This is a genomic window from Kribbella sp. NBC_01505 (genome assembly GCF_045040285.1).
Classification (GTDB): domain Bacteria; phylum Actinomycetota; class Actinomycetes; order Propionibacteriales; family Kribbellaceae; genus Kribbella.
Genome location: NZ_CP109425.1, coordinates 286818 through 342044, shown reverse-complemented (window position 1 = coordinate 342044; position 55227 = coordinate 286818). Strand labels below are relative to the sequence as shown.

At 66.7% G+C, this 55227-nt stretch carries 55 protein-coding genes (1 of these 55 cut by a window edge); 30 read left to right on the top strand and 25 right to left on the bottom strand.

All coding sequences use genetic code 11. The annotated features are described in order from the left end of the window. From OG474_RS01355 to OG474_RS01335, 5 genes are all read right to left on the bottom strand, one after another. Nucleotides 1–51: the start of a very short patch repair endonuclease gene (locus tag OG474_RS01355; RefSeq protein ID WP_405060309.1), read on the bottom strand. 357 nt of this gene lie to the left of the window's left edge; 51 of the gene's 408 nt are visible here — the first part of the coding sequence; it begins with the start codon at nt 49–51; its stop codon lies off the left edge, out of view. Between the two features lie 344 nt (nt 52–395). Further along, nucleotides 396–1697: a DNA cytosine methyltransferase gene (locus OG474_RS01350; protein ID WP_405060308.1), complete on the bottom strand. Its 1302-nt coding sequence runs from the start codon at nt 1695–1697 to the stop codon at nt 396–398. A 76-nt stretch (nt 1698–1773) separates the two neighbouring features. After that, complete coding sequence (locus OG474_RS01345; RefSeq protein ID WP_405060307.1) at nt 1774–4623, bottom strand: Z1 domain-containing protein; 2850 nt, start codon at nt 4621–4623, stop codon at nt 1774–1776. Continuing rightward, nucleotides 4620–5621: a PD-(D/E)XK motif protein gene (locus OG474_RS01340; RefSeq protein WP_405060306.1), complete on the bottom strand. Its 1002-nt coding sequence runs from the start codon at nt 5619–5621 to the stop codon at nt 4620–4622. Before OG474_RS01340 ends, OG474_RS01345 begins: the two co-directional genes overlap by 4 nt. Continuing rightward, a complete protein-coding gene (locus tag OG474_RS01335; protein ID WP_405060305.1) occupies nt 5618–7123 on the bottom strand; it encodes an ATP-binding protein in 1506 nt (501 codons plus the stop codon). The genes OG474_RS01340 and OG474_RS01335 overlap by 4 nt, the downstream gene beginning before the upstream one ends. Nucleotides 7124–7454: 331 nt before the next feature. Here OG474_RS01335 and OG474_RS01330 point away from each other — a divergent pair, with 331 nt between their 5' ends. The 4 genes from OG474_RS01330 to OG474_RS01315 all read left to right on the top strand — a co-directional run bounded on the left by OG474_RS01330 (nt 7455) and on the right by OG474_RS01315 (nt 11149). Then, nucleotides 7455–7769, top strand: a complete 315-nt coding sequence (locus tag OG474_RS01330; protein WP_405060304.1) for a hypothetical protein — start codon at nt 7455–7457, stop codon at nt 7767–7769. A 219-nt stretch (nt 7770–7988) separates the two neighbouring features. Then, complete coding sequence (locus OG474_RS01325) at nt 7989–8351, top strand: hypothetical protein (RefSeq protein ID WP_405060303.1); 363 nt, start codon at nt 7989–7991, stop codon at nt 8349–8351. A 3-nt stretch (nt 8352–8354) separates the two neighbouring features. After that, nucleotides 8355–10802, top strand: coding sequence for a caspase family protein (locus OG474_RS01320; RefSeq protein ID WP_405060302.1), 2448 nt, complete (start codon nt 8355–8357; stop codon nt 10800–10802). Next, nucleotides 10778–11149 carry a YncE family protein gene (locus tag OG474_RS01315; RefSeq protein WP_405060301.1) on the top strand — a complete coding sequence of 124 codons (372 nt, stop codon included), beginning with the start codon at nt 10778–10780 and terminating at the stop codon, nt 11147–11149. Before OG474_RS01320 ends, OG474_RS01315 begins: the two co-directional genes overlap by 25 nt. A 38-nt stretch (nt 11150–11187) precedes the next feature. On the opposite strand, the gene OG474_RS01310 is transcribed toward OG474_RS01315, so the two are convergent. Further along, nucleotides 11188–12318 carry an epoxide hydrolase family protein gene (locus OG474_RS01310; RefSeq protein ID WP_405060300.1) on the bottom strand — a complete coding sequence of 377 codons (1131 nt, stop codon included), beginning with the start codon at nt 12316–12318 and terminating at the stop codon, nt 11188–11190. Nucleotides 12319–12380: 62 nt separating this feature from the next. On the opposite strand from OG474_RS01310, the gene OG474_RS01305 reads away from it, so the two are divergent. Next, nucleotides 12381–13376 (top strand): helix-turn-helix transcriptional regulator, encoded by a 996-nt coding sequence (locus OG474_RS01305; RefSeq protein ID WP_405060299.1) that lies wholly within the window; start codon nt 12381–12383, stop codon nt 13374–13376. A gap of 14 nt (nt 13377–13390) precedes the next feature. Here the strand turns inward: OG474_RS01305 and OG474_RS01300 are convergent, their stop codons facing one another. Both OG474_RS01300 and OG474_RS01295 read right to left on the bottom strand, forming a co-directional pair. Continuing rightward, nucleotides 13391–14047, bottom strand: coding sequence for a response regulator (locus tag OG474_RS01300; protein WP_405060298.1), 657 nt, complete (start codon nt 14045–14047; stop codon nt 13391–13393). Further along, on the bottom strand, nt 14044–16038 hold the full coding sequence (locus tag OG474_RS01295; RefSeq protein ID WP_405060297.1) for a histidine kinase: 1995 nt from the start codon (nt 16036–16038) through the stop codon (nt 14044–14046). The genes OG474_RS01300 and OG474_RS01295 overlap by 4 nt, the downstream gene beginning before the upstream one ends. Nucleotides 16039–16191: 153 nt before the next feature. Between OG474_RS01295 and OG474_RS01290 the strand changes: the two genes are divergently transcribed. The 3 genes from OG474_RS01290 to OG474_RS01280 all read left to right on the top strand — a co-directional run bounded on the left by OG474_RS01290 (nt 16192) and on the right by OG474_RS01280 (nt 18133). Further along, the gene (locus tag OG474_RS01290; protein WP_405060296.1) at nt 16192–16545 is read left to right on the top strand and encodes a hypothetical protein; all 354 of its coding nucleotides are present in this window, start codon (nt 16192–16194) and stop codon (nt 16543–16545) included. Then, entirely contained in the window at nt 16542–17228 is a 687-nt protein-coding gene (locus tag OG474_RS01285) for a hypothetical protein (RefSeq protein ID WP_405060294.1), read from the top strand. Before OG474_RS01290 ends, OG474_RS01285 begins: the two co-directional genes overlap by 4 nt. Nucleotides 17229–17296: 68 nt before the next feature. Next, complete coding sequence (locus OG474_RS01280; protein ID WP_405060293.1) at nt 17297–18133, top strand: methyltransferase domain-containing protein; 837 nt, start codon at nt 17297–17299, stop codon at nt 18131–18133. Here OG474_RS01280 and OG474_RS01275 read toward each other — a convergent pair. The 3 genes from OG474_RS01275 to OG474_RS01265 all read right to left on the bottom strand — a co-directional run bounded on the left by OG474_RS01275 (nt 18130) and on the right by OG474_RS01265 (nt 20380). Then, nucleotides 18130–18960: an alpha/beta hydrolase family protein gene (locus OG474_RS01275; RefSeq protein ID WP_405060292.1), complete on the bottom strand. Its 831-nt coding sequence runs from the start codon at nt 18958–18960 to the stop codon at nt 18130–18132. The two genes, OG474_RS01280 and OG474_RS01275, sit on opposite strands and share 4 nt — an antisense overlap. Nucleotides 18961–19237: 277 nt before the next feature. Next, entirely contained in the window at nt 19238–19774 is a 537-nt protein-coding gene (locus OG474_RS01270) for a dihydrofolate reductase family protein (RefSeq protein ID WP_405060291.1), read from the bottom strand. Between the two features lie 42 nt (nt 19775–19816). Continuing rightward, the gene (locus OG474_RS01265) at nt 19817–20380 is read right to left on the bottom strand and encodes an NADPH-dependent FMN reductase (RefSeq protein WP_405060290.1); all 564 of its coding nucleotides are present in this window, start codon (nt 20378–20380) and stop codon (nt 19817–19819) included. A 96-nt stretch (nt 20381–20476) separates the two neighbouring features. On the opposite strand from OG474_RS01265, the gene OG474_RS01260 reads away from it, so the two are divergent. Together OG474_RS01260 and OG474_RS01255 are read left to right on the top strand one after the other, a co-directional pair. Then, nucleotides 20477–23515 carry a BTAD domain-containing putative transcriptional regulator gene (locus OG474_RS01260; protein WP_405060289.1) on the top strand — a complete coding sequence of 1013 codons (3039 nt, stop codon included), beginning with the start codon at nt 20477–20479 and terminating at the stop codon, nt 23513–23515. A 46-nt stretch (nt 23516–23561) separates the two neighbouring features. Continuing rightward, entirely contained in the window at nt 23562–25079 is a 1518-nt protein-coding gene (locus OG474_RS01255; protein ID WP_405060288.1) for an LLM class flavin-dependent oxidoreductase, read from the top strand. Between the two features lie 4 nt (nt 25080–25083). On the opposite strand, the gene OG474_RS01250 is transcribed toward OG474_RS01255, so the two are convergent. Then, complete coding sequence (locus OG474_RS01250) at nt 25084–25710, bottom strand: DUF6308 family protein (RefSeq protein WP_405060287.1); 627 nt, start codon at nt 25708–25710, stop codon at nt 25084–25086. 215 nt (nt 25711–25925) lie between these two features. Here OG474_RS01250 and OG474_RS01245 point away from each other — a divergent pair, with 215 nt between their 5' ends. Beyond that, nucleotides 25926–26312 carry a hypothetical protein gene (locus tag OG474_RS01245; protein WP_405060286.1) on the top strand — a complete coding sequence of 129 codons (387 nt, stop codon included), beginning with the start codon at nt 25926–25928 and terminating at the stop codon, nt 26310–26312. Between the two features lie 148 nt (nt 26313–26460). Further along, the gene (locus OG474_RS01240; RefSeq protein WP_405060285.1) at nt 26461–27138 is read left to right on the top strand and encodes a phytanoyl-CoA dioxygenase family protein; all 678 of its coding nucleotides are present in this window, start codon (nt 26461–26463) and stop codon (nt 27136–27138) included. Here the strand turns inward: OG474_RS01240 and OG474_RS01235 are convergent. Together OG474_RS01235 and OG474_RS01230 are read right to left on the bottom strand one after the other, a co-directional pair. Beyond that, a complete protein-coding gene (locus tag OG474_RS01235) occupies nt 27135–27728 on the bottom strand; it encodes a DUF4291 domain-containing protein (RefSeq protein WP_405060284.1) in 594 nt (197 codons plus the stop codon). The two genes, OG474_RS01240 and OG474_RS01235, sit on opposite strands and share 4 nt — an antisense overlap. A 7-nt stretch (nt 27729–27735) precedes the next feature. Further along, the gene (locus OG474_RS01230) at nt 27736–28560 is read right to left on the bottom strand and encodes an alpha/beta fold hydrolase (RefSeq protein WP_405060283.1); all 825 of its coding nucleotides are present in this window, start codon (nt 28558–28560) and stop codon (nt 27736–27738) included. Nucleotides 28561–28676: 116 nt separating this feature from the next. On the opposite strand from OG474_RS01230, the gene OG474_RS01225 reads away from it, so the two are divergent. Continuing rightward, on the top strand, nt 28677–29291 hold the full coding sequence (locus OG474_RS01225; RefSeq protein ID WP_405064531.1) for a LysE family transporter: 615 nt from the start codon (nt 28677–28679) through the stop codon (nt 29289–29291). On the opposite strand, the gene OG474_RS01220 is transcribed toward OG474_RS01225, so the two are convergent. From OG474_RS01220 to OG474_RS01210, 3 genes are all read right to left on the bottom strand, one after another. Beyond that, the gene (locus OG474_RS01220; protein WP_405060282.1) at nt 29288–30133 is read right to left on the bottom strand and encodes a serine/threonine-protein kinase; all 846 of its coding nucleotides are present in this window, start codon (nt 30131–30133) and stop codon (nt 29288–29290) included. The two genes, OG474_RS01225 and OG474_RS01220, sit on opposite strands and share 4 nt — an antisense overlap. Before the next feature lie 67 nt (nt 30134–30200). Then, on the bottom strand, nt 30201–33623 hold the full coding sequence (locus OG474_RS01215) for a UvrD-helicase domain-containing protein (protein WP_405060281.1): 3423 nt from the start codon (nt 33621–33623) through the stop codon (nt 30201–30203). Continuing rightward, nucleotides 33616–36699 carry a PD-(D/E)XK nuclease family protein gene (locus OG474_RS01210; protein ID WP_405060280.1) on the bottom strand — a complete coding sequence of 1028 codons (3084 nt, stop codon included), beginning with the start codon at nt 36697–36699 and terminating at the stop codon, nt 33616–33618. The genes OG474_RS01215 and OG474_RS01210 overlap by 8 nt, the downstream gene beginning before the upstream one ends. Nucleotides 36700–36829: 130 nt before the next feature. Between OG474_RS01210 and OG474_RS01205 the strand changes: the two genes are divergently transcribed. The 10 genes from OG474_RS01205 (at nt 36830) to OG474_RS01160 (ending at nt 44225) form a co-directional block, all read left to right on the top strand. Next, nucleotides 36830–37027: a hypothetical protein gene (locus OG474_RS01205; RefSeq protein ID WP_405060279.1), complete on the top strand. Its 198-nt coding sequence runs from the start codon at nt 36830–36832 to the stop codon at nt 37025–37027. Nucleotides 37028–37034: 7 nt separating this feature from the next. Beyond that, complete coding sequence (locus OG474_RS01200; protein WP_405060278.1) at nt 37035–37430, top strand: VOC family protein; 396 nt, start codon at nt 37035–37037, stop codon at nt 37428–37430. Nucleotides 37431–37546: 116 nt separating this feature from the next. Continuing rightward, nucleotides 37547–40348 carry an FtsK/SpoIIIE domain-containing protein gene (locus tag OG474_RS01195; RefSeq protein WP_405060277.1) on the top strand — a complete coding sequence of 934 codons (2802 nt, stop codon included), beginning with the start codon at nt 37547–37549 and terminating at the stop codon, nt 40346–40348. Continuing rightward, entirely contained in the window at nt 40348–41025 is a 678-nt protein-coding gene (locus tag OG474_RS01190; RefSeq protein WP_405060276.1) for a hypothetical protein, read from the top strand. The genes OG474_RS01195 and OG474_RS01190 overlap by 1 nt, the downstream gene beginning before the upstream one ends. 18 nt (nt 41026–41043) lie before the next feature. Continuing rightward, a complete protein-coding gene (locus OG474_RS01185) occupies nt 41044–41304 on the top strand; it encodes a hypothetical protein (RefSeq protein WP_132414728.1) in 261 nt (86 codons plus the stop codon). Nucleotides 41305–41310: 6 nt separating this feature from the next. After that, nucleotides 41311–42573: a restriction endonuclease fold toxin-2 domain-containing protein gene (locus OG474_RS01180; RefSeq protein ID WP_405060275.1), complete on the top strand. Its 1263-nt coding sequence runs from the start codon at nt 41311–41313 to the stop codon at nt 42571–42573. Continuing rightward, on the top strand, nt 42573–42953 hold the full coding sequence (locus OG474_RS01175) for a hypothetical protein (protein ID WP_405060274.1): 381 nt from the start codon (nt 42573–42575) through the stop codon (nt 42951–42953). Before OG474_RS01180 ends, OG474_RS01175 begins: the two co-directional genes overlap by 1 nt. A gap of 96 nt (nt 42954–43049) precedes the next feature. Next, nucleotides 43050–43439, top strand: a complete 390-nt coding sequence (locus tag OG474_RS01170) for a hypothetical protein (RefSeq protein ID WP_405060273.1) — start codon at nt 43050–43052, stop codon at nt 43437–43439. Between the two features lie 202 nt (nt 43440–43641). Next, nucleotides 43642–43833 (top strand): hypothetical protein, encoded by a 192-nt coding sequence (locus OG474_RS01165; protein WP_405060272.1) that lies wholly within the window; start codon nt 43642–43644, stop codon nt 43831–43833. Further along, the gene (locus tag OG474_RS01160; protein ID WP_405060271.1) at nt 43830–44225 is read left to right on the top strand and encodes a hypothetical protein; all 396 of its coding nucleotides are present in this window, start codon (nt 43830–43832) and stop codon (nt 44223–44225) included. The genes OG474_RS01165 and OG474_RS01160 overlap by 4 nt, the downstream gene beginning before the upstream one ends. Nucleotides 44226–44368: 143 nt before the next feature. On the opposite strand, the gene OG474_RS01155 is transcribed toward OG474_RS01160, so the two are convergent. Next, a complete protein-coding gene (locus OG474_RS01155; protein WP_405060270.1) occupies nt 44369–44680 on the bottom strand; it encodes a hypothetical protein in 312 nt (103 codons plus the stop codon). A gap of 190 nt (nt 44681–44870) precedes the next feature. On the opposite strand from OG474_RS01155, the gene OG474_RS01150 reads away from it, so the two are divergent. Beyond that, entirely contained in the window at nt 44871–45860 is a 990-nt protein-coding gene (locus OG474_RS01150) for an NAD-dependent epimerase/dehydratase family protein (RefSeq protein ID WP_405060269.1), read from the top strand. Between the two features lie 11 nt (nt 45861–45871). Then, on the top strand, nt 45872–46363 hold the full coding sequence (locus OG474_RS01145; protein ID WP_405060268.1) for a metallophosphoesterase family protein: 492 nt from the start codon (nt 45872–45874) through the stop codon (nt 46361–46363). Between the two features lie 121 nt (nt 46364–46484). Here OG474_RS01145 and OG474_RS01140 read toward each other — a convergent pair whose 3' ends face one another. Further along, nucleotides 46485–46640, bottom strand: coding sequence for a hypothetical protein (locus OG474_RS01140; protein WP_165952334.1), 156 nt, complete (start codon nt 46638–46640; stop codon nt 46485–46487). Nucleotides 46641–46790: 150 nt separating this feature from the next. On the opposite strand from OG474_RS01140, the gene OG474_RS01135 reads away from it, so the two are divergent. Further along, nucleotides 46791–47294: a hypothetical protein gene (locus OG474_RS01135; protein WP_405060267.1), complete on the top strand. Its 504-nt coding sequence runs from the start codon at nt 46791–46793 to the stop codon at nt 47292–47294. Between the two features lie 70 nt (nt 47295–47364). Then, nucleotides 47365–48603 (top strand): exonuclease domain-containing protein, encoded by a 1239-nt coding sequence (locus OG474_RS01130; RefSeq protein WP_405060266.1) that lies wholly within the window; start codon nt 47365–47367, stop codon nt 48601–48603. Between the two features lie 70 nt (nt 48604–48673). Here OG474_RS01130 and OG474_RS01125 read toward each other — a convergent pair whose 3' ends face one another. From OG474_RS01125 to OG474_RS01115, 3 genes are read right to left on the bottom strand one after another with little or no spacing between them, the layout of a single operon-like run. Further along, nucleotides 48674–49108 carry a nitroreductase/quinone reductase family protein gene (locus tag OG474_RS01125; RefSeq protein WP_405060265.1) on the bottom strand — a complete coding sequence of 145 codons (435 nt, stop codon included), beginning with the start codon at nt 49106–49108 and terminating at the stop codon, nt 48674–48676. Nucleotides 49109–49128: 20 nt separating this feature from the next. Beyond that, entirely contained in the window at nt 49129–50010 is an 882-nt protein-coding gene (locus OG474_RS01120; RefSeq protein WP_405060264.1) for an alpha/beta hydrolase family esterase, read from the bottom strand. A gap of 57 nt (nt 50011–50067) precedes the next feature. Next, entirely contained in the window at nt 50068–51159 is a 1092-nt protein-coding gene (locus tag OG474_RS01115; protein ID WP_405064530.1) for a cytochrome P450, read from the bottom strand. Between the two features lie 203 nt (nt 51160–51362). Here OG474_RS01115 and OG474_RS01110 point away from each other — a divergent pair, with 203 nt between their 5' ends. Next, complete coding sequence (locus OG474_RS01110) at nt 51363–51932, top strand: TetR/AcrR family transcriptional regulator (protein WP_405060263.1); 570 nt, start codon at nt 51363–51365, stop codon at nt 51930–51932. Here OG474_RS01110 and OG474_RS01105 read toward each other — a convergent pair. Next, nucleotides 51906–52805, bottom strand: a complete 900-nt coding sequence (locus OG474_RS01105; RefSeq protein WP_405060262.1) for an SDR family NAD(P)-dependent oxidoreductase — start codon at nt 52803–52805, stop codon at nt 51906–51908. The genes OG474_RS01110 and OG474_RS01105 overlap by 27 nt on opposite strands. Beyond that, nucleotides 52802–53008, bottom strand: a complete 207-nt coding sequence (locus tag OG474_RS01100) for a ferredoxin (protein WP_405060261.1) — start codon at nt 53006–53008, stop codon at nt 52802–52804. Before OG474_RS01100 ends, OG474_RS01105 begins: the two co-directional genes overlap by 4 nt. A 102-nt stretch (nt 53009–53110) precedes the next feature. Here OG474_RS01100 and OG474_RS01095 point away from each other — a divergent pair, with 102 nt between their 5' ends. Then, the gene (locus tag OG474_RS01095; RefSeq protein ID WP_405060260.1) at nt 53111–53812 is read left to right on the top strand and encodes a DJ-1/PfpI family protein; all 702 of its coding nucleotides are present in this window, start codon (nt 53111–53113) and stop codon (nt 53810–53812) included. 7 nt (nt 53813–53819) lie between these two features. Here OG474_RS01095 and OG474_RS01090 read toward each other — a convergent pair whose 3' ends face one another. Continuing rightward, on the bottom strand, nt 53820–54614 hold the full coding sequence (locus OG474_RS01090) for an SDR family NAD(P)-dependent oxidoreductase (protein ID WP_405060259.1): 795 nt from the start codon (nt 54612–54614) through the stop codon (nt 53820–53822). 85 nt (nt 54615–54699) lie between these two features. On the opposite strand from OG474_RS01090, the gene OG474_RS01085 reads away from it, so the two are divergent. Then, the gene (locus OG474_RS01085; RefSeq protein ID WP_405060258.1) at nt 54700–55152 is read left to right on the top strand and encodes a MarR family winged helix-turn-helix transcriptional regulator; all 453 of its coding nucleotides are present in this window, start codon (nt 54700–54702) and stop codon (nt 55150–55152) included. Nucleotides 55153–55227 lie beyond the last annotated feature (75 nt).

The following is a 55227-nucleotide window of genomic DNA, read 5'->3' as shown; positions in this document are numbered from 1 at the left end:
CCTTCGAAGGCGGAGCTCAGGAGTGGTATCGCGGGCTCGATTCCCTTGCATCGATGCTCTTACGCTTGGTGACGACGCCCACGACGAACCCGGCAACTCTTCATCATCGACCAGGCCGCGGTCCCTAGCGAGATCCCAGGCGGCTGACAGACAGTCCAACCGGTTTGTCTTCGGGATGACTCCGAGCGAGCGAGAGCTCGACCGTCCGTCCGATGTCCAACGTAGATGAGCAATGAAGCCCGGCCGTCGGGCGGAACGGTGGAGGACGATTGTTCCCTTAGCCGAAGCGCCATTGGGGAGACGAACCTGCCTCCGATGTGGGCCACCCGCCGACCGATTCTGTTCCGACTCGACTGCTGCCCTCGGACGCCGTCGGTTGGAGGGCAAGGCCTCGGTCATACCTTCGACTCGGCCGCGTCCAGAACCTTGGCGACGGCGAGCGCGAACCTATGACCCAGGGTGACCGGTACAGCGTTGCCGAGCTGACGCATCTGCTCGCCGCGCGGGCCGCTGAGTTTCCAGTCATCGGGAAACGTCATTACGCGGGCTGCCTCACGAACGGTCATATACCGGTGTCTGTAGCGCTGACCAGTGACGGGATCAATCCTGCGCAGTAGGGAGTCGGTCAGCATGACTGACTCGCCACCTGGCACGCCATGCACGCCGGCTTTGACCGTCTTCGCGGGCCTGTCTAAGACGTTAGGAGTGTGTCCGGCGTAGATGCGAGCGTCGGGCCATCCGATGTGATCTGTCGGCATTGAGTCGTACTGCGCACGATCGAGTTGATCCCACCGGACCTTTGGCAAAGGTCCTTGGTCATCAAAGCCGGCGATCGCATCGCGGAGGGTTCGCCACGGGAGCAGCCCGTCCTCCAGGTTGATCGGCAGCTCGTTCGGAAGCCTCGCCTCGGCTGAGGCGCGAACGTGCTTAGGAACGGTGGGGTGACGCTCCCAGTAGCTGCCGTCACGGAGCGACTTGATCAGCGACTCTTCCGAGTGAGTCGGCCGCACAAGGTTGGTAAGCAGGCCCTCGTCGATATCTAGGTCCGCTCGGAACGCGACGACGATCACGCGATTGCGGATCTGTGGCACCCCGTAGTCGGCTGCGTTGACCTCGAATCTGTGGACGTTGTACCGCTCATGAGATTCGCCTTGATTCTTGCCTTCACGCTCACGCAATGTCGCGTCGTGCTCGTACCACTTGGCGTTCGGGTCACGCTCCTCGAAGGGGCGAGCCAACTCGCGCAGGATGTAGTCGAAGTACGGTCGGAACGAAGGGCGTAGCAGCCCCCGCACGTTCTCGCATATGACGGCCTTCGGTTGGATCTCTCGAATAGCTCGGAACATCTCCGGAAACATGTTCCGTCTGTCCTCATCGCCCTTGCCGACACCGCCCAAGGAGAACGGCTGGCATGGCGGCCCGCCAGCCAAGAGATCTACCTGGCCTTCGAGGTACCCCATCTTGAGATCGCGGACGTCGCCACGAACCAAGGGCCAAGGGTCACCAGGCCCAGGGATGATCTCCTCTTCACCTCGAGCGGACGCGCCGTTGGCTTCGAGTGTGTCGCAGGCCGACTTCATGAACTCGTTGAGCAGGAGCGGCTGAAAACCCGCTCGGTGAACTGCCATCGCTAGCCCGCCACCACCTGCGAAGAGCTCGACAGAGGTGCGCCGCGTCGGCGGGAGATGATCCGACATAACCGAACCCTATCTCAAGAATGAGGCATGCCAAACGACATCATGGACGGTCGGCGCCGTGTCGTATCGGAAGCTCCTACTCAGCGCGGTCGACGACAGCGTAGTGGGGCAGGTCGGGTGAGACGACGCGGTAGACCAGTGGGCGATGATCGGCCGGGATCGCTTCGTTCGGCAGCCAAAGTCGCACTGCCATCACGGGAACGGCCTCTTCCGTGGCTTCGATTTTGCGTCGCCTATCAGTGATTGGGTAGACGATCAGGGATGCTGTTTGTGGCCGGGCTCTCGTCATCTCGTCGACCACATCTCGGTGGAGTGATGCCGAGTTCCCGCGGATCTTGCCCCGGGGATCAACGACGCGACCATGGATCGTGAACCCTGGTACTCCGGCGAGCGTGTATCGATCGCTCTTGCCCTGTGGGAAGACCACGGACCACGTCTTGAGAACATCCTCGGTCAGGCCCTCGATCCACGCGAGGTCGGGAGCGAACGTGTCAGGCGAGGCCCAGACAAGCTGTCGGAGGACGTTCTTCACGTCCGAGTTGTCAAACTCGCCAACCCGTGCGCTGAACCTGATCCGCCCCCCGGTCGGCGAGGTGGCCGCTAGCTCCGTGTCATCTCGCGAGACCCCACCCAGCAGCGGCGCGAACACCTTGAGGTTCTCGCGAAGGATTTCAAAGGCATCCGGCGGTGGGTAGCCGGAGCTTGGCTCCTTCGATTGCGTGCGGCGTTCGGCGAGACGAGCGTTGTACATCTTGTTCGCCGCCGTTGGTCGCAATCCGTGCCGCGTGACCAGGGGTTGGATGTCGATCGGTCTCAGGTTGGGGCGTCCGTCGAACATGACGGCATACTGCCTGAGTTCGCTGCGGAACTCCTGCTCGTCTCGGCATGCCGCCTCAAAAGCGTCGCGCACATCTGGCGTCACGAAGAGGCGAACTAGGTCTCGGTACCCCGGCCTGAATCCGAACCAGCGCCCCATTTGCATGAGAGCCTCGGCATGGCCGACGTTCCGTGAGTAGTAAGTGATAGTCAGGCCTTCAACCGTGAAGCCACGAGCAAGCTTGTTTCCGCCAACCACGATTCGCCACACGGGTCGGCTATCGAAATCCAACTGCTCACTCTCGGCGTCCTTGTCACTGTTAACTACGATTACAGGATCGCCGGATGGCGCAATATTGCGCGCCGCAGCTCCAATATATTGCTTAACTTCGTCGAAAATGGCAGGTCTCGGATATTCGAAGTCAAGGCCATCCATGACTGGATAGAAATCGTTTCCGAACAGTTGTTCCAGCCTGGGTAGAGCGCTGCCGCTGGTGTAGCCCGCGCGCGCCCATAAGTCTCGCAGGTCAGCTGCGCGCTGACTCTGGGCAGCTGTTCGCATTGTCTCGTGAACAAGCATCGTGTGGTGTTTGAATGGCCCCGAATCATTGGCCTCCCGATAAAGCTTGATCGCTCCAGAGAGGACAAATGAATCCAGGGCTGCTTGGAGTTCGCTTTCCTCTTCTCCCTCGTTCTTCGACGCCAGGAGGCGAATGTGAGCCTTTTCTTTAGAATTCTTAAAGGTTTTGGCAGACTCCGGGAGGGAGAAATCTAGATCGTGAAAGTCTTCGACGCCCATATAGCCGTATGGGCGATCAAGTGAGATGAGATAGTCGCTCGGGAATATATCCTCGGCGTCGTACGGGTCGACGAACACATTCGCGAATGGAGTGGCGGTGTAGCCGATATACTGAGCGCGCGGCAGGATGGAGAGCATGGTCGACAAATGGCGGTTGATCGCCGTCCTCTTCTTGTTCTCCTGCTCCCACTTCGTTGGGTTTGTGGTATTTATCGATGCTTGATCGGACTCGTCATCGATGATGAGTGTGGGGATGTCGTTTAGATCATCAGAGCTGTTCTTTAGGTCTTTGAGAAGGTTGTTGAGGACCGATGAGTTCTTCTTGATGATGATAAGGCGAGCATGGCTTGTGAATAGATTGTTAGGATGCCAGAGTTTCTTGCTTCGATCTGAACGCTCGAACTCGAGCGCCGGAAGGCCCTGCTGTAGTCGCCGATAGTCGATGATTCGGGTGGTCATTCGGCGTATGTCCGGCTTGCCTGCATCCGCAGGTCGTATTCCGTGCTTGACGAACCGGTCATTGTTCCAGTCATCATCGTCCGCATACTCGGACTGGTCTTCTGCCCCGCGCAAAAGGTTTTCGCGGCCGACTAGCTCCATATCAATTCGGCGCTGAGTCTGCTGCCGTAGCATGTTGGTAGTCCCGGTCAATACGATGACGAGCCGGTAGCCGGCATCTATCGCTTTTGCGATGACGCCGGTGAAGTTGGCAGTCTTACCGCTCTGGACATATCCGACAACAAGACCTTTGGTCTGCCCTGACTCTCGACGCGAAGGATCCATCAACCTCTCGACGACCCGTGTGCTGGCGCGGTCGAGGCTCGCGACTGCGGCTGGGTTCCACCCACGCGCAGAGGTCAAATAGCCCATGTAGTGATCCCAGTAGAAGGCGTTCTTCCGCTGGACCTCGGGTGTGTACCACGGGTTCCAGTCCGGTGCGATGACGATTGGCCCACCCTCGAGCTCCACTGGGAACTTGTCTGCGAACAGGCTTCCCGTCGATTGGTCGAGGCCGAGAGAAGAGATGACCAGCGCCCGCCGAGCAATGGTGTTGGCTGGGGTGTCTTCAGCCCAAGGGTTGAGGTCCGGCGACGCGTTATCCCACCAAGCCAAGGCGAGGTGCAGATTGATAATAAGCTCGTCGTTTGGGTCAGCGATCTTTACGTAGTCGCGAAGCGCTGACTCCGAGACGTCAGGAGTCGGATCGAGTTCATCAGCCTCCAGGTTTGCTCGTTTGAGGAGCGACTTCGGGGTTCCGCGCTCGATGGCTCGCAGGGCGGCGCGGTACGCCTCGACTAGAGGATGCGTCATGTCAATCCTTTGGAATCGCGCAGGGCAATCAGGGGCGCTGGAACATTCACGGGTTCGTCAAGACCATCGAGGTTGACGCGGTATCGAACGTCTGGGATGCGGTCAAGCTCGATGTTGGCGGAGCGGAGCGCAGCCGGAGTGAGCCTCGGGAAGTTTTCATCGACTTGAAAGACCGCGCTCGCGGCGCGTAGCACCCATCGTGTTGTGAGCCCTGAACGTTGTTCCGATTGCCAACCGGCTGAGGAGAGAGCGTCGTCGAATTCTGATGCGACCGGCGAACTCTCGACCTTCGCGGTCACTCGATCCACGAGATCAGGCAGCGTGGTGCCGTGGCCCGTGCCAGCGATAGTCAGTTGGTGTGAAAGGAGCCAAAGTGGACGTCCACGTGTCGCAACGAGCTGGGTGAGAGACTCGATCCAGTGTGTGCGTCGCTCTCCGGTTGTGGTCTTCACCTCAAGATCGAAGTCCGCGAGGCCGAAATCATGCTCCTCGCCGAGGACACCGCGCCAAGCCTCGACAGCCGCTGCTGGTCCGTGGTGGTCAATGAGTCCATCAACCACAAGTAGCTCACCGACGAGTCCGATCTCGCGTTCTCTTGGCATCGCGGTCACGCCGCTAAGGAGCGAGGCCAAGGACTCCAGGGTTGATCGGAGCGCGACGCCGGGCGCCAACTGATCGAGCTGTATGCGGTCTGCCAACGCGCACAACAGCGGATAGGCGTCCCGGAACAGACTGGGAGTCACGATCGCGACCTCTAGGAACGTCCGCGTATCACGTACGGCGACCCGACAAAGGATATTGCGGAGCTTGATGCGTGGTGCTTCTACCTCGGCAGAGACCTCGACGCGAAGACCGAATTCATGCCCGGCCGGCTCGATGAAGAGCTGAACCTCCGGCGAGCCGGGAACCCGTAGCGCGACGGGTGCGGGGTTCGTCAAGTAGCGCTCGAGGGTCTCGAGGGATCGATGACGACTCTCAGAGCTTCGATTCACGTTCATCGGCGCTCGGCCTGGACCGCTGCTGTCAAGATTGTCTGCCACAGGTCAATGTTGTCCTTGTCGCGAGATCCGAGGTAGTCACCCTCGAAGATGTTCTCCACCAAGAGATAAAGCAGGGACTTGACCAGAGGCAGGTCATTCAGACCGCCGTGCTTGCCCCCGAGCAGCATGGTTCGGTAGCGCTTGTTGAGCCACAGCGTTCGGTGCTCACGATCGACTCGGAAGAATGCGTCGTCGAGGAAGGTATCCCAACGTATGTCGATGGGAACCTCTCCCTGCAACGCGGGAACCTCTTGCTCGATCGTCTTCCGAACCCGCGGAGGCAACCCAGAGCCTGGATGGATCATCCGCTTGCGCTCCGCGGAGCGCGCGGTAGAGGCTCGGTAAACCTCCTCAGCGATGGTGAGGTAGTCCGATAGCGACGATCCATCCTCGGCCCTCGCCGCGGCGGCCAGCAGCGCAAACTCCGGTCCCACCAGCACTCGTGATTTCTCTGGGTTCATCCGAAAGGCGCCGGCCGTTTCGTTGTCGATGTTGACCTCGACCCGTGCCAGCTGCAGCCGGGGGTGATCGGCATGAACTCCGACCCAACCGCCGGCTTGGAGCAGGCGATCTCGTCGATAGAAGTAGAGCCCTTGCATCTTCGCGCCATCACCACCGAGCCTGAATTGCGGCTTGTTGGACCGCCCAGGCCAAAGATGGCAACGGAATGATAGACGCCGACCCTCCACTGCCGCTGTGAGGACCTTCGGGTAGTCAGGGTGTCCCGAAGCCGTGTAGGCGAAGGGGTCTAGCGGGGTCACCGGTGAGGCGCTGCTCACGAGGTCGAGATCCCCGTCCTCGATATCGATGTCGACCCGGATCTGACTTCTTTCGAGGAACCGATGGAAGGTCAGCCCGAGATGTTGACAGATCTTGGCAACCTTGGACTCAATGAAACGTTCGATCTGGTCGGCGTTGTCACTAGCTGGAAATGCTCCAACGTCATCCCAGCGCACCACTGTGCCGTGATCGCCGAGCGGGGTCGGCCACGACCTGTCGAGCTCGGCGGTGGCGAATCCTCCGGTAACGAGTTCGCAGGAGAACCCGGCGGTCGAGACGCGATCGAGATGCCAGCGCCGTCCCACCGCAGGCTGACCTGACGCTCGGGACATCACGGTCAAACTGCGAGCTTGGCTGAACGAGGCGGCCTTCAGACCAAGGCCAAAGTGCCCCAGATCCTCGTCGCCGTACGAGCGACGTCCCCCGACCGTCATCGCGGCATCGATGGCGTCGGGAGACATGCCGCGCCCGTCGTCTACGACATACAACGAGCGGAGGTGTCCGCGAGAGCGCACGAAGCGGATCAGAACGTTGGTGGCCCCGGCATCAATCGAGTTGTCCACGAGATCGGCGAGTGCGGTTTCCAGGGAGTGGTTTCGGCCGATCCCCTCAAGGGCCTGCGGATCGGGAGGTAGCTCGATAGCACCCTCGGTCGGCACGTCCTCGGTCCAGCCGTCCATCAACTACCCCCATCATGCTCAAGTCTCATGCCTGTCCGAGAGGCAGTCGCATCGTCACAAGCCATCGCTTCGTGCGCCACCTCGCCAGGCTCCACTGTGAGCGATCGCCCCCCGACCGCCCGTAGACGCCAGACGTTACTGACATTGGCGCTCTATGTCAGCCTCTCTGACACAAATTGTCACGATCTGTGACGCTTACCGTGGAGTAGGCAAGTGGGCTGACGGCCTCGCGGGAACACGGTGCGTCGAGATCCTGGGATCGCGCGAGGGTGAGTCCATGCAGGCTTGGGGATGTGTCAGGGTGGAGTTGGCGCACAGGGTTGGAGGATGGATGGGTGAAGGGCGTTGGGTGTTGGTTCGGGCGGGGGATGGGTTGAAGGGGAAGGCGTTGCAGGGGCTTCGGCAGGAGTTGGCTGAGCAGGATCTGGCTACTCAGGAGATGCCGGGGGAGGCGATTGCGGTGGGGTTGGCTGGTGGGGAGGCGGTGGCTTCTACGGCGGTTGGGGTGCTGCGGGACTGGATTCATCGGCGGAAGAGTCCTGAGCGGGTGGTGCTGACGATCGGGGCGGATTCGATCGAGGTGCAGCGGGCGACTGTGGATGAGCAGAAGAAGGCGATTCAGGCGTTCTTGCAAGGGAACGTTTGAACGTTGTGAGGGTGTGCGGGGCGGCGTAGCGTCGGTGGTGGGTTAACGGCGGGGTGACTCGTCGCAGGAAGCTCCGCCTGGAACTCCCTCCATTTGGGTGGAGCCCAAAGGAGCCCGGAGCGCTCGGCGTTCCGGGCTCCCTCGAATGCGGTGGCTACGGACCGTTGCGGGACGGTGGCTATCCCGGGATCATGGAATGGGATCCTGGGAGGGGTGTTCGTGGGGGATTGGGTGGACGTCGTGTTGCTGGACGACGATTCGGAACTGGCGGATCGGGCGATCAGGCAACTGCGGCGCGGGTTGGCGGAGCACGAGATCGAGACGCGGGCTGTTGAGGCGACTGCGCCGGCGCGGAGCAAGGGGGATGTTGCCGCGGTGAACGCGGTGGCGATCGCGTTGGGTGGGGCCGGTGGGATGGTGCCGGTGCTGATCACGATCTTGCGGGACTGGCTTGGTCGACGGGTTGCGCCGCAGCGGGTGCGGATGACGATCGGCGACGAGACGATCGAGTTGGAGGCGGCGTCTCCGCAGCAACAACAGCAGGTGCTCGAAGCGTTTCTGCGTCGGCACGAAGAGGGCTGAGACGTGGGGCGCCGGCGGGCATTGCTCGTGGCAACTTATGAGTACGAGGACACGGGGTTGCGGCAACTCGTGTCGCCGGCTCAGGACGCGGAGGCGCTGGCCGCCGTACTCGAGGATCCTGCGATCGCGGGGTATGAGGTTCAGGTTCTGATCAATGAGCCTTCGAGCCGGGTGGGTGAGGCGATCGACGAGTTTTACGCGAGTGCTGAGCGCGATGATCTGACCCTGCTGTACTTCAGCGGTCATGGGTTGAAGGACGACAACGGTCGGCTGTACCTCGCCATGAAGAACACCAAGCGGGAGCGGCTGCGCTTCACCGCCCTGCCGGCGCGCTTGGTCGACGAGGCCGTCAACGAGAGCTTGGCGCGGCAGAAGTTGCTGATCCTGGATTGTTGTTATGGCGGCGCGTACGCCGTTCAGCAGTTCGCGAAGGCGGATTTGGCGGTGGACACCAAGGCTGAGTTGGGTGGTCGCGGCCGGATCGTGCTGACGGCTACTGAGTCCACGCAGTACGCGTTCGAGGGGACGAAGGTCCACGGGCAGGCTTCGCAGTCTGTCTTTACGCGTTGCATCGTGGAGGGGCTGCGCAGTGGCGCGGCCGATCTCAATGCTGACGGTGACATTACGGCGGACGAGCTTTACCAGTACACGTACGAAGCGGTTGTCGCCGAGCAGCCGAACCAGCGGCCCAAGCAGATCGCGGACGTCCAGGGGCGGACTGTGATCGCCGCCAACCCGCATTGGGAGCTGCCGGCGCGGATCATGCTGGATCTGGAGAGCCCGGCGTACCGGGACGCTGCTCTGCGGGAGCTCGGTCAGTTGCTTGAGGCATCTAATGCTCGGGTGCGGCGGACCGCCCGGGCGAAGCTCGAGGAGTTGCTGGACAACGACAGCCGGGCGGTCGCCGACACGGCTCGGGCCTATCTCGATCGTCCGCCGCCTGTGCGCTCGCAGCCGGTGGCGGCGGTCGTGCCTCCGGTACGGCGGCCAGCCGGGCCCACGTTCGGTGCCGCCGCGCGAGCCAGCGCGAGGCGATGGAACCATCGACTGCGCGGGCCGGCGGCGACCGTGCGTGCTGCGGCACCGAGTTGGTGGATTGTCCTCTTGTTCGCGCTCGCCGCGGGCCTCGCCATCACAGCCGCCGTGCTCGACCCGTCGCCGTACCTGATCGCGGTGGCAGCGGTCCTGGCGATCGCGATGATGGTTCAGTTCCGTTCAGTCGGGTCGGCGTTCGCCGCAGGCCTTCTCGCTCCGGCCGTACTGAGCACGGCGGTCGTTGCGGGCGACCTGACGGGCCAGATGTTTCTGAGTCTGGCCAGCACGCCCGCGTGGTTTCTCAGGGCGGCTCACGTCGTTTGGATCGTGGCAGCCGTGGTCGGCCTGTTCAATTGGCGACCTTCGAAGCCCAGGCTACGGTTGGGCCTACTGATCCCGGCGGCGATCGCGGCGGCGATGGTGCTCGTCATGGTGGTTGAGGATTACCGCGATCCACACCAGTTCAGGGCGGTGCCACACCTTACCTATCCCGTAGTCGTTGGTCTGATCGCTGCCGAGTTCGCGCTGATCGGTCCGCTGTTGACCTTCGGTCGCGCGTTCACCGTCGGCGGGGTGGTTGGCGGATTCGCTGTGTGGCTTGGGCTTTTCAGCGGACCCCATGGGTTGGCCAACCCATGGACGGCGGTGCTGGTACTGCTGGCGGTCTGGTTGCTCATCGGAGTCCTAGCGATCGTTCGGCCGCCCCCGGCCGGTGTCCCGGTCCGCCGGCTCCTGACGATGGCTCCGCTGCTGGCCCCCGTCGTACTGGCGGCTGTCGCGTTCACTGTCGTGCCACAGGCAGCCAGTGCTCCAACCGTGACCGAGGTTGCTCTCAGCACCGACGACCGCACGCTCTATGGCCTCGACTACTCCAATGGTCGAGTCTTGAAATTCGACACGACGACTCGCGAACAGATCGGCGATGCTCTGAAAATCGGTCGCACGGCGGGCCGCTTCTTGCTGGCACCCGACGGCGCGACGCTTTATGTCTCCGACTCGGAATCCGGGACGGTGTCTGTCGTCGATGTGGCCTCTTGGAAGGTCGTCGGTGCGCCGATCGCTGTCGCACCCGGTCCGACCGGCCTGTCGCTGAGCCCTGCTACTCGTCGGCTCTATATGCTCAGCACGAGGTCGGAGACGATCACCGAGATCGACACCGAGACGAGGCAGTCGGTCGGCGCTCCGCTCGCCACCGGGTCGAGTCCGTCCGACCTTGCGATCGACGCGAAGGGCGAGTGGCTGTACGTCGTCAACCGCGAGGCGGGCACTGTCTCGGTGATCGACACCAAGACCCGCCAACCCGCCAACCCGCCCGCAGTCCCATCAAGGTCGTCCCGGACCAGAGCGATTTGGCACCTGATCCGACTGGTGTGCCACCGGGCCCGAGTGATTTGGCTCCTGGCCCGGAGGGGCTGATCTACGTCATCAGCCGGGCGTCGTACGCCGTCATCAACACCAACGTCAAGACCTCGCGCCCGACGCCGTTCACGCTGCCGCAGCGGGAGACCAGCGCGGTGGTAGGTGCTGATGGCAAGCATCTCTATGTCGTGGGCAACTCGGGCTCGGACGACGCGATCCGGGTGGTCGAGGTGAGTAGTCACCAGGTCGTCGGGACACTGGCTGCCAATCTTGGAGTCGCGGTCGACCTGGCTGTCAGCAAGGACGGCCGGCGGATGTACGCCACCAACTTCTACCGCGAGGGGATCATCGTGCTCGACGGCGCCGGCCCGAAAGAGGTCGGCATGATCGAAATCGGGCGCTGAGAAGGGCCGGTCCGTGGACCGGCCCTTTCTGAGGGTCTCTACAGGTTGCGGAAGAAGGTGCGGAGGTCGGTGACGACGTCCGCGGGGCGCTCGAGGGAGGCGAAGTGGCCGCCTTCGGCGAAGTTGGACCAGTGGACGATGTTGGGGTTGTCGCGGTCCGCTAGCGGGCGGATGGTTTTGAAGTCGTCGGCGAAGACGGCGACGCCGGTGGGGGCGTGGTTGAGCTGGGGTTCGGCGGCGGCCTTGGCCTCTTCGTAGTGGTAGCGGCCGGCGGCGGCTGAGGTGTTGGTGAACCAGTAGAGCGAGACCTCGGTGAGGATCTGGTCGCGGGTGACCAGGCTGGTGCCGTTGCCGAAGTTGTTGAAGAGTTCGTTCCAGGCGAGCTGGCCGACGGGGGAGTCGGAGATGCCGACGGCAACGGTCTGCGGGCGGGTCGAGTTGATGGCGTTGTAGCCGCCGACCGACTGGAACCACTGCAGGTGCTCCAGGGCCGCGTAGTCCTCCGGCGTGAACTTCTCGAACTCGGACGGGTCGCCCGACGGGAACGAGAACAGCTGCAGGACGTGCAGGCCGAGGAAGCCTTCAGGATTCAGTACGCCGAGTTCCCGCGAGATCATGGCACCACCATCGGATCCGTGCGAACCGTACGAGTCGTAGCCGAGCCGGCGCATCAACGTGTCGAAGGTGCGAGCGACCCGGGCCATCGTCCAGCCGCGATCGACGAGCGGCGTACTGAATCCGAAGCCGGGGATCGACGGGACGACCACGGAGAACGCGTCCTCGTCGGAACCGCCGTACGCGGCCGGGTCGGTCAGCGGCCCGATCATGTCGAGGAAGTCGACGAACGAGCCCGGGTACGTGTGGATCAGGAGCAGCGGCGTCGCGCCCTCGACCTTCGACGGGACGTGGATGAAGTGGACGGTCTGGTCGTCGATCTCGGTCAGGTAGTGCGGGAACTCGTTCATCCGCGCCTCCTGGGCGCGCCAGTCGAAGCCGTCGCGCCAGTGGTCGACGCTGTCCCGGAGGTAGTGGTTCGGGGTGCCGTAGTCCCAGTCGTCGCCGGGAGCCGGCTCGGGCAGCCGCGTCCGCTCGAGGCGGGCGTGCAGATCGTCCAGGTCGCGCTGGGCGATATCGACGGTGAAGGTCCGGATGCTCTCGTTCGTGGTCATGGCTTTACCGTAGGATCCTTATAGGAACATTAGATTCCTAATTGAACGAGGAGTTTGGGCCGATGCTGGAGACGTCGTCGCGGTTGCTCTCACTGCTGGCGCTGCTGCAGACCCGGCCGGCTTGGACGGGCGCCGAGCTGGCCGATCGGCTGGCTGTGACGACGCGGACGATCCGGAACGACATCGACCGGCTGCGGGAGCTCGGGTATCCGGTGGACGCGGCGCGGGGGCCGGCCGGGCACTACAAGCTCGGGGTCGGCGCGAAGCTGCCGCCGTTGCTGCTGGACGACGAGGAGGCGGTTGCGGTCGCGGTCGGGCTGCGGACCGGCGCGGGGCTCGCGGGGATGGGGGAGAGCAGCGAGCGAGCGCTCTCCAAGCTCGAGCAGGTTCTCCCGCATCGGCTCCGGCGGCAGGTCAACGCGGTCCATCGTGCGACGTCGAAGGGGCCGGAGGACAGCGGCACGAACGTCGAGGCGCCGGAGATCGATCCGGCGTTGCTGAGCACGATCGCGGCCTGCATCCGCGACGAGCACTACCTTCGGTTCGACTACGAGATCCCGCAGGGAGCGCTCTCTCGCGACGCCGGATCCGCCCGTACGTCGAACCTGCCGGTGCTCGTGCAGCCGTACCGGATGGTCAGCTGGAACAGGTTCTGGTACGTCGTCGCCCGCGACGATCATGACGAGTGGCGGACGTACCGGGCCGACTGGATGTCGTTGCGGATGGCAACGGGTATGCGGTACGTGCCGCAGCCGATGCCGGATGACGACTACACCGATTTCGTGCTGCGTGATGTCGCGTCGACCGGGTGGAAGGTGCACGCGCGGATCACGGTTTTCGCGCCCGCGGAGGAGGTGCTGAGCCGGATCCACGCGGCGGTCGGGGTGGTCGAGCCGGTCGACGAGCAGACCTGCATCCTGGTCACCGGGTCGGACTCGCTGGAGATGATCGCCGTGTACGTCGGGATGCTGGGGCTCGACTTCCGGGTCGATGGGCCGGCCGGGTTGGTGGAGCATCTCAAGATCATCGGAGAGCGCTATCTCCGCGCGATCTCCTAGCGGGCGTCCCCGCCTTAGTTGGTGTCCCCGCCCAGGCCGGCGTTCCGGGCCTGGATGATCGCGGTGGCGCGGTCGGCGATGCCGAGTTTGGTGAAGATCGCGGAGACGTTGTTGGCGACGGTCTTCGAGGCGAGGTGCAGGCGGTCGCCGATCGCGGGGTTGGACAGGCCGGCCGCGAGGAGATCGAGGATCTCGCGCTCTCGGCTGGTGAGCTCGGGGAACGGCGCGGCCGTGGGCGCGGGGGCGGCGAAGAAGCCGAGGACGCGGCGCGCGACGCCGGGGCCGAAGATCGCTTCCCCGGCCGCGACCGCGCGGATCGCGCGGGTGATCTCCTCCTGCTCGGCGCCCTTGACGAGGTAACCGCGAGCCCCTGCTCGCATCGCGGCGAACACCGAGTCGTCGTCCTCGAACATCGTCAGCACCAGTACGGCGACCTCCGGCGCGGACCGGGCCAGCTCCCGGGTCGCCGCGAACCCGTCCAGGTCCGGCATCTGCAGATCGAGTACGGCGACGTCCGGCCGGTGTGTGATCACCTCGCGAACCGCCTCGCGCCCGGTCGCCGCGACGCCGACCACCTCGATCCCGGGCAACGAAGTAAGCAGCGCCGCCAGCCCGGCCCGAACCACTGGATGGTCGTCCGCCAGCACCACCCGAATCACGAGATCGCTCATCGGAGAGCGCTCTCTGTTGGGTTTCCCAGCGGGAATCGTGCGCGGACGAGACCACCGGTGGGAGTCGGGCCGGCTTCGAAGGCACCGCCTAGTTCGGCAGCGCGCTCGCGCATGGCGTGCAGGCCGACGCCGGGACGCCACGCACCGTTGGGCGGGCCGTCGTCGGTCACTTCGACCTCGAAGTCGTTGCCACAGCGCAACGCTAGTACGGCTGACGTCGCCCGCGAGTGCCGAACCACGTTGGTGAGCGCTTCCGTGGCGATCCGGTACGCCGCGACCTCCAGCGCCGCGGGCAATGCGGGCAACCCGTCCGCCGCAACCTCGACCTGGATCGTTGCTCCGTCTGCACGGAATGCGAGTTGATCCGCTCGCTGCTGCAGCGCTCCCACCAGCCCCAGCTCGTCCAGGGCCGGCGGACGGAGGTCGTCGACCAGCCGTCGTACGTCGGCGATGGCTGTCCGAGTGTCGGTTCGCAGCGTCGAGAGCAGGTCGCGGGCCTTGTTGGTGTCGGTCTCGATGAGATTCGCGGCGGCGTCGGCGGTGAACGCGACGCCGGTCAGTGTCGGGCCGAGGCCGTCGTGCAGATCCCGGCGGATCCGGCGGCGTTCCTCCTCGCGGGCCGCGACCAGCTTCTCGCGGGATGACTGCAGCTCGCTGGACAGCCGCGTTGCGTGGACCGCGACCGCCAGCGGTACTGCGACCAGTGCGAGCACGTCGCGATCCATGGTCGACAACCTGGACTCGCCGGACCGTACGCCGATCAGCAGTTGGGCGACCGACGTACCGCCGTACTGAAGCTCCAGCGGTACGACGTTCTCCGGTGGGATGCCGTCGGAGGCGATGATCTCGTCGTCGATCGTGAGAGCGGTGTACGGGAAGTGCAGGCCGGATCGGATCGCGGCGACGACGCCCGGGAGGCCGGCGGACAGCTGTTCGCCGACGCGGGACGCGATCCGGGCGGGATCGTGGCGATCACCGTAGAGAGCGCGATCTACGAGTTGCTGAAGGCGCGGCAGGATCGGCGCGATGATGAGCGCCACCAAAACGGTGACCGCCGCCGGGCGGCCGACCCGCGACGGGATCAGCGAACCCAGGATCGCCGCCAGCCCTGCGTAGGAACCGATGGCGACCAAGGTCAGCAGCCCCCAGGTCAGTGCGCGGGACACCACCAGCCGGATGTCGAGCAGTTGATGCCGGACGACCGCAACCGCAACCGCGATCGGAATCAGCGGGATCGCCAGCAGGACGAAGATCGGGGTCCCGGCGATCAGGCCCCACGGCGTCACGAAGAGCAACGCGATGACCGATGCCAAGAGCAACCAGAGCAGCTGGCGGCGGCCGATCTCGTCGGCACGGCGGAAGCGGATCACCAGACAGCTGATGGCCAGCAGGATCGCGACCAGATTGCGGATCTCGGTCGCGGTCCACAGCGGCTGCAGATCGGCGTACGACGGGATCGCCAGGTAGCCGTTGGGAAGGCCGGGGCTGATCGGTTCGCCGCTGCCGCCCATCTCGATCACGAACAGCGGTGCGGTGACGATGATGCCGAGCGAGACCCACCGCCAGCGCGGAGAGAGCGGTCTCCCGGTCGGGAACAGCAGGAGCGCGAGCGGCAGGAAGAGCCCGATCGACCACGGCCAGGCCAGGAGCGCGATGGTGACGACCAGGCGCTGGGCCGAGACGGGGGCACCTGCGTCGGCCAGTACGGGCGCCAGCGGGCCGCCGAGGGTGGTTGTCGCATGACCGATGCCGTCAGCAATGAACAGCCAGCCGATCGGGTTGCTCGGACGATGCCACGCGATCACGGCGCCACACAGCCCGAACGTCACCCCCATCAGGCCGTTCGTCACCACGAAGCCGTCCAGCATCTGCTGCCAGCCCCACCCGGCCAGCGCCGAGAACACGAGTCCGAGCGCCACCTCGACGACCACCAGCGCGCCGAGGCCGCCGGCCAGTCCGCGCCGAGAGCGCGCGCTCAAGCGTTCCGTCATACCGGCAGTGTGCTCCCGACTGTGTCCCGCCGTCTCGGGATCACGATCCCGGATGTTCCGGGGAACTGCCCGAGCTCGGGGGACAGCGCTCTCAGGCGCCGGTACGGCGAGTGCGGCGACGGTGGATCCAGACGAACTGGAAGGAGTTCTGAGATGTCTGGAATCAACAAGGCCGGGTTCGTCGTCCTCGGCCTGGTATCGGTGAGCGACCTGCTCACACCGCTGCTGACCGACGGCGAACACCCGCCGATGACGATCGCGATCGGCTCCGCCGTGGTCGGGCTGATCAGCCTGATCCTGGTCGCGCTCGGTTGGCAAGGAAAGCGCTGGGTGCTTGCGCCACTCATCGCCCTACGACTGGCGTCCGCCCTGCTGGCGGTGCCGGCCTTCTTCGTGTCCGACGTACCGGCTGCCGCAGTGGCAGCGGCCGGGGTCGGCGTCGCCGCGACGATCTTCGGGGTGGTCGCGGTGCTGCTGCCGTCGCGCACCCCGGTCCACGCATCATGAGCCAGGCAGTTGCGGCAGCGCCACGAAGCGACGCCCGTACGGCGTCCCGGTGGTTCGCGGCGCTGATCCTGCCGATCGGGCCGGCCGCGATCGCGTTGCTGCGGTACTTCCTGCCGTACGACACGGTCGATGACCCGGCGACGATCACCACCAAGATCCTCGCGGATCCGGGCCGCAGTTCACTCGTTCTGTGGTTCGGCTACATCGGGGTCCTCACGCTGGTCCCCGGCGCGTATTTCGTCGGCCGGTTGATCCGGGCGCGGGCGCCGTGGCTGACAGCGATCGCGCTGCTGCTCCTCGTGCCGGGATACCTGTCGCTGCCGTGGGCCTCGTCCGGTGACGTGTTCACCTGGTCGGCCGGGCAGGCGGGTCTGGATGCGGGGGCAATCACCCGGGCGGCCGAGATCACGCACGGATCGGCGGACATTGCTGGGGTGGTGTTCGTCGTCGGTCACGTGCTGGGCACGATCCTGCTGGGGATCGCTCTCTGGCGTTCTCGGATGGTCCCGCGCTGGGCCGCGGTGGCGACGGCGATCTCGCAGCCGATCCATTTCGTCGCGGCTGTCGTATTGGTCAGTCACACGCTGGATCTGGTCGGTTGGGGTCTGCAGGCAGTCGGGTTCGCCGCGGTGGGGTGGGCGATCCTGCGACTGCGTGACGACGCCTGGCAACCGCTGCCCTAAGGGGCCGACGTACCCAAGGATCGGCTCGTCCGGCGTTAGTCTCGAACTGCTCAAAGGGGGATAGCAGAATGGATGACAAGGGAGCGCCGGGCGAGCCTGGGGCGAATATCCAGGTCGGCAGTTTCAAGATTGCCGACGCTGCGAAGACCGATGCCGCGGGCATGGCCTTCGTACTCGACCAGATGGCGGAACGGCCCGCCGTACGGGCGTTGAAAGCCTGGGCGTTGGAGCAGTTGGCTCCGGCGCCTGGGGAGACGGCGGTCGATGTCGGCTCGGGGACGGGCGAGGACGTGGTCGCGTTCGCCGAGCTCGGCCTGCGCGCGATCGGTGTCGAGCCGAGCGCGGGGTTGCGGGACGAGGCGGTACGGCGGGGGCCGGACAGCAAGGCCGAGTTCGTGGACGGGCTGTCGGACAAGCTGCCTTTCGACGATGAATCGGTCGATGTCGTGCGGTGTGAACGCGTTCTCCAGCATGTCGAGGACCCGGCCGGATCGGTCCGGGAGATGGCTCGGGTGCTGCGTCCTGGCGGTCGGATCGTTCTCATCGACACGGATTGGCAGACGGCGATCATTCACCCGGCCGATCCCGACGTACTGCAGCGAATGGTTGCCAGCTTCCTGGCGCAGGCGGCGAATCCGTACTCCGGTCGTCAGTTGCGGGGACAGCTCGCCGACGCGGGGCTCGAGATCACCGGCGAGACTGCGGCGACGTGGCTGGAGCCGCAGGAGGGTGCGCGCAAGGGGTTCCTGTCGATGATGCACACCCGATCGCTGCAGGCCGGTGCGATCACGGCGGCGGAGGCCGAGGCGTTTGCCAAGGGCATCACCGAGGCTGCCGACCGCGGCGCTTTCCACATGTCACTGACGATGTACGCCGTGTGCGCGGTCAAAGCCCCTGCTGTTTAGAGGCCCTGTTGCTTGAGGAAGGCAACGGTTCGGGTCATCGAGGTCGGCCAGGCCCCGGCGAAGGCGTGCTCCTCGCCGGGGTAGGTGTAGAGCGTCGCCTTCTTGCCGGCCGCGGTGAGCGCAGAGAGCGTTCTCCGGGACCAGGCGATCGGGCAGGTCGTGTCGGATTCGCCGTGGTGGATCAGGACCGGTTCGGTGACCCGGTCGAAGAACGTCACCGGTGACACGTTGCGCCAGAACTCCGGGTTCTGCGCGGGTTCGCCGTACGCGCGCAGGATCGCCGCGGAGGTTTCCGGTCCGGGGCGCCAGCGTTCGAAGTTCTCGACTGTGTTGGAGCTGACGGACGCGAAGATGATCCCGGCCTTCACCAGCCCGGGCTGAGCGACGAGAGCGTTCAACGTGACGCCGCCGCCCATCGACCGGCCGAGCATGCCGATCCGGTCGGGATCGACGTACTGGGAGGTGCGCAGCGCCAGTACGGCGTTGATCGCGTCCTCGGTGTAGCCGAGGCGCAGGTTGAGTTCGGAGCGTGGGTCCTTCGACGACTGCGCGTGATTGCGGTAGTCGGTGTGCAGTACGACGTATCCGCGCCGGGCGAGGTAGTCCTGCTCACGGGCCAGCCCACGGCCGTTGGTGTAGACGGCCGGATCGATGTAGCCGTGGTTCAGGACAAGGGCCGGGTGTGGGCCCGGGGTGCTCGGGACGTTGAGGATCCCGGAGATGTTGAGTGAGCTGCTCGCATACGTGACGTGGTAGCGCGTGTAGGCGGCATTGCGGGTCAGGACGCGGTCGAGCCGGAGGTTGCGGCCGTCGTACTTCTTCGCCATCAGCGCCGGGAGAGAAACCGGGTGAGCGCTCTCTGGCGTTCCCGAAGGCGTTCTTGAAGGCGTCGCCGGCGGTGGGCTGGTTGCCGGAGTCGATGGGTCAGCGGACGGCGTTGGTCCGGTGCTGCTCGGGGTGGTCGCAGGGGGTGCCGCGTCGTTGCTACTGCATCCGACAGCGGCCGCCGCCACGAGCGCACCGAGTGTTGTCAACGCTGTCCGCCGCTCCATGCGCACAGTCTGCCGCCAGCTATCGAAAGCCGGTCGAAAGCGCCGGTGGTGTTCAGGCCTTCGGGGCGAGCTTGTGCACGACGATGCCGGACTTGAAGGTGGTCGTGCCGAGCAGGTCGAGGTGGTGGATGTCCAGACCCTGCCCGCCGAACATCGTTTCGCCGTCGGCCAGTACCGGGAAGACCCAGAAGTGGTACTCGTCGACCAGCTTGTTCTCCAGCAACGTCTTGGAGAGCGATCCCGTACCGAACTTGAGCAGGTTGCCGCCGTCCTGCTGCTTGAGTTCCCGGATCGCCTCGACGGTGTCGCCTTCGAGCAGCTTGGCGTTCCAGGTCGTCTCGGTGAGGGTCCGGCTGGCGACGTACTTGGGCATCTTGTTGAAGGTGTCCGCCATTTCGCCGTCGCGCTGCGACCAGGCCTCGGCGAAGCCCTCGTAGGTCAACCGGCCGAGCAGCAGCGCCTCGGTCTCGGCCATCAGCGCCCCGGAGTAGCCGAAGTGCTCCTCGTCCCAGTACGGGCCGGAGTAGTCCTGCGGGTTGCTGATGACGCCGTTCAGGGTGACGAACGTGGACTCGATGATCTTGCGCATGATGGTGCCCCTTAAGAGTTGGTACGGTCAGTGGTTGGTAGTTCAGTGGTTGTAGGGGTGCTTGGTGCGCGCATCCCGGAGGGCTTGGGCCCACCAGACGAGCTGGTCGAGCATGAGCTTGGCCTGGGCCTCGTAGCCCGCGGCCGGCCGCGGCCAGGAGCCGTCGGCGGTGAACTGCTCCCAGTAGCAGGGGAGTGTGACTGTGTTGCGGATGGTGACGGCCTGCAGTTCGGCGAAGACCTGCCGCAGCTGCGCGGTGGCCAGCAAGCCACCGCTCTCCCGCCCGTAGCTGACCACCGCGACCGGCTTGGCGTGCCACTCTTCGTAGTACCAGTCCAGTGCGGTCTTCAGAGCGGCCGGAAAGCTACTGTTGATCTCCGGAGTGACCACTGCGAAGGCATCTGCCGCAGTCAGCCGCGGAGCCAGTACGGCGACCTCCGCCGGCACCGGGTCGTCAGTATCCAGCAGCGCGGTGGGCAGGTCGGCGACTGCCAGATCGATCAGGTCGACCGTGAACTGTTTGGCCGCCTGCTCTGCCAGCCAGTGCGCGACGGTCGGTCCGAACCGCCCGTGGCGCGTGCTGCCGATGATGACTGCGAGTCGCATTTCCTGCCTCCCTTCTGTTGAGCCAAACTCTGCCGCAGACCGTTTACGGTTTCTTTCCGGTGCGGGCGGGAGGCGCCGGAAAGATAGGGTGCGGCCATGCGTTTCGGCGTCCTGGGACCGGTCACGGCCTGGACCGACGCGGGGGAGCCCGTGACGATCCAGGGCCTCAAGGTCCGCGCACTGCTCGCGGACCTGCTGGTCCACGAGGGCAGACCGGTGCCCGGCGACCGGCTGATCGATGACCTCTGGGGCACGCAGCTCCCCGGCAACCCCGCGGGGACGCTGTCCGCCAAGGTCTCGCAGCTGCGCCGGGCGTTCGAGGACGCCGAGCCAGGCAGTCGGAGCCTCGTGCGCTCCGGACCGGCCGGCTACTCGATCGCGGTCGACAAGTCGTCGTACGACGCGTTCACGTTCGCGGACCGGGTCGAGAAGGGCGAGCTCGCCGAGGCACTGGGTCTGTGGCGTGGGCCTGCCTATGCGGACTTCGCAGATGAGGTGTTTGTCGAGACTGCGATTGCTCGGCTGACAGAGCAGCGGCTGACCGTGCTTGAGCGTGCCGATGTTTCGGTGGGCGAGCTGTCTGCTCTGGTCGCTGAGCATCCGCTTCGGGAGGGGCTGCGTGCGGCGCATATGCGCGCGCTGTACCGAGCTGGTCGGCAGAGTGAGGCTCTTGAGAGCTTTGACGAGCTGCGGCGGCTGTTGGCGGATGAGCTCGGGCTGGACCCGAGTCCGCCACTGGTCGCGTTGCAGCAGTCGATTCTGACGCAGGAGCTCCCACATGCTCGCAACAACCTGCCTGCCCAGCGGAGTGACTTGATCGGCCGTTCCGACGCGGTCGGTGACGTCAGCGCCGCGCTGGCGACCTCAAGGCTGGTGACGCTCACCGGTCCGGGCGGAGTGGGTAAGACTCGGCTGGCACTGGCCACGGCGGCCTCGGTCACGGACCGGTTCGTGGACGGCGTTGTTCTCGTCGAGCTGGCCGCTGTGACACCGGCTGCGCTCTCGGTGCGAGATGCGCTCACGGACGCCGTACAGGCAGCGCTGGACCTGCGTGACAGTAGTGGTCCGACGGAGACCGCAGTGGAGCGTCTGGCCGCTGTCATGGGCTCACGGCTGCTGCTGTTCGACAACTGCGAGCAGGTGATCGCTGAGGTGGCCGACCTGGCGGATGAGCTGCTGGCGGCCGCACCGGGCCTGCGCGTGCTGGCGACCAGCCGGGAGCCGCTCAGCCTTGCGGGCGAGGTTGTCTGGACGGTGCCGCCGTTGGACGTGCCGCTTGCCGGCCTGGAGCCTGCTGCGGCGGCGGACTGCAGTGCGGTCCAACTGTTCGTCACCCGCGCGGCCGCGGCCTCGCAGGACTTCACCTTGACCGCAGACAACGTTGCTGACGTCGCTGTGCTCTGCCGGCGGCTGGACGGCATTCCGCTCGCTCTGGAGCTGGCCGCTACTCGCGTGCGCGCGCTGGGTATCCGTGGCTTGGTGGCTCGGCTGGACGACCGGTTCCGGTTGTTGGCGACTGGGCATCGTGGTGCTGCGCCACGGCAGCAGACTCTGCAGGCGATGATCGACTGGAGCTGGGAGCTGCTTGCTCCCGATGAACAGGTCGTACTGCGACGCCTCGCAGTACACGCTGATGGCAGTACGGCGGAGGCTGCGGCTGAGGTATGCGCCGAGCCGGAGATCGACGTACTGGAGGTTCTGGTTCGACTGGTCGACAGGTCGCTCGTTGTGCCGGTCCATGGTGCGGATGGTCCGCGGTATCGGCTGCTGGAGTCGGTGGCCGCGTACTGCGTCGAGAAGCTGCGGGTGGCCGACGAGTTGGAGTCAGCTCAGCAGCGGCACCTCGAGTACTACCTGGGGTTGGCGGAATCGGCTCAGCTCTTCGGGCCCGAGCAGAGCAGTTGGCTGAGGCTCCTGGACGCGGACGCGGCGAATCTGCGCACCGCGCTCGACCGTGCCGTCGCCACCGGGCAGTCCGGCCTGGCTGAGCGGCTGGTCGACGCTATGGCGTGGTTCTGGTTCCTGCGCGGCCGTACGGCGGAGGCGATCCGCTCGCTGGACGCCGTACCGGAGTCAGCGCGGGCGGGCGTCTGGCGGACCGGATTCCTGTATCTGCAGGCCGACAGCCGCGCGGGTGCTGAGCGGGAGCGGTGGCTGGAGACGGCGGACTCCCGTGGGCAGTGGTGGATCGGGTTCGCCAGTAGTGATGTCGGTGAGCTGGCAGCCGGACAGGTGTTGCTGGAGCGGTCGCTGAAGAACTTCGAGGCGGAGGACGACCAGTGGGGCATCGCTGCGGTGCACCTGGCGCGGGCGAAGTACGCGCACGTGCGGTCCGACGTTGAGGGGCTGCGAGCTGACGCTGAGGAGAGCGCACGGATCTTCAGAGCGCTGGGTGACAGCTGGGGCACGTTGCAGACGAGCAGTTGGCTAGGTGCGGCTGCTGAGCTGGCGGGTGACTTCGACGAGGCTGCTCGTCTCCACGACGAGTGCGTGCAGATTGCTGAGGGACTAGGGCTGTGGCCGGAGGTGGCTGGAGCGCTGGGCATGCTGGGCTGGACCGAGCTCCGGCAGGGCGAGTACGCGGCCGCTTGGGCGCACAGCGAGCGTGCGCTGCGGCTGGCGACCGAACAAGGGCAGCGGTCGCTGCAGGCCTTGGCGGAGATCGTGTTGGCCTTCGCGGCTCGTCGGATCGGCGACCTCGGCGACGCCGAGCGCCGGCTGCGGACTCTGCTCGCTGCGGCTCGGGCGCAGAGCGAGCCGGTGCTCTACCTGTCGATGGTGCTGGCTGAGCTCGGAGTCGTGCTGGAGCTGCGGGGCGAGTCCGCTGCGGCGCTGGACCTCTACAAGGAGTCGTTCGAGGTCTCAGAGGCCTATGGCTCGGTCCGCAGCATGTGTCTGGTGCTTGAGGGGATGGCCGCCTGCGTCGAGGACAAGAGCATCGCTGCGCAGCTCCTCGGCGCCGCCTCAGCCACTCGGGCCGCCGAACAGCATCTGGTTGCTGCGACCGAGGTTGACGACCTCGAGCGGGCCGTTGCGGCGGCGCGGAGCGCCCTTGGCGACGCCGGCTACGAGGAGGCGCACAGCCGCGGCAGTGCGCTCACCCTTCGTCAGGCAGTCAACCTGCTCTACGAGTAGATGTTCTGTGTTTGAGATTATCGGCTAGGCGAAGTAGTTTGAGGGCATGGACTACGGCCACGATCTGGTCTTCGGGACCTTCCTGACCCCGGCGATCGACGACCCGGCGCGCGTGATCGCGCTGGCACAACTGACCGAACAGGTCGGGCTGGACCTGGTGACCTTCCAGGACCACCCCTACCAGCCGCGCCTGATGGACGCCTGGACGCTGCTGTCGGTCGTCGCAGCGCAGACCCAGCGCATCAAGGTCGCTACGAATGTCGCGAACCTGCCGCTGCGGCATCCGGTCGTGCTGGCGCGCAGTGTGGCCACGCTTGACCAGATCACCGGCGGTCGGGTGGAGCTGGGCCTCGGAGCCGGCGGCTTCCTGGAGGCGGTCGCGGCCAACGCCGGACCGCACCTCACAGCGGGTCAGAGCATCAGTGCGCTGGAAGAGGCCATCGCGATCATCCGGGAGGTCTGGTCGCCGACCGGTGGTGGCATCAAGCTTCCTGGCAAGCACTACACCGTCTCTGGCGCCAAGCGTGGTCCGCAGCCTGCCCATGACGTGCAGATCTGGCTGGGTGCCTACAAGCCGCGCATGCTGGCGGTCACTGGCCGCCTTGCCGACGGATGGCTCCCCAGCAGCGGGTACGCCGGTCCCGACCAGCTCGCTGCGATGAACAAGCTCATCGACGAGGCCGCTGTCGACGCAGGGCGTGACCCGGGGTCGGTACGGCGGCTCTACAACCTCTCCGGGCAGTTCGCGGGCAATGGCGGGTTCCTGCAGGGGCCTGAGGAGCTATGGATCGACCAGCTGACCGAGCTGACGCTGGACGAGGGGATGAGCACGTACATCCTGGGCTCTGACGACCCGACCGACATCCGGCGGTTCGCCGAGGTTGCCGCGGGTGTGCGAGAGGCCGTGGAGGCTGCTCGGAACGGGATCGTGGCCCCGGTCCCGGCCGAGGTGGTTCCGCAGTCGTCCGGGTTCGCCGTCGTACCGACTCCGCCGCCTGCTGTACGGCGCAGCGCCGTACAGGTGCTTGACGAGTCGGAGCGGCCGGTTGGGCCGGCTCTGGATCCGGAGCGGAGCTATACGCCGTACCAGCTGTCGTCTGGGCAGCATCTGATTGAGGTGCACGATCATCTGCGCGCAGAGCTCGAGCAGATCCACGATCTGGTCGAGCAGGTCGCGGCTGGGTCGATGGGGATCGGTCAGGCGCGCTCACACATCAACACGATGACCATGCGGCAGAACAACTGGACGCTCGGCACGTACTGCGAGTCGTACTGCCGGCTCGTCACGACGCATCACTCGATCGAGGACGCGTCGCTGTTCCCGCGGCTGCGGCGCGCGGACCCGGCGCTGGTGCCGGTGGTGGACCGGTTGCAGGCGGAGCACCTGATCATCCACGACGTACTGGAGGGTGTGGACAAGGCGCTGGTCGCGCTGGTCGATGGGTCCGGCAACATCGACGGACTGCGCGCAGCGGTCGATCTGTTGGACGACACGCTGCTGTCGCACCTGTCCTACGAAGAGCGCGAGCTGGTCGAGCCTCTGGCTCGGCTGGGCGTGATGTAGCGGACTACTTCGCCTCACCGAGCACTGAGGCGAGGATGTCGAGCAGGCGCAGCGTGGGAGCCTCGCCGAGCAGCCGGGCGGCGGAGGTGGCCGGCTCGGCGATCAGACGGACCTGCAGCAGCTTGAAGTCGCGCACGTTGGCCGGATTCACCAGGTCGGCGTGCACCGCGCCCAGAAGCTCCGCACCGGCGGAGGCGTTCGTGTAGGTCATCCGGATGAAGCTGTCGCTGACGGGGAAGAGAAAAGGCCGCTTCAGGTGCAGCAGCTTGGACTTCTTCGCCTGCCCGAAGCCCCGGTGCCCCGAGAACTTCTCGTCGAGCGCCATGGCCGCCTCGAACAGCTCACTGCCCGGCGCGGCGTCCTCCAGCCGCGCGTCGACCGGCACCGCGGCGAACTCCTTGTCGGCGTCCACCTCGAGCAGCCAGGGGATGTCCAGCGCCCGGAGGTCGGAACCGATCACCATCGTGCGGGCCAGATCCTCGAGCGTCACCCGGCTCGGGTCGGTGCCGCCGACAGTCGTCATCCCGGGCAGGCCGTCGTAGTACCGCAGCACGGCGCCGTTGCCCTCGGCATAGATCCGCAGCTGGGCGATCGCCTCGTCGACGACGATCTTCCGAGTACCGATGTTCATGGCCACACCCTCACACTCTTGGTGGCAGACCCGCCAGCAGACGAGCCATCATCCGAGCGATTGCCTCACAGCGTTTCCGCAGATCGTAGGCGACCCCACGCTCACCCACACGCCTGGGTCACTTCCCGTTATCCACAACCTGTAATCATCCGTGCCAAAACCCCCGATTCTCCATAAACTCTCAGTAACACCCCCACCACCGAACGGAGCCGCGCATGACGGGAGACACCCGTGAGTTCCTGGCTGCCTTCCGGGAGGCCGCTTCGGGGACGCCCACCGGACTGATCGCCGCCTGGACGAGCTTTGTCGATCAGGCGGAGGCGGGGTATTCGGACAACATCTACGAGTTTCGCAACGACCTGTCCGTGCGCGGGCGGATCGAGAAGCTCCTGGGGAGCGCGGAGCTTCAGGGGTTCGAGCAGATGGGGTGGGTACGCGCCGAGATCGCAGAAGTCGACGAGCGGTACCGAGCGCTGCTGATCGAGGTGGACGGGCCGGCTGGGCGCGGGTGGTGGGAGGCCGGAGTTCCTCGGGTTGCCGGGGCGGAGCTGGCGGCGGATTTCGCGGAGCAGTACGGGATCGAGGTTGCCGTCATCGAATGAAGCTCGGGAGGCGCTAAACCTGGTTGACCGGGGGAGGGGGATGGCGAAGTCTGCTGGCATGTTGACGGGTGCTGAGGTTGCGGGGTTTGTGCGGGATGGGTTCGTGGTGGTTCGGGGGGCCGTGCCTCGGTCGGTGGTTGACGGGTGTGTGGATGTGGTTTGGGCGGAGTTGGAGGAGCGTGGGGTCAGGCGGGGGGATCCTGAGTCCTGGAAGACGCCGGTCGAGCGGATTGCTTGTCCTGAGGACGGTGCGTTTGTCGAGGCGGGTACGGCGGGGGTGCTGTGGGAGGCGTACGACCAGCTGATCGGTCCGGACAAGTGGTGGAAGCGCGAGGGAATGGGCGGCACGATTCCAATTCGATTCCCGCACTCCGCTGATCCGGGGGATGCCGGCTGGCACATCGAGGCCAGTTACTGGAACGGCACCGATTGGCGGGCGAACGTGCGGAGCCGCGAACGGGGTCTGCTCTCGCTCTTCCTGCTCACCGATGTGTGCCCCGACGACGCCCCGACACTGATCAGGGTCGGCTCGCATGCCGATGCGGCGCGGGTTCTGGCACCGGCGGGCGATGACGGGTTCGCGCCGGGTGAATCGGGTCCGCTGATTGTCGAGGCGAGCGCCGACCGTCCTGTCGTCGAGGCGACCGGGTCCGCGGGAGACGTCTACCTGTGCCACCCGTTCCTCGTGCACAGCGCCTCATGGCCGCACCGCGGTACGAATCCGAGGATGATCACCCAGCCAGGGGTTGCCCTCTTGGAGCCCTTCGCGCTGACGGACCGAAACACCGCCTACCCCGTCGAAGCCGCCATCCTGAACGCGATCTAGTCAGCTGCGCCGATGTGAGCGGCCAACTCCGGGGAGATCGGGTAGGGGATCTCGCGGGGGAGGGCTGCTTGGGCGGCGGTTGGGTCGGACTTCGAGAGAGCGTGGATGTGCTGCATCTCGGGCGTGGCGTCTTCGATGCGGGTGATCCAGTCGTTGACGTAGTGGGTGACGGCTGGGCCAGAGAGGCCTAGTTGCAGGGAGCGGACTTCGGGTTGGGGCGTCAGGGTGAGGGTCTGCTCCGGGTCCCATTGGATGCGGACCGGCGCGGCGGCGAGCTCTGCACGCCAGGCGGCTTTGTCGGCGTGCTGGGTGCGGTCGTAGTGCGAGAGCGAACTGTTGGCGAGCGCCCACTCGAAGCCTGAGCGTTTGAGGTGGATGCGGAGGACTCGGGTCTGGCCGGGCTTGGTGGCCCAGCCGGAGCGGTAGGCCATCCAGAGGAAGGACGGCTTGATCCAGGTCATCCTCGAGAAGCCGAAGGGGGCGACGAAGGTTTGCGCAGCGAGGGCCGGTACGGCGATCTCTGGGGCGTAGGCCTGGTAGACGGCGATGGTGTCGTCGTCGTAGCGGGCGCGGATCTGGCGGGTGGGCATGCGGTCCTCAGGTGGTTGTTATGTGGGTTCGGATGGCGGTGAGGGTTTGTTCGGGGTGGGTTAGGTGGGCGTTGTGGTCGGCGTGGGGCCAGGCTTCGACTTTGGCGTTGAGGGCGGTTGCTAGGCGGGCGTGGGCTTTGGCGATGGCGGTGGTGGGTTTGCGGTCGGCGGTGATCAGGGTGGTGGGGACTGGCGGGAGAGTGGATTCGTCGAAGGCGGCTTCGGCGAGGCCGTGGACGGCGCGGTTCAGTTTGGGCAGGTCGAGGTGGGCGGTGCGCTCGAAGACGGCTGCGCAGTCGGGGCGGAGGTCTTGCTTGCGGGTGCTTCGGGCAATGGTGGAGCGGAGGGCGGCGGCGACCAGAGTGCGTAGGACCGGGAGCGTGGCCGCGGAGGCGAGCGTACGAGTCATGCGCTCGATCTGCGCACAGCTTTTCGGGTCGTTGATCGGGGTCGGGTCGATGAGGACCAGGCCGGCGACGCTGGCGGGGTAGTCGCGGGCGAGCAGGAGCGCGACGGCGCCGCCGAGACTCTGACCGACCACGACAACCGGCCCGAGGTCGAGTCGGTTGACCAGAGCATTGAGGTACGCCGACGCGTCGGCCAGCGTGCCTGGAGTGGTCGACGTACCGGTGCCGGGGCGGTCTTGGACGATGACGCGGCAGCCGGGATCGGTGACCAGGCCTTCGACCAGACCGGGGAAGAATCCGTTGCAGGACTCGGCTCCGCCGGGGAGGAGCAGGACCGGCGGACCGGAGCTGCCATGAACGGTGACGTCTTCGATCTGCACAGGAACTCCGGTAAATGAGTTGAGGCGGTCGCGCGCTGCTCGCATGATGAGGGTATGACTACGACCCATGGAGTGTTGCTGACGAGTCCGGTTGCCGACGTGGCGGCTCGGGTTCAGCAGCAGGCCGGTCGATGCTGGAGGTCTAGCGACCTCCAGTCGTGATGGAGGTGGTGGTCGCCGGGATGCTCGCAGGGTACGGAATCGCCATACCTGTTGGGCCCGTGGGGACCTACCTAGTCAGCCTGAGCGCACGAAGCTCGGCACGAGTGGGCGCTTGCGCAGCGCTGGGAATCGCATCCGCCGACGGCATTTACGCGCTGGTCGCAGCCGTCGCCGGTACGGCGTTGGCCCCGCTGCTGGTGCCTGTCGTGGTGCCGCTGCGTTGGGTATCCGCGGTAGTCCTGATCGGGCTCGCACTCCTGGGCGCGATCACCGGAGTACGCCGATATCGGGCGCGACGGCTCACCGGGATCACCAGGGATACGCCGGTGCGCGCGCGTACGGCCTACTTGGGGTTGCTCGGCATGACGCTGCTCAGCCCGATGACGGTGATCTACTTCGCAGCGCTCGTACTCGGCGGCTCCGGACGAGGATCCGCACCACAGCTGGCCGTCTTCGTCGTGGCCGCGTTCCTAGCCTCAGCCAGCTGGCAACTCCTGCTAGCCGGCGGCGGCGTCCTGCTGGGGCGCGTGCTGACCGGCAACCTCGGGCGGCTCATGACAGCGCTCGCCTCCAGCGTGGTGATCGTGGTGCTGGCGGTCCGCCTGGTCGCCTAGGCGATGGCCTGAGTCACTTCGCCAAAGTCGGCTGGCTCGCAAGCGAGTGTCGTTGCGGGCCAGCTGACTTGGTGGCACCAGGTGATGACCTCCTGGGCGTCTGGGCGGTCTGCGGGGTCCTTGGCGAGCATCCGCAGCAGTTGGCGGCCGACCCCGGCCTCAACCCCTGAAGGCACCACCGGTACGCCGCTCACGTGGCACCGGAGCACCCCGGTCGGGGTATCCGCCAGGAACGGCGGGGCGCCGGTGAGCAGTTGGTAGAGGACGCAACCCAGCGAGTAGATGTCGGCGGCTGGACCGGCGGGCGCCGCGCGGGCGCGTTCAGGGGCCACATAGAAGCTGGTGCCGACGATGTGCTCGGCAGAGTCGGAGTCGGCGGCGTCGTCGAGGAAGCGCGCGATGCCGAAGTCGGCGATCTTGACCGTGCCGTCGCGGCCGAGCAGCAGATTGGCCGGTTTGATATCGCGATGGACGACGCCTTCGTGATGGGCCGCGAGTAGACCCTCGGCCGTCTGCGCGACGATGTGCGCCACTGCCGAAATCGGGAGCGGGCGGCCGCGCCGCAGTTCGCCCGCGACCGTCGTACCGGCGACGAACTCCATCACCAGATAGGGCGAGTCGTCGTACGCACCGAAGTCATGGACGTCGACCACGTGCGGATTGTGGATCATTGCACCGGCCTGGGCCTCGCGCCGCAACCGTGCCCCGGCGCCCGCCTGGTGGTCGGTGAGCAGCTTGATCGCAACCGGTCGCATCAGCACCTCGTCCGTGGCGCGCCAGACCTCACCCATGCCGCCGCGTCCGACCATCGCCTCCAGCTCGTACCGGTCCGCGATCCGCATGGCCTGCTCCCCGAGTCTTGTGCACAGCGGGTACCCAATCACCGTACGCCGCCAAACCCGTGATTGCCTAAGGCAACTTGCTGGCCACGGCGCCGGCCGGGTTGAGGAACAGCAGAACCGGGGGACCGGTATTGGGCAGGATCTCCGTATACGCCTGCAGTTGCGGGGTGTAATAGGCGACTCGGCTGTCCAGTGCGGCCATCGGTACGGCGTCGGTCTTGTAGTCGACGACAGTGAGCCGGCCGTCGTCCTCGCGGTAGATGAGGTCGACGAACCCTTCGAGCACAGTGCCATCGGGCTGAACCGTGCCGACATACGACTCACGCCAGTGGTCGCGCGCCGCCGCTCGTTGCACAACCTCAGCGCCGAGGGCGGAACGAACCAGCGCGGTCACGACGTCGACGTACTCAAGGACGCCTTCGGCCAGGCACTGGGTCGAGACGGCGGATTCGAGGCCGCTGCCCGTGGACAGATCGACAACCTGCAGTACGCCGTGGACCGCTCGCCCGATCGCGGTTCCGTACCGGCCCTTCGACCACGGTGGGAGCTCAAGATCGCGCGGCGCCTTGGCAGTACCGGGGTCGACAGGCGCTTCGGTCAGGGCAGCTTCGGGGCCAGTGCCTTCGAGGCCGGAGGCGCTGCGCGCGGAGGGGCGACGGCTAGCCTGCCGGGCCGCGGTGATCTGCTCGTCCCAGTCCCGGCGGCTCATCGGCGGAGTCACATCCGACGTCGATCGTGGGTCGCGATCAACCGGCGGTGGCCCGTCGAACAACGTGATCCCCGGCAGCTCCGCGGCACCAGCGGAGGCAAATAGCTCCGCATTGCTGGAATGGCGACGCGTCCCCGACCGATGCAGCGAAATGACGAGATGGTCGCGGGCACGGGTCGCCGCGACATACAGCAGGCGGCGGCGTTCGTAGTCGTCCATCTGCTCGTCGACCGGCTGGACGAGATCGAAGTCCTCGGTCTGCACCGAAGCCTTGAGCTTCACCGCGTAACCGCCGTCCGGCGGCCAAAGCACCTGTACGCCGCGTTGCCGGTTCGGCGCGGCGGTCATGCCGGAGAGGATGACGATCGGGAACTCGAGCCCCTTCGCGGCGTGGATCGTCATCACCCGAACGGCGTCCGCGTCGGTCTCGGGCAGCACCGCCTCGGCAACCCGCGACGCCTCCTCGCCCTGGTGCGCAGCCCAGGCGAGATACGAGCGGAGGCCGCCGTGCTCGACCTCGGACCAGGCGCGGGCCTGATCGACGACGAACCTGATCCGCCGCCACGCGTCGCGGGCGCGCGGCCCGATCGCGGCGACCTCGAGCATCCGGCGGTCGGCGACGATCTTGGCGAGCACCTCGCTCGGGGTGAGCCAGCGGGAGGCGTAATACGTGCGGCGCAGCCACTCCATGGCCTCGCCGATGGGATGGGTGAGCAGGTCGTCGGACACCGGCGCGGTCAGCGTGAACGAACCGCCGGAGCGCTTCCAGGTGAACAGGTCGTCGTCACCGCACCCGAAGAGCGGCGAACGCAAGGTCGTGACGAGCGCGAGCTGATCGCTCGGATCCCCGAGAGCACGCGCGCAGGCGAGCAGATCGCGAACCTCGGCGGTCTGATAGACGAGCGAGCTGGCCTCAGCCCGGTACGGAATGTCGGCCCGATCCAAGGCGTCTTCGAGGAACGGCAACGACGTCCGCGCCGGAACCAGTACGGCGATGTCGCCGGCCGCGGCTGGTCGCCACGCCGAGGCGCGTTCGTCGTACACGAGCCAGCCGTTGCTGAGCGCCTGCTCGATGGTCGCCGCCACGTCGGTCGCTTCGCGCTCGCGGAGCACGGACGCCTGAGCACGCGGCAAGTCGTCATGCGGAACCGCGCCCAGGACCGTGACAGCAGGACCAGAAACAGAGTCGTCGTACGGCGCGGGCTCGGCAGCCGCGGGTTCGTCGTCGCCCGAGCGCCGGAACTGGAGAACCGTGGCGAGCTCAGGCTCCGGCTCCGCGGGGGAGTCGTCCAGGAAATCGAAGAGGGTGAGCTCGTCGTCCGGGGCCGAGGTGACGTCGGTCGGGAGCGGACCGGGCAGCGGGGGCGGAGCTGTGGTCGGCGTCGTGGTGCGATGCGGGGTCAGCGCGTGATAGGTCGGCTGAGCGGCTTCCTGGGGCTGGATCAGCGTCGTGAAGACATGGTTGATCCAGTCGAGGATCGGAGGCACCGTGCGGAAGTTCGTCGTCAGCGTGACCGTCTCGCCGAGCAGGTCCTGAGCGGTCAGGTACGTCGCGATGTTGGCCCGGCGGAACCGGTAGATCGACTGTTTCGGATCGCCGACCACGAACAGCCGGCCGTCCGGGACCTCGACGTCACGCCAGTCCTCCGCGTCGGCCTCCGCGCCGGCGGCGATCCGGACCGCGAGCTCGATCTGAATCGGGTCGGTGTCCTGGAACTCGTCCAGCAGCAGCCGCTCGTACCGCTCGTGCAGCGCCGAACGAACCGACGCGTCCCGCCGGAGCAGGTTGCGCGCAAGCACCAGCAGATCGTGGAACTCGAGCCGCCCCTCCGCACGCCGTACCTCGGCCGACTCCAGCACCCGCTCCGCGATCCAGTGCGAAAGATGTCGAAGGCAAGCATCGAGGAGCAGCTCGACCAGCGAGCCGGCCACCTCCACGACCTCGGCGCAGTCCGAGCGGAGTTTGGCGACGTCCGGCCAGTTCTCCTTGCGGCCGATCTTGCCGACCTTCAACCCACGCAAGGCCTGTAGATAGGCGAGCTGCGACTCCTGGTCGGTCGCCGCCTCCAACGTGATGCCGAGCTCACGGATGGCATGCACCTTCGGCAGCAGGCGGTCCTCGGGATCCCGGCAGGAATCGGCGGCCGCGCCGAGCTGCGCGGCGGCAGCTATCAGCCCGGTCAAGTCTGGCATGGCGACCAGCTCCGGCGGATCCACCAGGACGCGCTCGCCGATCAGGTCCCAGTCGTTCCCGAACAGCCGCGCCAGCGACCGCAGGTGCTTCAGCTCGACCCCGACCGCCATCGCGAGCAGCAGCGGCTCGGCGATCGAGTCGTCGTCCAGCAACTGCTGCTGCAGCTCGGCCCAACGCTCCTCAAAAGCAACCGACGACCCGACCTCGTCCAGTACGTCGATCAGCGGCGGCAGCCCGGCCTCGATCGGATGCGCAAGCAGCAACTGCTGCGCGAACGCGTGCAGCGTCCCGATCGACGCCGAATCCAGATCGTCGAGCGCCTCGTCCGCGAGCGGCCAGGCCGGCCCCTTCCGCGCCTTCTCGAACTCGACCCGCAGCCGGTCCCGGAGCTCGGCTCCGGCCTTCTCGGTGAAGGTCACCGCCGCGATCGTCCGCAGCGGCACGCCGTCGCGCAGGACCAAGGTGCTCACCCGGTCGACCAGCGCGTGCGTCTTACCGGATCCGGCCCCGGCCTCCACGAACAACGTCGCGTCGGTATCAGTCCGGATCCGCTCGCGGGCAGCCCCGTCCAGCAGCTGCTCACTCATCGCCGGCCTCCTCGTAGACGCCTGGATCGATCAGCCGCACCAATCGCTCCAGCGTCGGATCGTGCCGCTTCCGGTCCCAGCGCGCCCGGACCTCGCTGTGCCCGAGCCCATCGGGATTGCAGTACTGGCATTGCACCCAGAGAAAGTCCGGGATTTCGGGTGCTTTCGGTGGGAACAGACCACCGGCGATCGACGACACGATCACGTCGAGCGTCTCGACGTACCGGGCCTCGACCTCGGGAGTCAATGGGACCGGGATCCGCTTGCCGCCGCGCCGGACGAACCAGTACGACGCCTCGACCGGGGTGGCCGCCTCGCCCAGCCGGGCGCGTGCCGCATACGCATAGACCGGCAGCTGGAGTTTGGTGCCACCGGCCACCGGGTCGCTCTCGATGCCCTCGTAGCGCGAGAACCCGCCGGTCTTCACGTCGGTGACGTAGATCGTCCCGTCTCGGCCGAGGTCCACCTTGTCGGCCGAACCACGCAGCAGCACGCGCCCCGACGGCACCGGGATCTCCACCGGTGGCTCGCCGTCGAACCCGAACCGCAGCTCACTGGCGACCACCGACGCGTCATGGGTGGCCCGCCACCGTTCGTCATCGGCCAGCAGCACCATCAGATCGCCCAGGATCCGCAGCCGCTCCCGCTGCCATAGCCGTGGGTGCCCGGTCAGCCCCTCAGCCTGGAACTGGTCAGCCAGATCCGCTCCGATCGCCAGCAGCACCCGTCGCTGCTCGGCCGACCATGTCTCGCCCCACGACGGCAGCGAGCCGGCCAATCGGGAGACGAAGGCATCAAGACTGTTGTGGATCAGATTCCCGACCTGGATCGGTGAGATGACGAGTAGGTCCTCCGGCGCCTCGAGCGGCTCCACCTGAAGCAGCCGCTCGACGAAGTACGCATGGGGGCAGGTCGCATACGCCTCCAGTGAGGTCGGCGACGCGACTCGATCCTCCACCGCATACTCCGGCAGCCCCGCGACTCCGGACAGGTCGCCGTCGAACCGGGTGAACGCCAAGGACCCGCGCCCCCGCAGCATCTCGCGAGCCCGCACGAGCACCCGGTCACTCAGCCACAGACCGGCCGCGGCGGACCGCACCTGCCACTCCTGCTCACTTGCCGGCATCGTTGCCGTTGTCAACGATCCCGCGTACGACGCCGATGTCCGGAGCCGATCGCCGTACGCGCCCTGGTCCCAGGCGGTCGCGGCCAGCGCGTGGTCGCCGCTGAGTGCACGCATCGAACCGAGCAGCCAGCGCGTCGGTAAACGGCGTGAGGACCTTCGCAGATCGCCGCGTGGGAACGACGCGACGACCTTCTTCGCACCGGCCGAGAACGCGACCAGTAGGTGCCGCTGCTTCTCGTCCAGCCGATCCCGGAACGACGCCAGCTCCGGCGCTGCCGCCTCGCGCACTCGATGCGGCAGCAACGCGTCCTCGTGGACGCGCCCCGGATAGAGATCCTCTGACAGCCCAACGACGTACACGATGTCGGCTGCCAGCCCGACACTCGCCGACAGCGGTGCAACCAGTACGCCGGTCCCGAAGGTGCCGACCCTCGGCAGCGACTGCTGCAACTCCAGATCCAGCACGTCACGCAACACTGCCAAGCTCGCCGGTGTCCCGAGCTCGTCCAACGTGGAGAGCCCGCGCAGCGATCCCTCGACAGCGGCCGCGGCGTACTGCTCCTCGATCGGCAAGGCTGCGTAGTCGCCGAGCAGCTCCTGGAAGAGCTCCAGAACCCCCGCGGCCAACGCTGACCAGCTCTCCAGACCAGCGATGGTCTTCAGTCGGCGCCGGAGCTCCGAGGCGAAGGCATGCAGCCGCTCGGCCCGCTCCGCGTTGGCTCGCGCACGACGGATCGCAGCGGGGCGCGGATCCTCAGCAGCCTCCTCCTGATCGGCCGTCCGGCGCTCCGACTCCGCATAGCGCGCGAGTCGCGTGTCCCAGTCGTCGCCACGCACCACACCGGCTGCCCGAGACATCCGCTCCCACTGGGGCACCGGGATGCGCTCCCCGGTGAAGTCCCGGGTCGGCGCATTCGCCAGCGCGCGGAACACATCGGCACGCGGCAGATCCTGATCGACCAGCGCGAGCACCTCGAGCAGTGTCCGCGCGATGGCTCGCTCATGCACCGGCCTGGTCCCCGGACCATTGACAGCAATCCCAGCGGCGGCAAGGTGCTCGTGCAGCAATCTCGCGTACGGCGTGATGGCGGAGTACAGCACGGCGATCCGGTGCGCGGGGGTCTTCTTGAGCGACGCGACGACGTCCCGCACGACATTGCGGATCTCGTCATCGGCATCGGAGGCATTCAGGATTTCGGTCGCGACCGGATAGTTCCGCGAGATCGAGGTCGGCAGGTCGAGACCGATCCGCTCCAACGAACGCCGGACCGCGCGGTCGGCCCGCCGTACATCGGTGAAGCCCACGATCACCGTCAGATCGGCCGCGGCGGCCCCGAGCGCCTCGACGAAGGCCGCCTCGGCCTGGGTGAGCTCCTGCGGCAGGTAGAGCACGAGCGCACCGAGCTCACGGACAATCGCCGGCTCGGCGTCGACGCGGGCAGTGGCGGCTCGCAGCAGATCGGTTTCGTCGTACCAATCGGCGCCGAGATCGGACCCGATCTGGCGATGCAACCGCACGAGATCCGGACCGAGCACCGACGCCCCGGCAACCTTGTCCAACGCGGGCTCGGACAGGTCGCGCAGCTCACGATGGGCTGAGGCAAGCGCTTGGATGGTCGACGGGTGCTCGGCGACATCCTCGAAAATGCCCGGTGCCTTGGACAATGCGGTCCGCCAGGTCGCGGCGACGATCGGGCGCGTGGCCGGTCGGCGTGGGGACAACACTCCCGCGGCAAGCTGCTCGGCCAGCCGCTCGAGGGTGGCCAGGAACAGCCCCGCGATCCCGGTCGTCGCGAGCTGTCGGCGGGCGACCACGCCGGCCAGGTTGTTGGGCAGCAACAAGGTGACAGGGGCCATCGGATCATCGGCCTTCAGCCGCGCCACGACGGCCTGCAGGCGCTCCAGCGCAGCCGCGCCGTACGCCGTACTTTCGATCCGGGTCGTGCTCACGAAGCCCCCGTCCCTTGACTGTCACCGCAGACGGTAGACCCTGCCACGGACAAGTTCCGAAATCGCCGGTGGCGGGCGCGAAACGCCAAGGTTTTCTGCAGGGTTCGCGGCGGGCTCCGACAATGAAGAAATGACCAGGCAGACGGCGATCGCGCGGGTGCTGATGGTGGCCGTCTTCGCGCCGGCCGGTGGGCTGTCCGGCCAGGGCGTCGCCGAGGCCTCTCAGGGCCGCGAGTGGTGGCCGTGGATGGTCGGCGCGCTGGTCTGGCTGATCATCTCCGGCTCGATCTCCATGGTCGTGTCGAACCATCTCGACGAGCACAGATAATGCTCCGATGGTCGCTGCTGTGCATCACGTCGAGATCTGGGTCCCGGAACTAACACGCGCTCGGCAGAGCTGGGGCTGGGTGCTGAACCGCCTGGGCTGGAAGGACGGCGACGGCTGGCCGGGCGGGATGACCTGGATCGCAGACGACGGCAGCTACGTCGTGGTCGAGCAGAGCCCGGCCATGTCCGCGGACGTCCACGACCGGCTTCGGCCCGGAATGAACCACCTCGCGCTGAACGTCGCCTCCCGCGCCGAGCTGGACGCGCTGGTCGCCGAGGCCGCCGGCAACGGCTGGACGCTGATGTTCGCCGACCGGCATCCGTACGCCGGCGGGCCGCAGCATTACGCCGCGTTCCTGCACAACGAGGACGGGTACGAGCTGGAGCTCGTCGCCCCCAACTGAGACCTCCTGCCTGATGCGTGAGACTACTGATGCCTGGAGTGACCACTGGGACTACTGGTGTGACACAGTTGTCCAGGCAGTAGGTGTCGCGGGGCAGAGGTGGAAGGACGGTGCTCGTGACGGAGAGGCCTGACGGGGAGAACGCATCCCAGTTGCCTCAGCGCGGAGCGCGAGAATCGGATGGAGCGCGGGAAGCGAAACCAGAAGCGGCGCCTGAGCTTCTGGAAGCGCGGATCCGCGGTCTCCAGCACGCGTTGGGACAGTTGCTGGAGCATGCCCGGCGGCTGACCCAGGGCGAGCATCAGCGGGCCGTGCAACAGCACCGGCAGCTCCAGGAGCAGACCGCGATCGCCCGGCGCGAGTCCCGGGCCCAGGTCGAGGCGAAGACGGCCGAGGCGCTGGCCAAGGCCGAGCCGGACGCGCGGCTGCTCGCCCACCGGCTGGCTCCCGGGCTCGCCTCCATCCCGCCGAACGACGCCCGTTGGACCTCCGAGCAGTTCGTCGGCGTAGGCGTCCAGCCGTACATCCGGATCGGTGAGCTCGACGGCGGCGTGCCGGTCGCCGTACCGCTGCTGCGCACGAACGGCTGGAAGGTGACCGCGGACCGCAACGAGTCCGCCCGCAGACTGCTGCAGAGCATCGCACTGCGGCTGGTCGCGGCGGCGGAGCCGTTCCGGTTGCGCATCGACGCGTTCGACCCGAAGCTGACCGGCACGATGGGCCTGCTCGGTCACTTGACCACGAAGTACCCGCAATTGGTGCCCAGGGCAACACACACCGCGGAGCAGCTGCACGGAGTGCTCTCCGGGCTGGTCGACGTGTCGTCGATGCGGGCCAGCCGGCACGCGCAGCTCGGGCACGAGCGGTTCGAGGACCTGATCCGGGAGAGTGGTCGCGTCACCGATCCGTACCGGCTCGTCGTCCTCTTCGACTACCCCTCGGGGATCGACCAGCTTGCGCAGCGCGACCTGCTGCGGCTCGCCGCGACTGCCGGTCAGCGCGGCATCTGCTTCCTCGTGCACCACGACCCGTCGGCCCAGCCGGAGAGTGACGTCGACACCAAGCAGCTGCTCGAGCTGCTCGATGCAGTGGTCGTGACCGCCGGCAAGGTAGAGGCAGCGACGCTGCCGGGGGTTGCTGCCAAACTCGACGAGCCCTTCGACGCGGGGCTGGCCGCACGGGTCTGCGACGTAGTGGCTGAGCTGGCGGAGATCGCAGTACTGCCGACCATCGACTTCGACCGCACACTGCCGGACCGCTCGACCTGGTGGCAGCCGGTCAAGGACGAGATCGGCACAGTGATCGGGTACGACGACCGCACGCCGGCGCTGGTGCGGTTGCGCAGCGGAAACCCGGCCCTGCCGCACGTGCTGGTCGGCGGCGCGGTCGGACAGGGCAAGTCGAACCTCCTGCTTGTGCTGATCCACGGACTGGCCGCACGGTACGACCCGGCCGACCTGGAGATGTACCTGCTGGACTTCAAGCACGGTGTGGAGTTCTCCGCGCTCGGTCCGGCCGGAGAGCGTGAGCACTGGCTGCCGCATGTGCGAGTGCTGGGGATCCACAGCGACCGCGCGTTCGGTCTCGCCGTACTGCGGCATCTGTCTGATGAGCTGGCGCGGCGGAGCGAGATCTTCAAGGCGCACGGCAACGTCGCGGACATCGCTGAGCTGGCTCCGGGCCCGGACCGGCCGCCGCGGATCCTGGTGGTCCTGGACGAGTTCCAGGTGCTGCTTGAGGACGACGACGAGCTGGCGGACGAGGCGGCCAAGCTGCTCGAGCGGCTGGTGCGGCTCGGCCGCGCGTACGGGGTCCACGTCGTACTGGCGACGCAGACGATCGAAGGCGTCAAGCGGCTGGCAACCCGGCGGGACTCCATCTTCGGCCAGGTGCCGTACCGGATCGCTCTGAAGACCACTCCGACTGACTCGCAAGCGATTCTGCGCAGTGGGAACACTGCGGCCGCAGAGCTGCAGTTTCGCGGCGAGGCAGTGCTGAATGCGAACTTCGGCTCGCCCGACGACAACCAGCACGTGCTGGTGAGCTTTGCGGACAAGGCGGTGCTGGACGACCTGCGGCGCGAGCTGTGGCGCCGAGCCGGTACGGCGGTGCACCCGCCGCGGGTGTTCCACCTGGCCGAGCCCGCGCGGCTGACTGATACGGCTACCGCGGTGAAGCCGGAGCTGGGACGACCGTGGGTCGGTCTGCCGATCGCGGTGACCGAGGAGCCGGTGCAGGTCGAGGTCAGGCCCGAGCCGGGAGCCGGCGTACTGGTTCTGGGCGACGGTCCGGCGGATGCGCTCGGCGTACTGAGCGGTCTGGCGTTGTCGACGGCAGGGGCTGCTGTTGACCCGCCGCGGTTCATCTTCATGGACGGGACCGACTCAGCGCCTGCTGTTGCGGACGGCAAGGGTGCGCTGGTGCACGCGCTGCGGTCGCTCGGGTGTGAGGTCGAGACAGTCGACAAGCACGATGAGGTCGGTCCCCGGATCTTTGCGTTGCGGAATGCGCTGCGGGACGGACAGGTCGGCGGCCAGACCTATCTGATCGGCTTTGGCTTCCATGGGGTGCCGCGGATGCAGCTGCATGCGGAGGGGTTCTTCGAGAGCCCGGCCAACGCGCTGCAGGACATCGTGCGCGACGGTCCGGCGCAGGGGCTCATCACCTTCGGCTGGTGGAACAGACTGCACGTCTGCACCGAGCACCTCGGCTATGGCCGGGCGAATGTGGCCACGCACCTGTTCCTACGGCACCCGCAGGACGGTGTCCGGGCGGTGTGCGGTCCGCTGGTCCGCTGGGCTTCCGAGCCGCACCGCGGGCTGTTGTGGGACGGACTGCATCCGGAAGCGCAAGTCGTCGTACCGTTTGCCGCACTGCGGTCTGACGAGGTCGAGCGTGCGGTGGAGCTGGTGCGGTGATGAAGACCGAAGAGGAGCAGTGGGGGCAGTACTCACGCGCCCTGCGGATCGTCGCAGGAGCCCGTACGGACGCCCAGCAGGCACAGGACCGGCTGACCGCCACCAAGTCCCGTGCGGAGGCCGCAGCGCACGCTGAGGCCGCAGCGATGGCCGAACGCGGCCGACAGGTCGAAGAGCGGCTCAACGGACTCGCCGAGAAGGCAGCGGCCAGCTTGCAGCGCGCGGGGCTCCCGGCTGACGGGCGGCGGGTGAACATACCCTCCCCGGAGATCCGCGGTCTCAGCGATCTGGAGTCGGCTGCGGCTCGCCTGACGAAGCAGTTGGGTGAGGCGGTCGATCAGCTCGAGGAGGTCCGCGAGCAGGGGCGTGCGCTTCAGGAGCGGCGCAAACGTCGTACGATCAGCGCCGTCCTGACGCTGGTCGGGTTCGTGCTGGTGTGGATCGTCGCCGGGTCGTTCCTGACCGGTGTCGAGGCGGCGGCGATCGCTGCGGTCACCATGCTGGCCGCATCACGGATGCTGGGGTTGCCTAGGCTGCCAGGGGCCCGGTGGTGGGGATGGGGCGGTGCGGGCGTGGTCGTGGTCGCGATGGCGGCAGGACTGCCCTGGTGGCTCGCGATCCTGGTACCGGTGGTCGTGGCCGGTACGGCGATCGTGCTGCCGAAGAAGCGCAACTGACATAGTGGAGTGGTTCAGGTGTCCGACGTACAGCGGCTCAAGGAACAGCTGTTTCAGGTCTCGATGGAGGCCAAGCAGGCAGCGGGCGGGCTGGCCGGGTTCAAACTGCGGTTCACCCAGCACAGCCAGCAGGTCGAGAGCCTGATCGCTGGTACGGCGACCGGGGTGGACCGGGACATCTCCGAGATCCTGGACGCGGCCGGGAAGGCCGTGGAGCAGGCTGCGGAGGCCCTGGAGATCGCCTCGGCCGGATGCAAGAGCTACGCCGACCAGATCTGACCTCTCATGCCGTCGGACCTGCAGCGGGTGGCTCGAGGGCTGGTCGACTGCCTGGACGAAGTACCGCAGGTGCTGAACCACCTGCAACGCACTGCTGCCCGCTGCCGGGAGAACGCTGCGGTCGCGGCGCAGGGCGGTGCGACTGTCGCTGCGCATCAGCTAGACGCGGCGGCGCGGGCGTGCGAGGCGGCTGCGCACTACCTGTCGATGGCGCCGCCGAAGGCGCGGCTGTGGGCGGACCGGTTGGTCGGCAGTGGTTCCGGCACGGACCGCCCTTCGTCCGACTCGGCTGATCGCAACCGCACGACCGGTGGCACCGGTGACGTCGTCGAACGCGATACCCGCGGCCGCACCAAACGCCTCACCGCCACCTTCGAGGACGTAGAAGTTGCCGAAGACAACGAACCCCCGTTGATCACGGTCGCCCGCAAAGCCTTCGAGAAGTTCCGCAAGGACCACGAGAAGGACGACGAACAGAACCCGAACCCCGAGGAACCGCTCGAGGTCGAGATCACCGTCACCGAGACCGGCGAGTTCGAGATCGAGGAACGCACCGAGAAGGAAGAGAAGGAAGAGGAGAAACGCAACGAACGCCTCCTCGCCGACCACGAGTTCCTGATCGACCTCGAAGAACCCGTCAAGAACCTCCTCGAAGCCATGGCCGAGTCCGCCGCCCGAACCTGGGACCACGCCACCTTCACCATCACCCCCACCACCCTGGAAGCCACCTTCGACTACCCCGAAGACGAAAAACCCCGACCCATAGTCGTAGACATCAACCTCCCCCCGCTGAAGCGCGGTACCCCATCGAACGCGCCGGCGAATTTCAGGGAGTACCGCGAGAAGCTGGCTGAGACCGGACGAATCCGACCGCTGGTCGGTGACGGTCCGGAGGCTGATTTTCAGCGCAAGTTCTGCGGTCCCGTCGAGTACCGCCTGACGCCGGACGAGGACCTGCCCAGAGCGTCGTGGGCCGACGGCATGGACGACCTGCTGAGGCGCGCGCAGGATGCCAAGTACGTGGCTCCCTCCTCGGAACGCTCGTTCTATAGACCGGAGTCGCTGCCGCCGTTCCTGCGGAAGATCGCCGAGGAGAAGAACGATCATCAGCTCCTCAAATACCGCGCCGTGATCGGCGACGACGGTAATCCGGTCGAAGGACTCGAAATCATCACCAACGACGACACCGCGGCTGCATACTTTCGGGAGCGGATGCGGCGGCTGGACATCCCAGGGCAAGTGACTGTACGGCGAGAGGACGATGACTGATGGCGGAGTATCTGGTCGCGCCGTTGGAGGAGCCGGACTGGGCCCTGGAGGTGGACGACTTCGCCGATGCGCTGCAGGGAAGATGGCCCGGGGTTCGCGTCGGTCGGGGGAGCGTTGAGGGGTCGACGATGGCGCTGGAGGCGCTGGTCCCGCTTGAGCCGGCGCCACGGGAGCTGGGAGTGGCGCTGAGTGGGACGCGGCAGGCGGTTAGCCTCGAGCCCGCGGATGCGGAGGCGGCGGCCGAGTTCGCGCAGTGGATGGCCAGCAGTCTCCTTCCGGGGCGCGGGCTGCATCTGATTGAGCCGGGGTCGTACCGGACCGTGGAGTTGACGCCCGATATCTCCGTCGGGGAGATCCTCGCAGCGCTTCGTGATGGCTGAGGGGTGGGTGGGCTGAATGGCTAGTGATGATGATGTGTTGGGCAGGGGGTGGGGGCGGTTGCGGGGTGGTTGCCGGGGGTGCTTGGGGCTGAGCGGGTGCATCGGGAGTTGGACGGGGAGTATGTGTTCAGGGTGGGGGCGGGGACTGTTGAGCGGGAGTTGCTGTTGATGCTTGCGCCGAACATGCATGCGCAGGTGGATCCGGAGCCGGAGGACGTTTGCGCGATCGATGGGTACCCGGCTCAGTTGGGCGTTCGGTTGGTGGGGCGGAAGGACGAGGCGGTTCAGCATGTTGAGGGGCGGCTGGTGTTCGACAGGCTGGTGGCTGGGCGGCCGGACGTTCCGATGTTGTTGCTGGAGAACCTTGCGACGTTGACGGTCGCGTATCTGCCGGGGGTCGGCACGCAGGTGTTCGAGGAGCCTATTGGGCCGGATGCGCCGGGACTGGAGCTTTGGGGGCCCTGGGTGCGCGGGGCGTTCGAATAGAGATTCGGGCGGGGTGGTGGAAAAAGTTCTGCGGAGTTGCGTCATGAACCTGTGAGCGGGTCGTCACTCGAGTGAACCCATCGCCACAGGGAAGTGGGAGTGATCGACGTGATACGTAGGTCTTTGAAGCTGATGGTGGGAACAACCATGCTGCGCCGGGTGCATTGAGGTGTCCGGTGACGGTGGTTCGCAGCGGTGTCGGGTGCGGGTCTGGTTCGGGGACCATGTGGTCGCGGACTACAGTGCCGAGGCCGAGCTGGCGGAGCGGTACGCGGAGGCTATGTCGCGGCGGTTCGCGGGGTTGAAGGTGACCAGTGAGCCGATTCCGGTGACCGATCCGGCGCTGTACCGGTCGCTGCCGGGGGAGCGGTTGTGGGAGGTTGCCCCGAAATGAGCTCTCGTCGCTTCCGGCTGATTCGCCATCATGATGTCTCCGGGGTGAGTGGGACCGGGCCTGTCGCCGAGGGCGTGCGGTTCACCGACGGAGCGGTCGCGCTGCGCTGGTACGGCGACTATCCGACCACGACCGTGTGGGACGGGATCGAGTCCGTGGTCGCGATCCACGGGCATGGCGGGGCCACCGAGATCGAGTGGATCGACGCCGAGTCCGGGCCGGATCCGGGGCCGGTGCTGCCGCCTCGCGAGACTCTGGCCGCGCGACCCTGGCCCGAGCTGCACTCCGCGCCGGAGCCTGAGGATCCCGATCCGCTGCACCACGAGCACGACGCCGGTTCGCAGGGCGGAGCGCCGCCGGGCGCGTGGTCGTCGTACCGGGTCTTCCGTTGAGGTAACACCCCACAAGCCGGTCCGGATCCGGCGCCGCGTGATCCGGACCTTCGCGACCGTCGATGCCGACCTCCTTTCCGGCATCGGCGCCGCCTCCCCTGTCTCGGGCCCAGCCGAATGCGAGTCCGGCTGGGCCCGAGCTCTCAAGCGAAGCTCGTCAACTGCAGTACGTCGAGGTCGTGGAACGTCGCCGGCCCGTCGCACAGCTCCATCAGCGCGGCCGCGAACTCACCGGTGTCGGGTCGGGCCGAGTTCTCCATGGCGTCCTCGTACGACGCGAACTCGACGACCGTGAAGTACCGCGTGGCGTCGTCGCGGTCCGAACACATGACGGAGCGGACCGGCCGCGGACCGTCGTCACCTGCTTCCCGCTTCGTCCGGTACGCGTCGGCCAGCGCCGCGACGTCGTCCGGTCTGGACGTCCGGTACTCGATGATCTGAACGAAACCAGCCATTTCTCCCCCTTGCCCAGGGCACCCGTTCTCGAGTGCCGCTCCTTGCCGACACTGCGCCTGGATCGGCTGGTCGGCAAGGGCTCGCGGCTTACGGTGACCTGACGCCGTACGAGGGGTCACACTCGGTGTTCTGTCTGCCCTCGGCTAAGGAACTTGGGAATTGTCGGCGGGGCCTGATTGGCTTGCCTGCATGGAGATTCTGATCCTTGGCGGTACGGCGTGGTTGGGGCGCGAGCTGGCATCGCAGGCTCTCGCGCGTGGGCATCGGGTGACGTGCGTGGCGCGCGGCGAGAGCGGTGCTGTCGCCGCCGGCGCGGAGCTGGTCGCCGCGGATCGAAGCAAACCGGATGCGTACGACGCCTTGCCCGAGCGGGAATGGGATGCCGTGTTCGAGGTGTCGTGGCAACCCGGGTTCGTGCGGGGAGCGCTCGCGGCGCTCGGGGCGCGGGCCAAGCACTGGACGTATGTGTCCACCGGGAACGTGTACGAGAAGTTCGATACGCCCGGGGCCGACGAGAGTGCGGCGCTGCGTGCGCCGTCCGAGGGGGACCTCGCCGACCGGGAGCAGTACGGCGAGGCCAAGGTCGCCTGCGAGCTCGCATCGGTCGAGGCGGTCGGGGACCGCCTGGTGATCGCGCGCGCAGGGTTGATCGGCGGACCGGGAGACGCGAGTGATCGGGCCGGCTCTTGGGTGGCGCGGGCTGCTCAGGCGCCGGGGGAGCCGCTGCTGGTGCCGGATTCACCCGATCTGCCGACCTCAGTGATCGACGTGCGCGACCTCGCCGGGTGGTTGCTGGACGGCGCGACCGCGGGCCGGACCGGGACATTCGACACTGTCGGTCCGGTCGTGCCGTTCGGGGAGTGGATCGAGCTAGCCCGGGAGGTCGGCGGTCACACCGGGCCGGTCGTCCTCGCCAAGCCGGAGTGGCTGGAGGAGCAGGAGGTCGGGCAGTACATGGGGCCCGAGTCGCTCACGATGTGGATGTCCGACCCGGAGTATGCCGGTTGGTCGTGCCGAAGCGGTGCTGCGGCCGCGGCGGCGGGGTTGGTGCACCGGCCGCGACGCGAGTTCCTGGCCGACACGCTCGCGTGGGAGCGCGAGCTGGGCCTGGACCGCGAGCGGCGCGCCGGCCTGAGCCTCAACAGAGAGAGGGAGTTGATCGCGGCCCTGGAGCAGTAGAAGGTTGGAGGATGCGGCTGGTGCTGATTTCGGACACTCATTTGCCGGTGCGGGCGAAGCGGCTTCCCGACGCGGTCTGGGAAGCGATCGACGATGCCGACGTGGTGATTCACGCAGGCGACTGGGTGAACGTCGCGTTGCTCGACGAGCTGGAAGCGCGGGCGACCAGGCTGATCGGCTGCTGGGGTAACAACGACGGCCCCGAGCTGCGCGCCCGGCTGCCTGAAGTCGCGCGCGTGGATCTCGACGGGCTGGCCGTGGCGGTTGTACACGAGACCGGTGCGTCGAAGGGGCGTGAGGAGCGCTGCCAGCGGGAGTATCCGGGCGTCGGCCTGCTCGTCTTCGGTCACAGCCACATCCCCTGGGACACGACGACCCCAGGCGGCCTGCGCCTGCTCAATCCTGGCTCGCCGACGGATCGGCGCCGCCAGCCCCACTGCACGTTCCAGACCGCGACGATCACCGCGGGCCGGTTAAAAGATGTTGCCTTACACAACCTTTAGTTCTGGTCCGGCGTAGTATCTGGGCATGACTCCGGCCGGGCGCGGAGGGGTGTCGCCGTACCACCGAGTTACGGCGTCCTCGCGCCCGGCCGAGCGTCGTACCGGGTCCTGAGCTGCTGGATCAGGCGTGTGCGGCGTGCTTGACGCGCTCCTTGAGCCGGTCCCGCACCTCTTCCGGTGTGTAGGCGCGACGCTTCCGCTCGCCCCGCGCAATCACCACGCCCGTAGCGGCCACGCCGACGAGCCCCGCAAGTCCTACGACCTTCCATACCTTCATGCCGACTAATCTAACGACGTGGAGAGCCGGATTTCACTGGATGACGCTACGGAACTGACACGAACAGGTGACATTTGGCTGTTCCGCGGTGAGAGTGCCGCCGATCGTGCGATCCAGACCTTGACCAACAGCCCCGTCAACCATGTCGGGATGGCGATCGTGCTCGACGACATGCCACCGCTGATGTGGCATGCGGAGCTCGGGCGATCGCTGCCGGACATGTGGACCGGCAAGCATCACCGCGGTGTGCAGCTGCACGACCTGCGGGACGCGGTGACGGTGTGGGCGCGTAAGTACGGTCAGCGCGGCTGGCTGCGTCAGCTGGATCACCCCGTCACGCACGACATGGAGGACGCCGTACTGCGGACTGTCGCACGCCTGGACGGTACGCCGTTCCCCTCGACTGCTCGTCTCGCGTCGCGCTGGGTGCGCGGGCGGGTCCCGGCGCTGAAGCGCGGCCGGCGGGAGCTCGAACTGGAGTTCGCGTACTGCGCGGAGGTCGTCGCGGTCACGTACGAGGAGATGGGGTTGCTGATGCCGGGGCGGCGGCCGAACTGGTACGACCCGGGCCGCTTCTGGAGCGGCGACGAACTCGCGTTGATGCACGGTGCGAAGCTCGGCGACGAGATCGCCGTCGACGTCCCTGCACAGTGAGCGCGCGGAAACTGTCGGTGGCCTGTGATTGGCTTGCTGTGGGTCGGAAACCGAGCTCGAGGAGGCCCGCATGTATGCCGTGATCGACACCGAGACGACCGGTCTGTTGCCGAGCCATCGGCACCGGGTGATCGAGATCGCGGTCGTCCTGCTGGACGCCCGCGGACAGGTCGAGGACGAGTGGGTCACGCTGCTGAATCCGCAGCGCGACCTAGGGCCTCAGCACATCCACGGGATTCTCACCGCCGACGTGCTGGACGCACCGGAGTTCGGTGCGGTGGCGCGGCGGTTGGGTGAGCTGCTGGCCGGGCGGATGGTGGTCGGGCACAACGTCGAGTTCGATCTCGGGTTCCTGCGGGCGGAGTTCGCGCGGCTGGGTTACATGGTGCCGTTGATCACCGAGCGGTCGATGTGCACGATGGCGCTCGCCGGGCATCTGTATCCGGGAGCCAAGCGGACGCTCGGTGCCTGTTGTGCGGCCGCGGGGGTTTCCCTCGAGGGTTGGCACTCGGCGCTGGCCGATACCCGGGCGACAGCCGAGCTGTTCGCCCAGTATTTGCAGGAGTTTCCATCCCCGCCGCCTTGGCAGTGGGCGTATGAAGAGCTGCGCGGTTGGCGCTGGCCGACGTTGCCCGAGCAGCAGTTCACGCCGACTGTTCGGCCGGTGCATGCCGGTGGGCGACACGGGTGGATGAGTCGACTCGTCGACCAGTTGCCGCGAGTGCCGGAGCCGCCGCAGGCCGATTCGTATCTGGCGCTGCTCGACGGCATCCTCGCGAAGCGGGAGATCACCGTGACCGACGCCGATCAGCTCGTGCAGGTGGCGACGGAGCTCGGGCTGACACGGCTGGAGGTCCAGGATCTCCACTGTGACTACGTTTCTGGGCTTGCGGAGGGATCGTGGGCAGCCGGTGCGATGACGCCAGAACGGCGCAGCGATCTCGACAAGGTCGCGGTGATGCTGGGCTACCTGGAGTCCGATGTGGACGAGGCGTTGCTGAGGGCAAGCTCCGGACAGTACGTCGTCCCGTCGCGCCCGGGTGCGGATGGGTTTCCGGTGGGAAGCACGCTGGTGTTCACCGGCGACATGATCGAGTCGCGCGAGGTGTGGTGGGATCGCGCGGTCGCGGCCGGGTTCGCGCCGCAGGAAGCGGTGCGGCCGGACACCACGTTCGTGGTGGCGGCGGATCCGGACAGCCTGTCGGTCAAGGCACGGGCAGCCCGGGAGTACGGCGTACCGATCGTTTCGGTGGATGCGTTCCGGCGACTGCTACCGCCGGAGGAGATACCTCAGCAGCACGCGAGTTAGTGCCTCGGGTGCGGGCGTGGAGATTGCTGAGCTGGGGCGACGGGTCCATGAAGCCGCTGGCAACGGATGACTAGCTTGCCAGGTCTTCCAGTAGGACTAGGGGGATCTCGCGGGTGGTTTTGGTTTGGTAGTCGGCGTAGTTCTGGTGGTTGGCGACTACCAGGGGCCAGAGGCGGCTTCGTTCTTCCGGCGTGGCTGTGCGGGCCTGCATTCGTCGGGTGGGCCCGCCGCGGTAGGTCACGTCCACCTGCGGGTTCTCGCGGAGGTTGAGGAACCAGGCTGGATGCTTGTCGTCTCCGCCTCGGGAGGCTACGACGACGAGCGTCGAGCCCTCCTGGAGTGGCGAAGCGAGCATCACGGACCGCGGCTCACCGGTCTTGCGGCCGACCGTGGTGAGTCGCAGGATCGGCATGGTCGAAATCTGCCAGCCGGCTTTGCCTCCGCTGACCTTGAGGACACCGCGGTGTACTGCGTTCATCGCCTTCGCGGCGCAGTCGATGAGCATCTCGGGCTCCGTTCGTTGAATCACGCTTGGCGGCTGTGGGCGTCGAGACCGAAGAACTCGGTGATCGCCCCGGCGGTGTCGAGGGTGTGGTCGGTTCGGCCTATCAGGAAGCGCGGATGGGCTGTCTTCGGGCCGGGGATGGTGTGGCCGCCTTCGCGCACGGTGTAAAGAGTCACCGACTGGTGGCCTGGTTGGACGTAGTCGGTGCGGTCCACCTGCGCACTCACCGACGTCGTGGTCGGTGCGTTGGTGATGCCGTTGCGGCGGGCGTAGTACGCGGCAGTCTCCTCGGCGGAGAGGCCGAGTCCTCGGGGCCGGAACCGGTACATCTTCGCCATGCCGCCGGCGTACGGGACGATCGGGTCCTCGGTGCCGTGCATGAGCATGACCGGCAAAGCCTTGTCCTGCGGGGCGGCCGGCGCGAAGTTCTCCGGGACGGTCTGGGTCGCGGAGAGGATGGCGGCGCCGACCAGGGCTTCGGGCATCTCATGGATCAGCCGGATCACCATCTGGCCGCCGTTGGAGAAGCCGACGGCGAAGACCTGGGCTGGGTTGCCGTTGTAACGCCGTACCAGCAGGTCGATGGCGGCCTTGGCGAAGGCGACGTCGTCCATGCCGTCAGCGCGCGCGGCGGAGGTGTTAACCACCCTGGCGTCGTTCCAGTGCTTCTTGTGACCGTTGAGATAGGCAACGATCGCGCCGGACTCCGACCCGATGCGGTCGAAGGTGTTCGCGGTGAACGAACGGATCGCATCGGCAGTCTGCATGGAGCCGTGAAAGACCAGGACGATCGGCACCTTCCTCGCGTCACCGTGCTGGTTCTGCACGACTGTCATCGTGCGAGCCCGGCCGTCGACGACCACCGACTCGGGAGAGGCTTTGACCTCGTACGTCGTACTCATGTCTCCACTATAGGCATAAACGGATTGGTTATCCGAATGGACTGGCAATCCGATTGGCTACCAGGTGACGAGCAGGGACTTCAGGCCGTAGACGGGGGAGAGGACCCGGAAGGCGATGTCATCGAACGGCACGGACAGGCGCAGGGTGGGGAAGCGGCGCAGCAGTGCGGGGAGGGCGACTCGCAGCTCAATCCGGGCGAGTTGTTGCCCGAGGCATTGGTGCGGGCCGAACCCGAACGTCAGGTGGGCGACGGGTTGGCGGTGGACGTTCAGGCCCGGCTCGTCACCGACGAGTTCGCGGTCCTGGTTGGCTGCCAGCAGCGAGAGTGACAGGGTTTCGCCGGCCGCGACCTGCCGGCCGTTGAGGTCGATGTCGCCGACCGCCCGACGATTGAGTTGGGTGACGATGGACAGATAGCGCAGGAGTTCCTCGACGGCGGTATTGACCACGGTGTCGTCGTCCCGTACGGCGGCCAGTTGGTCGGGATGCTGCAGCAGGACCAGGGTGCTGAGGCCGATCATGGTGGAGGTCGTCTCGTGTCCGGCGATCAGGAGCAGGTTGCCGAGGCCGACGAGTTCCTCATCGGTGAGTTCGTCGCCTTGTTCGCGGATCACCGATCCGAGCAGGCTGTCGCCGGGCTCGCTGCGCAGGCCGGCGATCAGCTTCGCCATGTAGTCGTGCATCGCGGTGTAGTTGTCGACCTGTTGCTGGGCGGTCGTTGTGAGGTCGAGCAGGACTGCGCTCTGGTGCTGGAACTGGGCTCGATCGGCGTACGGTATGCCGAGAAGCTCGCAGATCACCAGGGACGGGATCGGCAGCGCGAAGTCCTGGACCAGGTCGACCGCGGGACCGGCCTGGCAGATCTCGTCGAGGCGCTCGTTGACGATCTGTTCGATCCACGGACGCATCCCCCGGAGGCGGCGGACCGTGAAGGCGCTGGTGAGCATCCGGCGCAGCCGTGCGTGCTCGGGGCCGTTGTAATTGAGCAGGAATCCTGGCTGGTTGAACAGGGTGCTCGGTGCATCTCGGTCCGGGTCCACTCCTGGACCGGGTACTGCACTTTCGTGTCCGAACGCAGCTCGGACGTCGGCGTACCGGGTGACTGCGCGGGCTTCGTAGTAGCCGAATCTCGGGTGCTCGCCCGAGATTCGGGGTAGGTCCTCCCGCTCTCGTAAGGCGGTCAGTTCGGGGGGCGGGTTCGAAGGGGCAGCGATCGGATCGCCGGGCGGTCGGCGGCAGTGACGAGTTTTCCGTCCGGGTCATGTGATCGACTCCTCGGGTCTCTTGAATGCTTGAATAATTCATTGATCCTGTCAAGTGTGTTGCTGGCGCCAAGGGTTAGAGTGGGTTCATGAAGGACGTGCAGCCGGTACTCCGGAAGGACGCTGCCCGCAACCGGCGGTACATCGTGGATGCGGCGCGGGCGATCGCCCAGGAGGGGAAGCCGATTCAGCTCAACGCGGTCGCCAAGGCGGCCGATGTTGGCGTGGGTACCGTCTATCGGCATTTCCCGACTCCCGAGGCGCTGGTCGAGGCGGTGGCGGCGGATCAGTTCGCCTTCTTGATCCAGCAGGCGGAAGAGGCTGCCGCACTGCCGGATGCCGAGCAGGCGCTGCGGGGGTTCCTGAAAACGGCGGTCGCGGCGTATCTGCGCGACGACGCCTTCGCTGCCGCGGCCATCGATCCTGAGCCGGCCACGCCCGAAATCCAGCAACTGCGGCTCCGACTGCGGGGCGAGCTCAATGGTCTGCTGGAACGGAGTGCCGCCGATGGTGGGGTGCACCCTGCCCTGACGGCCGCGGACATGATGCTTCTGCTCTGCGGGGTGGGTTTCGCGGTCCGGCACTCTCCCGACCGCGACGACCCCGACCTGTCCGACCGCTATCTCAATGCGTTACTCGACGGTGCCCTCGGCAACTGATTTCAGACCTACGAGCAAGGCGCTTTCCCGCCACAGACTGGTCATGGCGTCATCGCTCTGGGCGAGTCTGGACGGATCGGGCCACGTCAGCTTCCCTCGTACCAGCGACGCGTAGAGACGACCCTCAGGCGGTCGGGCCGAGCCGAGGGCGAGGTCGGCCAGCGTCCGGCCGGCCTCCTCTGCCGTGTTGATGTGAGCGAATCTCCGGGCCAGTGGCACCAGAACCCTCATCGCGATCCGGATCGCGCGGCTCGTGCCGCGATTGAGTTGCGTGTCGGGCGTGAATCCAGGGTTGTAGGCGACGACCTGGACCTGGCCGCCCTCGTTGAGTCGGGCAAAGGCGCGTGCAGTCAGCAGGTTGCAGAGTTTGGAAGACGCATAGGCCCGGAATGAGACGGGGCCCTGTCTGCGTCCGCCGTCCTCGGGTGGAGAGGCGAGCAGGTCCGCGTAGGCGTGCTGCGGAGGTGCGATCCTGTTGATCTTCGGGTCGTGCGTATCGCTGGTTGTGATGACGATGGTTGCCGTGGGCGACAACTGAGGCGCTAGCAGTCGTAGGAGCAGGTAGTGGGCGAGGTGATTGGTAGCGAAGACCACCTCGTAGCCGTCTTCAGTACTACGTTGGTCGCCACGCAGGTTGGTTCCGGCGTTGAGTAGCAAGACGTCGATCTTGGTGTCGCCCAGCCGCTCCAGAATCTTCTGCGCGAACTCACGGACGCTCGCCAGTCGGGCGAGATCCAACTGTTCCGTCTCGGCGCCTCTCACTTGTTTGCCACGTGTTCCGGCGAGCAGTCGCATCTCCGGATCGGCTGCGATGAGCCGCGCGGTCACGGCGCCGAGCCCCGACGTTGCTCCCGTCATGACGACTGTCTTCATTGGGCCGGCCCTTCTTGAAGGCGAATCGCGGCGGCGGGGCACAGAACGACCGCCTCGCTGGCGATCTCCATCTCGGCCTCGGGCGGCGCCTCGTCGAGCAGTACGACGAGGCCGTCCGAATCGCTCTGGTCGAAGACATTCGGCGCGGTCATCGCGCACTGCCCGCTGCCAACGCACTTGTCTCCGTCGACGATGACGTTCATCACGATGCCCTTTCCGGAGGACCGATATCCTTGAGATGCTCAAGCATATCGCTTAGTTTGGCAACTCAAGGAGTACGTCAGTCATCACGAAGGGAGCTCACGATGATCGCAACGACCCGACCGAAGGTCGCGATGCTGCTCTATCCCGGACTCACCCTGCTCGACCTGGTCGCGCCGCATGCCGCGTTCGCCGGCGCGATGGAGACCCACCTGGTCTGGAAAACGACCGATCCGGTGCAGTCGGACTCCGGCGTCGTCCTGCACCCGACGACCACCTTCGAGGACTGCCCGGCCGATCTCGACGTCCTGTTCGTCCCCGGCGGTATGGGGCAGGCGCCGGTTGCTGCGGATGAGGACGTCCTGAAGTTCCTCGCCGACCGTGGCGCGCGTGCGCAGTACGTCACCTCTGTCTGTGGTGGTTCGCTGATCCTCGGTGCGGCCGGACTGCTGCGTGGGTATCGGGCGACCTCTCACTGGAGTGGTGTCGAGGTGCTGGCACGGTTCGGTGCGGAGTACGCCGAGGGGCGGGTGGTGGTCGACCGCAATCGGATCACCGGCGGTGGCGTGACAGCCGGCCTCGACTTCGGCCTCGTGGTGCTGGCGCAACTGCTGGGGGAGGAGGTCGCCAAGGTGACGCAGTTGATGCTCGAGTACGCGCCGGAGCCGCCTTTCGATGCGGGCACGCCTGAGACTGCGGGACCTGAGCTCACCGCGATGGCTCGTGCGGGCAATGGGCAGGTGAATGACGAGATGATCGCTGTCGCTGAAGAGCTTGCGGCGAAGGGATGGGGGCGTGCAGCCTGATCGGGCGTCAGTGGGCGGCTGTGGTTCTCTTCATGATGCGGGTGGCCATGGCGAGGACCAGGGGTTCCGGTAAGCGGGAGCCGATGCGGGCGACGAGGTTGTTGAGGCGGCCGTCCACTACGGATGCCTTGCGGTTGCCGAGTGCCTTGAGGGCTGTGGCGACAACCTGGTCGGGAGTGCGCATCTTGCCCAGGGGTGAGGTCTGGCCGCTGGTCATGGGGGTTGCGGTCGGGCCGGGGCAGAGTGCGAAGACCCGGACGCCCCTGTCCGTGTTCTCGGCGTGCACGGCCTGGGTGAACGAGAGAATGAAGGCTGCGCTTGCCGTACGCGCTGCCATGTACGGTCCGGGCTGGAACGCGCCGGTGCCGGCGATGTTGATGATCACGCCGCCGCCGCGGGCGATCATCGGCGGCAGTGCCCGGACGGTGTTCTCCATGATCACCTCGACGTTGAGGTTGACGATGCCGGGGACCTGGTCTGGATCCAGCTCCGCGGTTGGGCCAAGGGAGCTGAAGCCAGCGTTGTTGACGAGGAAATCGACTGAGCGGCCGAGGTCGGACACGCGCTGGAAGAGTCTTGCTGACGCATTGGGGGTCGAGAGGTCGAGCTGCATGGTGAACACGTCGAGTTGGTGCTTGGCCCGAAGGTCCGCCGCCAGCGCGTCCAGCTTGTCGAGCGATCGCGCGACGAGGATCAGGTGCGCACCTCGTGCGGCAAGTTGGCGCGCGAACTCCGCGCCGATGCCGGTCGACGCCCCGGTGACCAGGGCTGTCCGGCCGGCGATGAGGGTCGGGTCGTGCATGGCTGCTCCTCGGATTGCTTGAGTAAGTCAAGTACTTTGGTACTTTAGCAGCTCAATGAACAAGTCAAGAGGTACGCTCGCCGGTATGAATTCGCAGGAGATCCACGCGCTGCTGGTCGACCAGCTGATCGGGCTGGGGCCGCTGGTGACGGGCATCATGAAAGGTGTGGTCGACGAGGTCGGCCTGACCGAGTCGCAGGCGAATCTCCTCTGGCTGATCCCGCCCGATGCGGGTCCGGTGCCGATGAAGCAACTCGCCGCCCGGCTGCACTGCGACCCGTCGAACGTCACCCTCCTGGCAGCGAAACTCGAGGAGCGAGGACTCGCCCGCCGAGCGGCCCACCCCGACGACGGCCGCGTCCGCACCCTCGTGCTCACCCCAGCCGGCCGCAAGATCCGCCAGCGCCTCCTGACCAACGCTTACACCCGTTCCCCGTTCGGCACGCTCACCGAGAAGGAACAGTTGCAACTCCACACCCTGATGGCAAAAGCCCTCTCCGGGTACGCCGCAGACCGCGCCTCCCGCACCCTGGGCTAGGAATGGTGGCGTGTCACCATGAGTCGATGGTGACGGGAGCGGGGGAACTGCGATGAGTGGCGTCAGCGCTGGAAG

Coding starts and splice junctions, on each gene's coding strand:
- OG474_RS01350 (WP_405060308.1), bottom strand. CDS start 1,697: ATGTCGGATCATCTCCCGCCGACGCGGCGCACCTCTGTCGAGCTCTTC.
- OG474_RS01345 (WP_405060307.1), bottom strand. CDS start 4,623: ATGACGCATCCTCTAGTCGAGGCGTACCGCGCCGCCCTGCGAGCCATC.
- OG474_RS01340 (WP_405060306.1), bottom strand. CDS start 5,621: ATGAACGTGAATCGAAGCTCTGAGAGTCGTCATCGATCCCTCGAGACC.
- OG474_RS01335 (WP_405060305.1), bottom strand. CDS start 7,123: ATGGACGGCTGGACCGAGGACGTGCCGACCGAGGGTGCTATCGAGCTA.
- OG474_RS01330 (WP_405060304.1), top strand. CDS start 7,455: ATGGGTGAAGGGCGTTGGGTGTTGGTTCGGGCGGGGGATGGGTTGAAG.
- OG474_RS01310 (WP_405060300.1), bottom strand. CDS start 12,318: ATGACCACGAACGAGAGCATCCGGACCTTCACCGTCGATATCGCCCAG.
- OG474_RS01305 (WP_405060299.1), top strand. CDS start 12,381: ATGCTGGAGACGTCGTCGCGGTTGCTCTCACTGCTGGCGCTGCTGCAG.
- OG474_RS01300 (WP_405060298.1), bottom strand. CDS start 14,047: ATGAGCGATCTCGTGATTCGGGTGGTGCTGGCGGACGACCATCCAGTG.
- OG474_RS01295 (WP_405060297.1), bottom strand. CDS start 16,038: ATGACGGAACGCTTGAGCGCGCGCTCTCGGCGCGGACTGGCCGGCGGC.
- OG474_RS01290 (WP_405060296.1), top strand. CDS start 16,192: ATGTCTGGAATCAACAAGGCCGGGTTCGTCGTCCTCGGCCTGGTATCG.
- OG474_RS01285 (WP_405060294.1), top strand. CDS start 16,542: ATGAGCCAGGCAGTTGCGGCAGCGCCACGAAGCGACGCCCGTACGGCG.
- OG474_RS01280 (WP_405060293.1), top strand. CDS start 17,297: ATGGATGACAAGGGAGCGCCGGGCGAGCCTGGGGCGAATATCCAGGTC.
- OG474_RS01275 (WP_405060292.1), bottom strand. CDS start 18,960: ATGGCGAAGAAGTACGACGGCCGCAACCTCCGGCTCGACCGCGTCCTG.
- OG474_RS01270 (WP_405060291.1), bottom strand. CDS start 19,774: ATGCGCAAGATCATCGAGTCCACGTTCGTCACCCTGAACGGCGTCATC.
- OG474_RS01265 (WP_405060290.1), bottom strand. CDS start 20,380: ATGCGACTCGCAGTCATCATCGGCAGCACGCGCCACGGGCGGTTCGGA.
- OG474_RS01260 (WP_405060289.1), top strand. CDS start 20,477: ATGCGTTTCGGCGTCCTGGGACCGGTCACGGCCTGGACCGACGCGGGG.
- OG474_RS01255 (WP_405060288.1), top strand. CDS start 23,562: ATGGACTACGGCCACGATCTGGTCTTCGGGACCTTCCTGACCCCGGCG.
- OG474_RS01250 (WP_405060287.1), bottom strand. CDS start 25,710: ATGAACATCGGTACTCGGAAGATCGTCGTCGACGAGGCGATCGCCCAG.
- OG474_RS01245 (WP_405060286.1), top strand. CDS start 25,926: ATGACGGGAGACACCCGTGAGTTCCTGGCTGCCTTCCGGGAGGCCGCT.
- OG474_RS01235 (WP_405060284.1), bottom strand. CDS start 27,728: ATGCCCACCCGCCAGATCCGCGCCCGCTACGACGACGACACCATCGCC.
- OG474_RS01230 (WP_405060283.1), bottom strand. CDS start 28,560: ATGCGAGCAGCGCGCGACCGCCTCAACTCATTTACCGGAGTTCCTGTG.
- OG474_RS01225 (WP_405064531.1), top strand. CDS start 28,677: ATGGAGGTGGTGGTCGCCGGGATGCTCGCAGGGTACGGAATCGCCATA.
- OG474_RS01220 (WP_405060282.1), bottom strand. CDS start 30,133: ATGCGGATCGCGGACCGGTACGAGCTGGAGGCGATGGTCGGACGCGGC.
- OG474_RS01215 (WP_405060281.1), bottom strand. CDS start 33,623: ATGAGTGAGCAGCTGCTGGACGGGGCTGCCCGCGAGCGGATCCGGACT.
- OG474_RS01205 (WP_405060279.1), top strand. CDS start 36,830: ATGACCAGGCAGACGGCGATCGCGCGGGTGCTGATGGTGGCCGTCTTC.
- OG474_RS01200 (WP_405060278.1), top strand. CDS start 37,035: ATGGTCGCTGCTGTGCATCACGTCGAGATCTGGGTCCCGGAACTAACA.
- OG474_RS01190 (WP_405060276.1), top strand. CDS start 40,348: ATGAAGACCGAAGAGGAGCAGTGGGGGCAGTACTCACGCGCCCTGCGG.
- OG474_RS01180 (WP_405060275.1), top strand. CDS start 41,311: ATGCCGTCGGACCTGCAGCGGGTGGCTCGAGGGCTGGTCGACTGCCTG.
- OG474_RS01175 (WP_405060274.1), top strand. CDS start 42,573: ATGGCGGAGTATCTGGTCGCGCCGTTGGAGGAGCCGGACTGGGCCCTG.
- OG474_RS01160 (WP_405060271.1), top strand. CDS start 43,830: ATGAGCTCTCGTCGCTTCCGGCTGATTCGCCATCATGATGTCTCCGGG.
- OG474_RS01155 (WP_405060270.1), bottom strand. CDS start 44,680: ATGGCTGGTTTCGTTCAGATCATCGAGTACCGGACGTCCAGACCGGAC.
- OG474_RS01150 (WP_405060269.1), top strand. CDS start 44,871: ATGGAGATTCTGATCCTTGGCGGTACGGCGTGGTTGGGGCGCGAGCTG.
- OG474_RS01145 (WP_405060268.1), top strand. CDS start 45,872: ATGCGGCTGGTGCTGATTTCGGACACTCATTTGCCGGTGCGGGCGAAG.
- OG474_RS01140 (WP_165952334.1), bottom strand. CDS start 46,640: ATGAAGGTATGGAAGGTCGTAGGACTTGCGGGGCTCGTCGGCGTGGCC.
- OG474_RS01135 (WP_405060267.1), top strand. CDS start 46,791: ATGGCGATCGTGCTCGACGACATGCCACCGCTGATGTGGCATGCGGAG.
- OG474_RS01130 (WP_405060266.1), top strand. CDS start 47,365: ATGTATGCCGTGATCGACACCGAGACGACCGGTCTGTTGCCGAGCCAT.
- OG474_RS01125 (WP_405060265.1), bottom strand. CDS start 49,108: ATGCTCATCGACTGCGCCGCGAAGGCGATGAACGCAGTACACCGCGGT.
- OG474_RS01120 (WP_405060264.1), bottom strand. CDS start 50,010: ATGAGTACGACGTACGAGGTCAAAGCCTCTCCCGAGTCGGTGGTCGTC.
- OG474_RS01110 (WP_405060263.1), top strand. CDS start 51,363: ATGAAGGACGTGCAGCCGGTACTCCGGAAGGACGCTGCCCGCAACCGG.
- OG474_RS01105 (WP_405060262.1), bottom strand. CDS start 52,805: ATGAAGACAGTCGTCATGACGGGAGCAACGTCGGGGCTCGGCGCCGTG.
- OG474_RS01100 (WP_405060261.1), bottom strand. CDS start 53,008: ATGAACGTCATCGTCGACGGAGACAAGTGCGTTGGCAGCGGGCAGTGC.
- OG474_RS01095 (WP_405060260.1), top strand. CDS start 53,111: ATGATCGCAACGACCCGACCGAAGGTCGCGATGCTGCTCTATCCCGGA.
- OG474_RS01090 (WP_405060259.1), bottom strand. CDS start 54,614: ATGCACGACCCGACCCTCATCGCCGGCCGGACAGCCCTGGTCACCGGG.
- OG474_RS01085 (WP_405060258.1), top strand. CDS start 54,700: ATGAATTCGCAGGAGATCCACGCGCTGCTGGTCGACCAGCTGATCGGG.